This is a genomic window from Streptomyces sichuanensis (assembly GCF_020328095.1).
Classification (GTDB): domain Bacteria; phylum Actinomycetota; class Actinomycetes; order Streptomycetales; family Streptomycetaceae; genus Streptomyces; species Streptomyces cinnamoneus.
In genome coordinates, this window is record NZ_JAIXMK010000047.1 from 1 (window position 1) to 46,866 (window position 46,866).

General features: G+C 73.0%; 35 protein-coding genes, 1 tRNA gene and 1 riboswitch. Of the genes, 25 read left to right on the forward strand and 11 right to left on the reverse strand.

What is annotated here, in order from left to right; all coding sequences use genetic code 11:
- Both LE181_RS15730 and LE181_RS15735 read left to right on the forward strand, forming a co-directional pair.
- A partial coding sequence (locus tag LE181_RS15730; protein ID WP_225661907.1) for an SUKH-4 family immunity protein occupies window positions 1-1,194 on the forward strand: 1,194 nt, incomplete at its 5' end.
- A 184-nt stretch (window positions 1,195-1,378) separates the two neighbouring features.
- Window positions 1,379-2,266, forward strand: a complete 888-nt coding sequence (locus LE181_RS15735; protein ID WP_308103138.1) for a cellulose-binding protein — start codon at window positions 1,379-1,381, stop codon at window positions 2,264-2,266.
- A 760-nt stretch (window positions 2,267-3,026) separates the two neighbouring features.
- Here LE181_RS15735 and LE181_RS15740 read toward each other — a convergent pair.
- Window positions 3,027-4,775 (reverse strand): lytic murein transglycosylase, encoded by a 1,749-nt coding sequence (locus LE181_RS15740; RefSeq protein ID WP_225661909.1) that lies wholly within the window; start codon window positions 4,773-4,775, stop codon window positions 3,027-3,029.
- Window positions 4,776-5,211: 436 nt separating this feature from the next.
- Here LE181_RS15740 and LE181_RS15745 point away from each other — a divergent pair, with 436 nt between their 5' ends.
- The 3 genes from LE181_RS15745 to mfd all read left to right on the forward strand — a co-directional run bounded on the left by LE181_RS15745 (window position 5,212) and on the right by mfd (window position 12,381).
- Window positions 5,212-6,000 carry an ABC transporter ATP-binding protein gene (locus LE181_RS15745; RefSeq protein ID WP_225661910.1) on the forward strand — a complete coding sequence of 263 codons (789 nt, stop codon included), beginning with the start codon at window positions 5,212-5,214 and terminating at the stop codon, window positions 5,998-6,000.
- Window positions 5,997-8,558: an ABC transporter permease gene (locus tag LE181_RS15750; protein WP_225661911.1), complete on the forward strand. Its 2,562-nt coding sequence runs from the start codon at window positions 5,997-5,999 to the stop codon at window positions 8,556-8,558. The genes LE181_RS15745 and LE181_RS15750 overlap by 4 nt, the downstream gene beginning before the upstream one ends.
- A gap of 295 nt (window positions 8,559-8,853) precedes the next feature.
- Window positions 8,854-12,381: a transcription-repair coupling factor gene (gene mfd, locus LE181_RS15755; RefSeq protein WP_225661912.1), complete on the forward strand. Its 3,528-nt coding sequence runs from the start codon at window positions 8,854-8,856 to the stop codon at window positions 12,379-12,381.
- Between the two features lie 39 nt (window positions 12,382-12,420).
- Here the strand turns inward: mfd and LE181_RS15760 are convergent, their stop codons facing one another.
- The gene (locus LE181_RS15760; protein ID WP_225661913.1) at window positions 12,421-13,872 is read right to left on the reverse strand and encodes a DUF2079 domain-containing protein; all 1,452 of its coding nucleotides are present in this window, start codon (window positions 13,870-13,872) and stop codon (window positions 12,421-12,423) included.
- Window positions 13,873-14,127: 255 nt separating this feature from the next.
- Between LE181_RS15760 and LE181_RS15765 the strand changes: the two genes are divergently transcribed.
- The 12 genes from LE181_RS15765 to LE181_RS15820 all read left to right on the forward strand — a co-directional run bounded on the left by LE181_RS15765 (window position 14,128) and on the right by LE181_RS15820 (window position 26,870).
- On the forward strand, window positions 14,128-14,748 hold the full coding sequence (locus LE181_RS15765; protein WP_225661914.1) for a SurA N-terminal domain-containing protein: 621 nt from the start codon (window positions 14,128-14,130) through the stop codon (window positions 14,746-14,748).
- Window positions 14,749-14,782: 34 nt separating this feature from the next.
- A complete protein-coding gene (locus LE181_RS15770; protein WP_225661915.1) occupies window positions 14,783-15,787 on the forward strand; it encodes a nucleoside triphosphate pyrophosphohydrolase in 1,005 nt (334 codons plus the stop codon).
- A gap of 82 nt (window positions 15,788-15,869) precedes the next feature.
- Window positions 15,870-16,304: a DUF6479 family protein gene (locus tag LE181_RS15775; protein WP_225661916.1), complete on the forward strand. Its 435-nt coding sequence runs from the start codon at window positions 15,870-15,872 to the stop codon at window positions 16,302-16,304.
- A gap of 13 nt (window positions 16,305-16,317) precedes the next feature.
- Complete coding sequence (locus tag LE181_RS15780) at window positions 16,318-17,586, forward strand: cytochrome P450 family protein (protein ID WP_225661917.1); 1,269 nt, start codon at window positions 16,318-16,320, stop codon at window positions 17,584-17,586.
- Between the two features lie 201 nt (window positions 17,587-17,787).
- Complete coding sequence (locus tag LE181_RS15785; protein WP_308103139.1) at window positions 17,788-18,723, forward strand: transglycosylase family protein; 936 nt, start codon at window positions 17,788-17,790, stop codon at window positions 18,721-18,723.
- 220 nt (window positions 18,724-18,943) lie between these two features.
- A riboswitch (cyclic di-AMP (ydaO/yuaA leader) is annotated at window positions 18,944-19,167 on the forward strand.
- Window positions 19,168-19,171: 4 nt separating this feature from the next.
- Window positions 19,172-19,945 carry a transglycosylase family protein gene (locus LE181_RS15790; protein ID WP_225661919.1) on the forward strand — a complete coding sequence of 258 codons (774 nt, stop codon included), beginning with the start codon at window positions 19,172-19,174 and terminating at the stop codon, window positions 19,943-19,945.
- 256 nt (window positions 19,946-20,201) lie between these two features.
- Window positions 20,202-21,482, forward strand: a complete 1,281-nt coding sequence (eno, locus tag LE181_RS15795) for a phosphopyruvate hydratase (protein ID WP_225661920.1) — start codon at window positions 20,202-20,204, stop codon at window positions 21,480-21,482.
- A 131-nt stretch (window positions 21,483-21,613) separates the two neighbouring features.
- Window positions 21,614-22,084, forward strand: a complete 471-nt coding sequence (locus tag LE181_RS15800) for an FtsB family cell division protein (RefSeq protein WP_225661921.1) — start codon at window positions 21,614-21,616, stop codon at window positions 22,082-22,084.
- A 45-nt stretch (window positions 22,085-22,129) separates the two neighbouring features.
- Entirely contained in the window at window positions 22,130-22,678 is a 549-nt protein-coding gene (locus tag LE181_RS15805; protein ID WP_225661922.1) for a DUF501 domain-containing protein, read from the forward strand.
- On the forward strand, window positions 22,675-23,616 hold the full coding sequence (locus tag LE181_RS15810) for a Ppx/GppA phosphatase family protein (RefSeq protein WP_225661923.1): 942 nt from the start codon (window positions 22,675-22,677) through the stop codon (window positions 23,614-23,616). Before LE181_RS15805 ends, LE181_RS15810 begins: the two co-directional genes overlap by 4 nt.
- 400 nt (window positions 23,617-24,016) lie before the next feature.
- Window positions 24,017-25,408 carry an NAD(P)/FAD-dependent oxidoreductase gene (locus tag LE181_RS15815; RefSeq protein ID WP_225661924.1) on the forward strand — a complete coding sequence of 464 codons (1,392 nt, stop codon included), beginning with the start codon at window positions 24,017-24,019 and terminating at the stop codon, window positions 25,406-25,408.
- A 157-nt stretch (window positions 25,409-25,565) separates the two neighbouring features.
- Window positions 25,566-26,870, forward strand: coding sequence for an SAM-dependent methyltransferase (locus LE181_RS15820; protein WP_225661925.1), 1,305 nt, complete (start codon window positions 25,566-25,568; stop codon window positions 26,868-26,870).
- 64 nt (window positions 26,871-26,934) lie between these two features.
- Here LE181_RS15820 and LE181_RS15825 read toward each other — a convergent pair whose 3' ends face one another.
- Window positions 26,935-29,454 (reverse strand): ABC transporter permease, encoded by a 2,520-nt coding sequence (locus tag LE181_RS15825; RefSeq protein WP_225661926.1) that lies wholly within the window; start codon window positions 29,452-29,454, stop codon window positions 26,935-26,937.
- Between the two features lie 33 nt (window positions 29,455-29,487).
- Window positions 29,488-30,270, reverse strand: coding sequence for an ABC transporter ATP-binding protein (locus LE181_RS15830; protein WP_190112293.1), 783 nt, complete (start codon window positions 30,268-30,270; stop codon window positions 29,488-29,490).
- A 424-nt stretch (window positions 30,271-30,694) separates the two neighbouring features.
- Between LE181_RS15830 and LE181_RS15835 the strand changes: the two genes are divergently transcribed.
- A tRNA-Leu gene (locus LE181_RS15835) sits at window positions 30,695-30,777 on the forward strand.
- Window positions 30,778-30,991: 214 nt separating this feature from the next.
- The gene (locus tag LE181_RS15840) at window positions 30,992-31,885 is read left to right on the forward strand and encodes a Bax inhibitor-1/YccA family protein (protein ID WP_225661927.1); all 894 of its coding nucleotides are present in this window, start codon (window positions 30,992-30,994) and stop codon (window positions 31,883-31,885) included.
- Between the two features lie 99 nt (window positions 31,886-31,984).
- On the opposite strand, the gene LE181_RS15845 is transcribed toward LE181_RS15840, so the two are convergent.
- The gene (locus LE181_RS15845; protein WP_190112352.1) at window positions 31,985-32,215 is read right to left on the reverse strand and encodes a DUF4287 domain-containing protein; all 231 of its coding nucleotides are present in this window, start codon (window positions 32,213-32,215) and stop codon (window positions 31,985-31,987) included.
- 98 nt (window positions 32,216-32,313) lie between these two features.
- Between LE181_RS15845 and LE181_RS15850 the strand changes: the two genes are divergently transcribed.
- A complete protein-coding gene (locus LE181_RS15850; protein ID WP_225661928.1) occupies window positions 32,314-32,640 on the forward strand; it encodes a hypothetical protein in 327 nt (108 codons plus the stop codon).
- A gap of 79 nt (window positions 32,641-32,719) precedes the next feature.
- On the opposite strand, the gene LE181_RS15855 is transcribed toward LE181_RS15850, so the two are convergent.
- From LE181_RS15855 to LE181_RS15865, 3 genes are all read right to left on the reverse strand, one after another.
- Window positions 32,720-33,484 carry a hypothetical protein gene (locus LE181_RS15855; RefSeq protein WP_225661929.1) on the reverse strand — a complete coding sequence of 255 codons (765 nt, stop codon included), beginning with the start codon at window positions 33,482-33,484 and terminating at the stop codon, window positions 32,720-32,722.
- A gap of 271 nt (window positions 33,485-33,755) precedes the next feature.
- On the reverse strand, window positions 33,756-34,976 hold the full coding sequence (locus tag LE181_RS15860) for an acetyl-CoA C-acetyltransferase (RefSeq protein ID WP_225661930.1): 1,221 nt from the start codon (window positions 34,974-34,976) through the stop codon (window positions 33,756-33,758).
- A 343-nt stretch (window positions 34,977-35,319) separates the two neighbouring features.
- The gene (locus LE181_RS15865; RefSeq protein WP_225661939.1) at window positions 35,320-36,336 is read right to left on the reverse strand and encodes an SGNH/GDSL hydrolase family protein; all 1,017 of its coding nucleotides are present in this window, start codon (window positions 36,334-36,336) and stop codon (window positions 35,320-35,322) included.
- Window positions 36,337-36,562: 226 nt separating this feature from the next.
- Between LE181_RS15865 and LE181_RS15870 the strand changes: the two genes are divergently transcribed.
- A complete protein-coding gene (locus LE181_RS15870; protein ID WP_225661931.1) occupies window positions 36,563-37,960 on the forward strand; it encodes a cystathionine beta-synthase in 1,398 nt (465 codons plus the stop codon).
- A gap of 746 nt (window positions 37,961-38,706) precedes the next feature.
- Here the strand turns inward: LE181_RS15870 and LE181_RS15875 are convergent.
- The gene (locus LE181_RS15875; protein ID WP_225661932.1) at window positions 38,707-39,144 is read right to left on the reverse strand and encodes a hypothetical protein; all 438 of its coding nucleotides are present in this window, start codon (window positions 39,142-39,144) and stop codon (window positions 38,707-38,709) included.
- Window positions 39,145-39,262: 118 nt separating this feature from the next.
- On the opposite strand from LE181_RS15875, the gene LE181_RS15880 reads away from it, so the two are divergent.
- Together LE181_RS15880 and LE181_RS15885 are read left to right on the forward strand one after the other, a co-directional pair.
- Window positions 39,263-40,627 (forward strand): acyl-CoA synthetase, encoded by a 1,365-nt coding sequence (locus LE181_RS15880; protein WP_225661933.1) that lies wholly within the window; start codon window positions 39,263-39,265, stop codon window positions 40,625-40,627.
- 74 nt (window positions 40,628-40,701) lie between these two features.
- Window positions 40,702-41,553, forward strand: coding sequence for a MurR/RpiR family transcriptional regulator (locus tag LE181_RS15885; protein ID WP_225661934.1), 852 nt, complete (start codon window positions 40,702-40,704; stop codon window positions 41,551-41,553).
- Between the two features lie 16 nt (window positions 41,554-41,569).
- On the opposite strand, the gene LE181_RS15890 is transcribed toward LE181_RS15885, so the two are convergent.
- On the reverse strand, window positions 41,570-42,865 hold the full coding sequence (locus LE181_RS15890; RefSeq protein ID WP_225661935.1) for an alpha/beta hydrolase family protein: 1,296 nt from the start codon (window positions 42,863-42,865) through the stop codon (window positions 41,570-41,572).
- A 202-nt stretch (window positions 42,866-43,067) separates the two neighbouring features.
- On the opposite strand from LE181_RS15890, the gene LE181_RS15895 reads away from it, so the two are divergent.
- Window positions 43,068-43,673, forward strand: a complete 606-nt coding sequence (locus LE181_RS15895) for a hypothetical protein (protein ID WP_225661936.1) — start codon at window positions 43,068-43,070, stop codon at window positions 43,671-43,673.
- Here the strand turns inward: LE181_RS15895 and LE181_RS15900 are convergent.
- Window positions 43,657-45,048, reverse strand: coding sequence for a type III PLP-dependent enzyme domain-containing protein (locus LE181_RS15900; RefSeq protein ID WP_225661937.1), 1,392 nt, complete (start codon window positions 45,046-45,048; stop codon window positions 43,657-43,659). The two genes, LE181_RS15895 and LE181_RS15900, sit on opposite strands and share 17 nt — an antisense overlap.
- A 135-nt stretch (window positions 45,049-45,183) precedes the next feature.
- Between LE181_RS15900 and hutU the strand changes: the two genes are divergently transcribed.
- A complete protein-coding gene (hutU, locus tag LE181_RS15905) occupies window positions 45,184-46,842 on the forward strand; it encodes a urocanate hydratase (RefSeq protein WP_225661938.1) in 1,659 nt (552 codons plus the stop codon).
- Window positions 46,843-46,866 lie beyond the last annotated feature (24 nt).

The window sequence follows — 46,866 nt, forward strand, 5'->3', positions numbered from 1 at the left end:
GCTCCGCGGCCGCCCCAGGCGCCCGGTGCGCCGAATCCGCCGGCCGCGCCCGGCGGCGCGCCCCAGGCCCCCGGTGGTGTGCACGCGGCCGCGACCATGCTCGCCGGTCCGGGCACGCCCGGCATGCCTGCCGCCCCGGGTGTCCCGGGTGCTCCGGGTGTCCCCGGCGCCCCCGCCTACGGGTACCCGCCCGCCGCGCCCACCGGTGTTCCCACCGTCGGGCCCGGCTACATGGCCGTCCTGCGGTACCGGGCCCAGGACGGGTCCGAGCAGCAGGTCATCCGGCGCAGCGCGCCCGGCACCCCGCATCCCGAGTGGCAGATCCTGCACGAGCTGCGGGCCATGAACGTGCCGCCGCAGCAGGTGCTGGAGCTGCACACCGAGCTGGAGTCGTGCGACCTGCCGGGCGGGTACTGCGCCCGCATGATCCGGGAGACCTGGCCGCAGGTGAGGATCAGTCACACCGCCGCGTACGGGCGCGACCACGCCACCCGTCAGCAGGGCGTGCGCCACCTCGTCGAGCACCAGGGCGAACTGCACCAGGTCGCGGACGGGCCCGCGCGGCCCGCGCCGAACCGGGTGCCGCTGCCGCACCCCGGCCACATCCAGCCGGCACCGCCGGTCGGGCCGGACGTCATCGGGCGGGAGCTCGCCGAGGCGTTCGGGCCGCAGGGCGTCTTCCGGTTCGACCAGCGTGCCGTCTCGCGCCAGGGCGTGCCGGAGATCGTCGCGCAGACGCTGGTGTGGGCCGGTCTGCCGGTGGACTTCGGTCCGTTCTTCTGGGGTCAGGCCCAGCCGGGCCGTCCGGTGCCGACGCTGGCGGAGCTGGCGGCGGAGCGCGGCGTGCGGGCGGCCACGGACGCCGGTTCGTACCTCGTCATGGGCAGCGACTACGGCCGCCAGCTGTGCGTGCAGTACGGCACGGCCCACATCGTGGCGGTGCCCATGGAGGCGGGCCCCGACGGCGGGCCTGTGCCGCCGCAGTTCGTCAACACGAGTCTTCCCCAGTTCGTACGCTCTTTGGCGCTGCTCGGAAAGATGTGGCGCTGGCGCTACGGGCTGACGCCGGAGCAGGCCGGGCGCTGGACCGTGGATTTTCAGGACCAGCTGGCCGCGCTCGACCCGGCGGCACTGTCGACTCCGGAGAACTGGTGGGCCGTGCTCCTGGAGCAGATGTGGGACGGTCTCTTCTAGCGGCCGGCCAGGCGTGCGCGGACGGCACGGGGCGCCCGGCCCCGTCCACAGGGGGACGGAGGGCGGGCGTCCTGTGCCGCGGAGTGTCGCGACATGGGCGCTTCGTTTGTCCGGGAATGATGGACGCCAGACCTGTCGCATACCGGATTTCCGGATATAAGGGGCTACAAGGATGAGTTCATCGGTGTCTCCTGACGGTTTCGCTGTCGTACGAGGCCGCGGCTACCGGCCGGAGCAGGTCGACAGCGCGATGGCGGAGTTCGCCCGGCAGCGGGATTCCGCCTGGGAGCGGGCCGCACGCCTGACCGTCCTCGCACGCGAGATGGAGGACGAGGTACGGCGCCTCGCACAAGTGGTCGCGAAGCTTCCACCGCAGACGTACGAGACCCTGGGGCCGCGCGCCCAGGGCCTGGTGACCACGGCCGAGCTGGAGGCCGCCGGCCTGCGGGAGCGGTCCGAGGCCGAGGCGGCGGAGGTGCAGGAGGCGTCCCGGGCGCACGGGCGCCGGGTGCGCGACTCCGCGCACGAGTACGCGGTGGCCGTGCGGGCGGAGGCCGAGGAGTGGGCGCGGCAGGCGCAGCTCGCGGCGCAGACTGTCGCCGACGACCTGCGGACGACCGTGAGCCACGAGGTCAAGGAGCGGCGGGCGGAGTCGCTGGCGGCGCTGAAGGACATGCGGCAGCGCTGTTCCATGATCCTGGCCGAGCAGGAGAAGGAGCACACCGAGCGCTGGGACGCGGCTGGCCGTGAGATCGCCGAGCGCGAGGCGGCGATGGACGCGCGCGTGGCGGCGCTGGAGGAGTACGCGCGTACGGCCCTCGGCGACGCGCGGCGGCACTACGCCGACACGGAGGAGGCCGCCCGCCACGGGCAGGAGGACGCCGAGGCGCAGGCGGCTGCGGTCATCGCCCAGGCGCGGGTGCGGGAGGAGCGGATCGCCCGGGACACCGAGCGGGTGCTGCGCGAGCACGAGGAACGGCGCGAGGAGCTCAAGTCGCACATGGCGCACGTGCGGCACAGTCTGGCGGCGTTGACCGGGAAGCCGGTTGCGGAGGACGCCGACGCCGGGTGAGGGCTTGCGGCTGCTCTTGGGGCGGGGCCGGGGCGGGGGGGGGGGGGGGGGGGGGGGGGGGGGGGGGGGGGGGGGGGGGGGGGGGGGGGGGGGGGGGGGGGGGGGGGGGGGGGGGGGGGGGGGGGGGGGGGGGGGGGGGGGGGGGGGGGGGGGGGGGGGGGGGGGGGGGGGGGGGGGGGGGGGGGGGGGGGGGGGGGGGGGGGGGGGGGGGGGGGGGGGGGGGGGGGGGGGGGGGGGGGGGGGGGGGGGGGGGGGGGGGGGGGGGGGGGGGGGGGGGGGGGGGGGGGGGGGGGGGGGGGGGGGGGGGGGGGGGGGGGGGGGGGGGGGGGGGGGGGGGGGGGGGGGGGGGGGGGGGGGGGGGGGGGGGGGGGGGGGGGGGGGGGGGGGGGGGGGGGGGGGGGGGGGGGGGGGGGGGGGGGGGGGGGGGGGGGGGGGGGGGGGGGGGGGGGGGGGGGGGGGGGGGGGGGGGGGGGGGGGGGGGGGGGGGGGGGGGGGGGGGGGGGGGGGGGGGGGGGGGGGGGGGGGGGGGGGGGGGGGGGGGGGCGGGGCCCTTCTGGGGGCTGGATTATTTACGGCAACTGTTGTGCGTGAAGAGTGCTCCGCACGACGCCGCAAATAACCCTTACGCCCCCTGCCAGGGCCCGCCCCGCCCCCGCCCCGGCCCCGCCCCCCCCCCCGCCCCCCCCCCCCCCCCGCCCCCCCCCCCCGGCCCCTCCCGCCGGTGGGTGGACACCCGGGGGAGGGGCCGTTCGCTGTTCGCTCAGGTGGTGGGCTGTGGCGACGCGGGCGGGGTGGTCGGCGTCGTCGGTGCGGCGACGGTGAGCTCCAGGGTGAGCACCGCGCCGTCGGCGGTGGTCAGGCGCAGGAAGAACGTGCCCGCCTGCGCGTCGGTGAACAGCTCCGGCAGGGTGACCAGGCCCTCCTTGTCCGTCTTCGGGAGCGTCAGCGTGCGGAGCGGCAGGCCGTTCGCTCCCTTGAAGTACGGCCCGGCCTTCGCCGGGGTCTTGCCGTCGGCGGCCATCACCGTGGCCGTGATCGCCGTGTCGCTGATGGGCTTGTCCTTGGCCAGCGACCTGATCTGGATCTTCTGTGTGAAGGCGCTCTTCGGCGCTGCCTTCAGGGCGTCGTCCGCGTCCGTGCGCTTGAGCGTGTCGGCGCGCGGGGCGGGGGCGGCCTTGACGGTGGCGGCGAATTCGACCGCGGCGACGTCGCGGCCCTCCACGGTGGCGCGGACGGTGAAGTCGCCGGGCCAGTCGCCCGCGAGGATCTTCGGCGCGACGGCCAGGCCCGTCCTGTCGGTGGGCACGGTGACCGAACGCGCCGCACCCGGGAAGCGCGCCTTGGTGTGCTCCCCGACGATCTCGAAGCGGACGCGGGTGCGCTCGGGGGCCGGCTTGCCGGCGCCGTCGAGGGCCCGCACGCTCGGCTGCGTCGCGAACTCCTCGTTGGCCGTGGCCTCGATCCTGTCCTCGCCCATGCGGTCCAGGCGCGTGACCGGGGCCGGAGTCGGCGGAGTGGGAGTCGGCGGGGTGGGAGTCGGCGGGGTGGGCTTGGTGGTGCCGGTGTCGCCGCCACCGCTCGGCTTGCTGGGCTTGTTCGGCTTGTTCGGCTCGCTGGGCTTGGTGGCCGGGGGCGTGCTCGGCTTGCCCGGGTTTCCGGGTTTCGTGGGCTTGGTGCCCTGGCCGCCCGTCGAGCCGCCCGTGCGCGACGGCGCCGGGTCGGGCACCGCGCTGACGTTGCCGCTCTTGTACGTGCGCATCCAGGCGAGCACGGCGTTGACGTACTCGCGGGACTGGTTGTAGCTGAGGATGGCCCGGTCGAGGTCGCCCGGGTTGTTCAGGTCCTTGCCGCCCGCACACAGGTAGCGGGCGGTGCCGGCCGCGGCGTCGAAGATGTTGTTCGGGTCCTTGACCCCGTCGCCGTTGCCGTCCTCCCCGTACCCCTCCCACGTGGACGGGATGAACTGCGTCGGGCCGACGGCGCGGTCGTACTCCTTGTCGCCGTCCCAGCGGCCGCCGTCGGTGTCCTTGATGACGGCGAACTGACCGCCCGTGAGTCTCGGTCCCAGGATCCGCTTGTCCGTGTACCCGTCCGAACGCAGCCCGTAGGCCGCGGCGTGCTCGGACTCCACCTTGCCGATGCCCGCGATGAGCTGCCAGGGGATGTGGCAGCCCGGGTAGCGCTGCTGCGCGAGCTTCTCGGCGTTCTTGTAGGCGGCGAGGGCGGTCGCGGGAATGCCCGTGGCGCCGTCCGGGGTGTCCCCGCGGCCGGCGTTCGGGTCGGGCTTGCCCGACGCGCCCGGGCGGGGCACCAGGTCGGGCAGGGTGAGGTTGGGGGTACCGTGCGGCCGGCTCTGCGGGTTGTCCGTGCCGGGCGAAGGGTCGCCGCCCTGACCGGCGTGGTGCGGCGGGCTGGCCCCTACCGCGGCCGTCGTCAGGCCGGCGACGAGCAGAGCAGCGCACAGTCCCTGCCGGGAAATGCTCGCAGCGCGGGTTCGAAGTATCTTCACGGAGGCTGCTTCCTTGGGAGACCTGCGGCCGTACGAGGGGGGTCGCACGTCAGCCCCCCTCAGCCATAGACCCGAACACTAATTCCCTCAAGCCCCAATTGTCTTGCCCGGGGACCGGCTTCACGGATTCTTCGCCGTTCGTTACCCCGGTAGGGGCGTCGTCTCCCCTGTTGTGCGTACCGACCCTGAGACCGGGCCCCGTCGCGGGGCGCCATCCCCTAGGGGTACCTCCGTACGTTCTCCTCCCCGCGGTTCGTACCGCAGCAGGAGGAGCGGGCCCCGGACGGTGCCTAGATTCATGGAGGCGGCCGGGGGGCCGGGGTGGGGACAGCCCCACCCCGAAGACACGGAACAGCACCATCGTGGCCGCCCCCTGCCCTCCAGCAGGCTTGATCCCATCATTCGGCAGCGCAGCAGAACCATAGGAGAGGCCACCGTGACAACGGCTGTATCGATTCCCCGCACCGCGGGCAGCGGAGGGCATGCGGCCGCCGCGGCGAGGGCGCGTCAGGTCCTCAAGGCGTACGGGTCCGGCGAGACGCGGGTCGTCGCCCTCGACCACGTCGACGTGGACATCGCCCGCGGACAGTTCACGGCCATCATGGGACCCTCCGGGTCCGGCAAGTCGACCCTGATGCACTGCCTGGCCGGCCTCGACACCGTCACGTCCGGTCAGATATTCATCGACGACACCGAGATCACCGGGCTCAAGGACAAGAAGCTCACGCAGCTGCGCCGGGACCGCATCGGCTTCATCTTCCAGGCGTTCAACCTGCTGCCGACGCTCAACGCCATCGAGAACATCACGCTCCCCATGGACATCGCCGGCCGCAAGCCCGACAAGCAGTGGCTGGACCGCGTCGTGGAGACCGTGGGTCTGGCCGGCCGCCTCAAGCACCGGCCCAACCAGCTCTCCGGCGGTCAGCAGCAGCGCGTGGCGGTCGCCCGGGCCCTCGCCGCCCGGCCCGAGATCATCTTCGGTGACGAGCCGACCGGAAACCTGGACTCGCGCGCCGGCGCCGAGGTCCTGGGCTTCCTGCGCCGCTCGGTGGACGAGCTGGGGCAGACCATCGTCATGGTGACGCACGACGCGGTCGCCGCCTCCTACGCGGACCGCGTGCTCTACCTCGCCGACGGGCGCATCGTCGACGAGATGCAGCACCCGACCGCCGACATGGTGCTGGAGCGCATGAAGAACTTCGACGCCCGCGGACGGGTGTCGTGACCGTCCTCAAGACCTCCTTCCGCAATTTCCTCGCGCACAAGGGGCGAATGGCGCTGTCCGCCGTCGCCGTCCTGCTGTCGGTGGCGTTCGTGTGCGGCACGCTCGTCTTCACCGACACCATGAACGCCACGTTCGACAAGCTCTTCGCCTCCACCGCCTCCGACGTCGCCGTCTCCCCGAAGAAGAACGACGACGCCCAGGAGACCGGCAAGCCGCAGACGCTGCCCGCCTCCCTGCAGGGCCGCCTGGCCGCGGTGCCCGGCGTGGCCAAGGTCGAACCGCACGCCACCAGCCAGCAGATCACCGCGGCGACGGCGAAGAACAAGAGCATCAGCCCCACCTCCGGCGCCCCCACCGTCGGCACCAACTGGGACGACAGCCAGAAGAAGTCCGTCGAGATCACCAGCGGGCACGAGCCGCACGGCGCCACCGAGGCCGTGCTGGACGCGGACACCGCCGACAAGCACGGGCTGAAGACGGGCGACAGGCTGCGGGTCATCGCCGCCCCCGGGGACTTCTCCGTGACGATCGTCGGCATCGCCACGTACAGGACCACCAACCCCGGTGCGGCCGTCCTCTACTTCGACACCCCCACCGCGCAGACCAAGCTGCTCGGTACCGCCGGGGAGTTCAGCAGCTACGGGCTGACGGCCGCCTCCGGCGTCAGCGACGAACAGCTGAAGAAGGACGTCACCGCCGCCGTGGGCACGGGCTACACCGTGCACACCGCCGCCGAGACCAAGGCCGAGAACAAGAAGGACGTCGGCTCCTTCCTCGACGTCATGAAGTACGCGCTGCTCGGCTTCGCGGGCATCGCCGTCCTCGTCGGCATCTTCCTCATCGTCAACACCTTCTCCATGCTGGTCGCCCAGCGCACCCGCGAGATCGGCCTCATGCGGGCCATCGGCTCCAGCCGCAAGCAGGTCAACCGGTCGGTGCTGGTGGAGGCGCTGCTGCTCGGCGTCGTCGGCTCGGTGCTGGGCATCGGCGGAGGCATCGCGCTCGCCGTCGGGCTGATGGAGCTCATGGGCTCCATGGGCATGAAGCTCGACACCTCCGAGCTCACCGTCAAGACCAGCACGCCCGTCGTGGGCCTGGCCATCGGCGTCGTCGTCACCGTGCTGGCCGCCTACCTGCCCGCCCGCCGGGCCGGGAAGATCTCCCCGATGGCCGCCCTGCGCGACGCCGGCAACCCCGCCGACGGCAAGGCCGGCAGGGTGCGCGCCGTCATCGGCCTCGTGCTCTCCGCCGCGGGCGGTGCGGCCCTGGTCGCCGCCGCGCAGTCCGACGACGCCTCGGCCGGCTCCGGGATGCTGGGCATCGGCGTCCTGCTGACCCTCGTCGGCTTCGTGGTCGTCGGCCCGCTGCTCGCCGGGTTCGTCGTCCGCGTCATCAGCACCGTGGTGCTGCGAGTCTTCGGCCCCGTCGGCCGCCTCGCCGAGCGCAACGCGCTGCGCAACCCTCGGCGCACGGGCGCCACGGCCTCGGCCCTGATGATCGGCCTCGCGCTCGTCGCGGCGCTGTCGGTGGTGGGCTCCTCCATGGTCGCCTCGGCCACCGAGCAGCTCGACAAGTCGGTGGGCGCGGACTTCATCGTCCAGAGCGAGAACGGGCCGCTGAGCCCCGCGGCGGTCAAGGCCGTGAAGTCGGCCCGGGACGTCGAGCACTTCAGCGAGTACACGGTCGTCAGCGCCAGGATCACCACCCCCGACGGCCGGACCGCCACCCAGCGCCTGTCCGCCGTGAGCCCCACCTACGCCGACGACGTGCGGGCGGAGACGGTCAAGGGCAAGCTGACCGACGCCTACGCCGAGGACGCCATGTCCGTGCCCGAGGGCTTCGCCGAGGACCACGGCGTCAGGATCGGCGACCGGCTCACCGTGGCCATGGTCGACGGCCGCACCGCCAAGCTCAAGGTCAACGCGATCACCTCGGACGACACCAGCATCGACAAGGGCGCGATGTACACCGACATCGCCACCGCCCGGCGCTACCTGCCGGCCGACAAGATGCCGCTGGACGTGATGGTGCTCGCCAAGGCCGCCGACGGCAGGGCGAAGGAGGCGGCGGCCTCCCTCAAGGCGGCCGTCGAGGACTACCCGCAGGTCAAGGTCCGTGACCAGGCCGACTACAAGAAGCTGATCAAGGACCAGGTCGGCCAGCTGCTCAACATGATCTACGGCCTCCTGGCCCTGGCGATCATCGTGGCGGTGCTGGGCGTCGTGAACACCCTCGCCCTCTCCGTCGTCGAGCGCACCCGCGAGATCGGCCTGCTGCGCGCCATCGGCCTCTCCCGCCGCCAGATGCGCCGCATGATCCGCCTGGAATCGGTGGTCATCGCCCTCTTCGGTGCCCTGCTGGGCCTCGGCCTGGGCATGGCCTGGGGCATCACCTCCCAGCAGCTGCTGGCCCTGCAGGGCCTGGGCGTGCTGGACGTCCCCTGGCCGACGATCACCGCCGTCTTCGCCGGATCCGCGGTGGTGGGACTGCTGGCGGCCCTGGTCCCGGCCTTCCGGGCGGGGCGGATGAACGTCCTGAACGCGATCGCGACCGATTAGCAGGCCGGTGCCCGAGGGCTCGAACGGCCCGGACGCGACACGGGGGTGCGCGCCCGGGCCGCTCGGCACCGCCCGGCCCACAGCCGGGGACCGGGCGCCGTCGCGGCGGGGAGGGAAACCCCGCCGCGACGGCGACCGGCTCACCGCCAGGTGACCGGCGGAGCCGTACCGCCCCCGCCCCGCGCAGCGGCCCGGCGGCTGTCGGCCCACCGTCGTAGTCTGGAGACCCCCGGCTCGGCCCCAACGGTCCGTGTCGGGCCGTTCGCGTTGTCCACCCCCGGGACGGAAAGCCTTCATGAGCCTGCACGGTCTGCTCGACGCCGTCGTCAACGATCCGGCGCTCGCCGAGGCGGTGGCGGCCGCGGGCGACGGCAACCGGCCGTACGTCGACCTCGTCGGCCCGCCCGCGGCGCGGCCCTTCGCCATCGCCGCCCTCGCGCGCGACGCCCAGCGGCCCGTGCTCGCGGTGACCGCCACCGGGCGGGAGGCGGAGGACCTGGCCGCGGCGCTGCGCTCGCTGCTCCCGCCGGACGGCGTGGTGGAGTACCCGTCGTGGGAGACGCTCCCGCACGAGCGGCTCTCCCCGCGCTCGGACACCGTCGGCCGCCGCCTGGCCGTGCTGCGCCGGCTGGCGCACCCCAGCAAGGACGACCCGGCCGCCGGCCCCGTCAGCGTCGTGGTCGCGCCCGTGCGGTCCGTGCTGCAGCCGCAGGTCAAGGGGCTCGGCGACCTGGAGCCCGTCAGCCTGCGGGCGGGGCAGGGCGCCGACCTCGGGGAGGTCACCGAGGCGCTCGCCGCGGCCGCCTACGCCCGGGTCGAACTGGTCGAGAAGCGCGGCGAGTTCGCGGTGCGCGGCGGCATCCTCGACGTGTTCCCGCCCACCGAGGAACACCCGCTGCGGATCGAGTTCTGGGGCGACGACGTCGAGGAGATCCGCTACTTCAAGGTCGCCGACCAGCGGTCCCTGGAGATCGCGGAGCACGGCCTGTGGGCCCCGCCCTGTCGCGAGCTGCTGCTGACCGACGCCGTGCGCGAGAAGGCCGCGGCCCTGGCCGAGGAGCACCCGGAGCTCGGCGAGCTGCTCGGCAAGATCGCCGAGGGCATCGCGGTCGAGGGCATGGAGTCCCTCGCCCCGGCCCTGGTCGACGACATGGAGCTGCTGCTGGACGTGCTGCCGGCCGGCGCCATGGCCGTCGTCTGCGACCCGGAGCGGGTCCGCACCCGGGCCGCCGACCTGGTGGCGACCTCGCAGGAGTTCCTGCAGGCGTCCTGGGCGGCCACCGCCGGCGGCGGCGAGGCGCCCATCGACGTGGACGCGGCCTCCCTGTGGGGCATCGCCGACGTCCGCGACCGCGCCCGCGAGCTGGGCATGATGTGGTGGTCCGTCAGCCCCTTCGCCGCGGACGAAGACCTGAACGGCGACACCCTCAAGCTGGGCATGCACGCCCCCGAGACCTACCGCGGCGACACCGCCCGCGCCCTCGCCGACACCAAGGGCTGGGTCGCCGACGGCTGGCGCACCGTCTTCCTCACCGAGGGCCACGGCCCCGCGGCCCGTACCGCCGAGGTGCTCGGCGGCGAGGGCATCCCCGCCCGCCTCGACGCGGACCTGCCCGAGCTGTCCCCGTCCGTCGTGCACGTCACCTGCGCGGGCATCGACAGCGGCTTCGTCGACCCCGCCCTCAAGATCGCCGTGCTGACGGAGGCCGACCTCACCGGCCAGAAGTCCGCCAGCAAGGACCTGGGCCGGATGCCGGTCCGCCGCCGCAAGACCATCGACCCGCTGACCCTGCAGGCCGGCGACTACATCGTCCACGAGCAGCACGGCGTCGGCCGCTACATCGAGATGGTCCAGCGCACCGTCCAGGGCGCCACCCGCGAGTACCTCCTCGTCGAGTACGCCCCCGCCAAGCGCGGCCAGCCCGGCGACCGCCTCTACATCCCCACCGACCAGCTGGAGCAGGTCACCAAGTACGTCGGCGGCGAGGCCCCCACCCTGCACCGGCTCGGCGGCGCGGACTGGACGAAGACCAAGGCGCGCGCCAAGAAGGCCGTCAAGGAGATCGCCGCCGACCTGATCAAGCTCTACTCCGCCCGCATGGCCGCCCCCGGCCACCCCTTCGGCCCCGACACCCCCTGGCAGCGGGAGCTGGAGGACGCCTTCCCCTACGCGGAGACGCCCGACCAGCTCACCACCATCGCCGAGGTCAAGGAGGACATGGAGAAGTCCGTCCCCATGGACCGCCTGGTCTGCGGCGACGTCGGCTACGGCAAGACCGAGATCGCGGTCCGCGCCGCCTTCAAGGCCGTGCAGGACGGCAAGCAGGTGGCCGTCCTCGTGCCCACCACGCTGCTGGTGCAGCAGCACTTCGGCACCTTCTCCGAGCGCTACTCGCAGTTCCCGGTCGTGGTGAAGGCGCTCTCCCGCTTCCAGACCGACACCGAGGCCAAGGCCGTGCTGGAGGGGCTGCGCGAGGGCTCGGTCGACATCGTCATCGGCACGCACCGCCTGTTCTCCTCGGAGACCAAGTTCAAGGACCTCGGCCTGGTCATCGTCGACGAGGAGCAGCGCTTCGGCGTCGAGCACAAGGAGCAGCTGAAGAAGCTCCGCGCCAACGTGGACGTGCTGACGATGTCCGCCACCCCCATCCCGCGGACCCTGGAGATGGCCGTCACCGGCATCCGCGAGATGTCGACGATCACCACCCCGCCGGAGGAGCGCCACCCGGTCCTCACCTTCGTGGGCCCCTACGACCAGAAGCAGATCGGCGCCGCCATCCGCCGCGAGCTGCTGCGCGAGGGCCAGGTCTTCTACATCCACAACCGCGTCGAGTCCATCGACCGGGCCGCCGCCCGGCTGCGCGAGATCGTGCCCGAGGCCCGCATCGCCACCGCGCACGGTCAGATGGGCGAGAGCCAGCTGGAGCAGGTCGTCGTCGACTTCTGGGAGAAGAAGTTCGACGTGCTCGTCTCCACGACGATCGTCGAGTCGGGCATCGACATCTCCAACGCCAACACCCTCATCGTCGAACGCGGCGACAACTTCGGCCTCTCCCAGCTGCACCAGCTGCGCGGCCGCGTCGGCCGCAGCCGTGAGCGCGGCTACGCCTACTTCCTCTACCCGCCGGAGAAGCCGCTCACCGAGACCGCCCACGAGCGGCTCGCCACCATCGCCCAGCACACCGAGATGGGCGCGGGCATGTACGTGGCGATGAAGGACCTGGAGATCCGCGGCGCGGGCAACCTGCTCGGCGGCGAGCAGTCCGGCCACATCGCGGGCGTCGGCTTCGACCTCTACATCCGCATGGTCGGCGAGGCCGTCGCCGACTACCGGGCCTCCCTGGAGGGCGGCGCCGAGGAGGAGGCCCCGCTGGAGGTCAAGATCGAGCTGCCCGTCGACGCGCACGTCCCGCACGACTACGCACCCGGCGAGCGGCTGCGCCTGCAGGCGTACCGCGCCATCGCCTCGGCGAACAGCGAGGAGGACGTCAAGGCCGTCCGCGAGGAGCTCACCGACCGCTACGGCAAGCTGCCGGAGCCCGTGGAGAACCTGCTGCTGGTCGCCGGGCTGCGCATGCTCGCCCGCTCCTGCGGCATCACCGACATCACCCTGCAGGGCTCCAACGTGCGCTTCGGCCCGGTCGAGCTCCGGGAGTCCCAGGAGCTGCGCCTCAAGCGCCTCCACCCGCGCACGGTCATGAAGCCCGCCACCCGGCAGATCCTCGTGCCGCGCCCGGCGACCCGCCCCATCGGCGGCAAGCCGCTGGTCGGCCGGGAACTCCTGGCGTGGACGGGCGAGTTCCTCACGACGATCCTCAGCTGAGGCCCCGGCCCCGGGCGGCCACCCGGCCCCGCGGCGGTCCTACCCGACCCTGCGGAGGACGACGTGGCCGCCGTCGCTGCCCAGGACGGTGTACGTCGTGCCCGGGTGCATCCGCTGCGCGTCGCCGGCCAGGTCGGCGGGGGCCCGGCCGTCGGTCAGCCGCAGGGCGACGTAGTCGGGCACGACGCCGCGGGTGTCCCCTATCCACAGGACGCGGCAGCGGCCCGCCAGTCGGCTTATCGGGGCGATGTCGGCCTCGACGACCGCGCCGTCCGGGATCCTCTCCAGCAGCCGCTCGGTGGCCCGGACGCCCTCCGGTATCCGGTACGTCTCCGGCAGCGTCAGCCCGTACAACGGCAGCGACGCGGTCATCGCCAGCGCCGCGGCGACCACGGCGGCGGGCAGCTGGCGGGCGTAGCGGCGCAGCCACGGGCGGCGGCTGCGCCCGGCCCCGGCCAGGGCGTCGGCGAGCGCGATGAACACGACGGGCATGAGCACGGCGCTGTAGTGCCAGTCGGTGCCCCAGTAGTGGTCGTCGTGGGAGACGAAGCGCCAGCCCAGGGTCGGCAGGGCGACGACGAGCACCGGCGAGCGCAGGGCCAGCAGGCCGGTGGTGGGCAGCAGGGTCCAGGCGAGGGTGCGCAGCGCGGTGTCCACGGGGATGACGGGGGCGGGGCCGCCGTCGCCGCTGAGCTTGTTCCAGTAGTCGTAGCCGCCGCTGTTGTTGAAGCCCGGGATGATCAGGCCGAGGGTCAGTGCGGTGGCCACCAGGCCGAAGGCCGTCAGCGCCGCGGCCAGCGCCGCGGCCCGGGGGTCCCGCCGGCCGCCGCGCACCCGCAGCAGGATCAGGACGCCGACGGCCGCGGCCGTGACCCCCAGGTCCTCCTTGACGAGCACCAGCGGCACGGCCCACAGCACGGCGGCCCGCCAGCGGCCGCGCACCACGGCCTCCAGGGAGAAGGCCAGCAGCGGCATGGCGAAGGCGATCTCGTGGAAGTCGAAGTCGACGGCCCGCTGCACCCCCCACGAGAGCCCGTAGGCGATGCCGAGGGCGAGGCCCCGGCCGCGCCCGAGGAGGTGGGCGGCGAGCCGGGTGACCGGCACGGCGGACAGCGCGAAGAGCGCGGCCTGCACGACGAGGAGGGTCACCGGCGTGGGGAAGACGCGGTAGAGCGGCGCGATGAGCGCGGTGACGGGGCTGAAGTGGTCGCCGAGGATGTTGGTGCCGGGCCCCTTGAGGTCGGCCACCGGCGCCTGGAGGTGGGCGTAGCCGCGTATGGCCTGTTCGAAGATGCCCAGGTCCCACGACATGGTCAGCATCCGCCGGTGCCGGCACACCGACAGCACGGTGTAGAGGACGAAGAACGCGCCGCCCAGCCAGTACGGGTCCAGCCGCGGGGCCCGCAGCCGCGCCCCGGGCGACCGTCCGGCCGGCTCGGTCCCGGCCGTACTCCGGCCGTGTGCCGTGACGGGGGCGGTGGCCGAGTCCATGGGCGGTCCTTCTCTTCGGTGGCATAAGGGCGCTGGTCTTGCAGTATGCGGCCTTCGCCCGGAGCGTTACGACGGCCTCGGCCACGCGGGCGGAGGCCCGTGCCCCCGGCGCCCCACGAATCGTTGGCCGAATCAGTGACTTGGGCCACGTCGACTCCCTACCATCGATCAACGCCAGGTCTTGCCAGCCCACCGCCCCTCGTCGAGGGGGCCACGCCCGTACCTGTTCGATTGCGATCTCTGCCGGGAGGCTTCATGATCCGCCGCAGGACAGCGCTCTCCTTCTCCGCCGCCGCTCTGCTGGGTGCGGCACCCTTGCTCACCGCGTGCGGGTCCGCGCCGCACCCCGGGGCCGCGGCCGTCGTCGGCAAGGACCGCATCACCGTCTCGGAGCTGCAGAGCCAGGTCGCGGACGTGCGGGAGGCGCAGCGCTCCTCCCCGCAGGGGGCGCAGCTGCTGATGGGCAGCGCCCAGCTCGGCCAGGACACGCTGATCCGGCTGATCCAGTACCGCATCATCGACAAGGCCGGCCGGGACAACGGCGTGGACGTCACCCGCCGCGAGGTGCAGGAGCGGCGCCGGCAGGTGGAGGGGATGCTGGGCGGCGGGGACGCCACCGAGGCCCGCTTCCTCGCGGCCGGCATCGCGCCCGGCCAGATCGATCAGGAGCTCTCGGCCGGCCTCGTCCGCGCCAAGCTGGAGGACAAGCTCGGCAAGGCCCGCACCGGCCAGGCCCTGATGAAGACCTCCGACGCCCTGCGCGTCGACGTCAATCCGCGCTACGGCACGTGGGACGCCAAGCGCGGCACGGCACGGGCGGTGGTGGAGCCGTGGCTGCGGCCGGCCGCCGCGCCCGGCCCCCAAGAACCGGCGTGAGCCCCGGCGGAGCGGGTCGCCTAGGCTCGACCGCGTGAACGACCCTGTGAACGACCGCGTGAGCGACCGGGCGGCCGACTCCGCCGGCCGCATCGTCCTGCTCACCACCAGCCACCGGGTGGCCCCCGGCCTGCTGTCCTGGCCCGCGTGGCAGACGCTGCGCGGGGCCGGGCGCGTCGTGTGTGCCGACACCGGTCACCCGCAGCTGCCCTATCTGCGCGAGGCCGGCGTCCAGGTCGAGCACGCCGCGCCCGCCGCCCGCGAGCTGGTCGACTACTGCCGCGACGGGCGGCGCACCGTGGTCGTGCTCACCTCCGCCGAGGGGGAGTCCGCCCTCACCGACGGCCTGGCCCGGCTGGCCGGCTCCGGCCGCGAGTCCATGCCCGCGCTGGAGCTGCTCCCCGGCTCGTACGACCTGCCCGGCGCCCGCCTGCTCGACCTGGTCCAGGTCATGGACCGGATCCGGGCCGTCTGCCCGTGGAGCGGCATCCGCACCCACGAGGACCTCGGCAAGTACGGGCTGGAGGAGACGTACGAGCTGCTGGAGGCCATCGAGACCGGCGACCGGGAGGCGCTGCGCGAGGAGCTCGGCGACGTGCTGCTGCAGGTCGTCTTCCACGCCCGGATCGCCCAGGACGACCCGGACGAGCCGTTCTCCGTCGACGACGTCGCGGCCACCATCGTCGACAAGCTCATCCACCGCCACCCGCACGTCTTCGGCGAGGAGTCCGCCGAGACGCCCGAGGAGGTCAAGGAGCACTGGATGCGCACCAAGGCCGCCGAGAAGCGTCGCGAGTCCGTGACCGAGGGCGTGCCGCTGGGCCAGCCGGCCCTCGCCCTCGCGGCGAAGCTGGCCTCCCGGGTGCGCACCGAGGGGCTCGACGTGCCCCTGCCCGCCGGCGAGGGCATCGGCTACGAGCTGCTGGCCCTGGCCGTACGGGCCGAGGCGGCCGGCACCGAGCCGGAGACGGCCCTGCGGGCCGCGGCCCGCACGTACCGCGACGCGATCCGGGCCGCGGAGGCGGCGGCGGGGGAGTGACGGACGGGGCCGCGGAGGCCCTGGCTCACCCGTTCGGCCCCCGTGCAGTCTTGACGGGGCGGCCGCCGGGTACCCGACATCCATGCGCACCGATCACATGGACCTCGCCCTGCCGCACTGGGTCGGCGGCACCGCCCCCTTCATCGTGGGGCTGTGCGTCTGCACCCTGCTGATCCTCGCCTTCGTGTACGGACAGCGGTGGCGGGACAGGGAGCCACCGCCCCCGGCCCACCCGCAGCGCCGCCAGGGTTCGTGGCAGACCCGCGAGGAGCACGAGCGGGGACCGGCCACCCCCGATCACGGGCCCGGTCACAACGATGACGAGGAGAGCGCCATCGGCTACGTCACCGAGCACCGCGAGTCGGACCAGCTGCAGACGGAGGCCAACGGGGAGCGGGTGCTGCCGCACGAGATCAACAACCCGGGCAGCCATCCCGAGGAGCGGTCCGAGGACCGCAAGAAGTGGGACCCGGGCAGCAGCGGCGCCTTCGGCAGCGGCGGGGGCGGCCCGCACTAGGTAGCGTCGGGGCGTGCACGAGAACCGTACGCCCCCCGCCCCACCCCTGTTCACCTGGGAATTCGCCGCCGATCCGTACCCGGCCTACGCCTGGCTGCGCGAGCACTCCCCGGTGCACCGCACCGCCCTGCCCAGCGGCGTGGAGGCATGGCTGGTCACCCGCTACGCCGACGCCCGGCAGGCGCTCGCCGACCAGCGGTTGTCGAAGAACCCCGTGCACCACTCCGAGAGCGCCCACGGCAAGGGCAAGGTCGGCATCCCGGGCGAGCGCAGCGCCAACCTCATGACGCATCTGCTCAACATCGACCCCCCGGACCACACCCGGCTGCGCCGGCTGGTCTCCAAGGCGTTCACCCCGCGCCGGGTCGCGGAGTTCGCGCCCCGCGTGCAGGAGCTCACCGACCAGCTCATCGACGCCTTCGCCGCCAGGGGCGAGGCCGACCTCATCCACGAGTTCGCCTTCCCGCTCCCCATCTACGCCATCTGCGACATGCTCGGCGTCCCCGCCGAGGACCAGGACGACTTCCGGGACTGGGCCGGGATGATGATCCGCCACGGCGGCGGACCGCGCGGGGGCGTGGCCCGCTCGGTGAAGAAGATGCGGGGCTACCTCACGGAACTGATCCGCCGGAAGCGGGGGGCCCTGCGGGAAGAAGGGGCAGAAGACCTCATCTCGGGACTGATCAGGGCGAGTGACCATGGCGAGCACCTCACCGAGGACGAGGCCGCCGCCATGGCCTTCATCCTCTTGTTCGCCGGTTTTGAAACAACTGTGAACCTGATCGGTAACGGAACCTACGCCCTGCTGCGCAACCCGGGGCAGCGCGAGCGCCTCCAGCGCGCCCTGCACGACGGCGACGAGTCCCTGCTGGCGACCGGCGTCGAGGAGCTGCTGCGCTACGACGGGCCGGTGGAGCTCGCCACCTGGCGGTTCGCCACGCAGGACCTGGTCATCGGCGGCCGGCGCATCGCCGAGGGCGACCCCGTGCTGGTCGTCCTCGCCGCCGCGAACCGCGACCCCGAGCGGTTCTCCGGCCCGGACACGCTCGACCTGACCCGGCGCGACAACCAGCACCTCGGCTACGGACACGGCATCCACTACTGCCTCGGCGCGCCCCTGGCGCGGCTGGAGGGACAGGCCGCGCTGGCCACCCTGCTGCGCCGGCTCCCCGACCTGCGCCTGGCCGTCGATCCGGAGGAACTGCGCTGGCGCGGGGGGCTCATTATGCGTGGATTGCGCACTCTGCCCGTCGAATTCACCCCGCCGACGAACCCCGCATGACACCGCATCACCCGTCGTGACCTTCGCGTGACCTCGGCTACATCCGGCTTGTGAGGGCCCGGACCCGTCGCTATGTTCGACGACCACATCAGCCGCCACCCGAAAGGCCATCACATGCGTTTCGCCAACGGTAGACATCGACGCCCCCGTCAGATACCCGCCATCGTGCTCGCGGCGGGGGTGACGGGGGCAGGAATCGCGATGCCGCTCATGGCGGCCACCGGAGCCAACGCCGCGGACACCGGCACCTGGGACAAGGTCGCCCAGTGCGAGAGCGGACGGGTGTGGAGCGCCAACTCCGGCAACGGATTCTTCGGCGGGCTCCAGCTCACGCAGGAGATGTGGGAGCAGAACGGCGGTATCTCCTACGCCCCCCGCCCCGACCTGGCCAGCAGGTCCCAGCAGATCGCCGTCGCCGAGCGGATCCTGGCGTCCCAGGGCCCCGACGCCTGGCGCAGTTGCGCCGTCAGCTCCGGCCTCTCCAAGGGCTCCCCGGCGCCGGACGTGAACCCCGGCCGGGTCCTGACGCCCGAGCCGGAGACCACCGAGAAGCCCGCGCCCGGGCGCACCACCCCCGCCGCGCCGGAGCACGAGACGCCCAAGCCGTCCGCCCCGGCCCCCGGATCCACGCCCGCGCCGGAGAAGTCGCAGACGCCCGGCACGCCCTCCCCGGCCACCGACCCGTCGGCGCCCGCGACCGGCACCCCGGGCGAGGCGGACGGCAAGCACCGCAAGGACCCCTCGGCCGAGCCCTCCAACGGGCCCACCACGCCCGCCGGCACGCCCTCGGGCACCCCCTCCGGCACGCCCTCGGGGACCCCGTCCGGCACTCCCGCCGAGCCCGCGCCCGACACCTCGCAGAAGCCCGGCGACGCGGCCGGGGAGCCCGGCAGCGGCAAGCACCGCGCCGAGCCGGACCGCCCGGACGCCACCGACCGTCCCTCGCGTGACGCCGGCCGTACGGGCGTGCCCGCCGCCGGCGATTACACCGTGCGGCCCGGTGACAACCTGTCAGTCATCGCGCAGGAGCACGCGGTCGACGGTGGATGGCAGACGCTCTATCAGAAGAACGAAAAAACAGTCGGATCCGATCCGGATCTCATCCAGCCTGGTCAGCGGCTCGATATCCGTAAATAGTCGGGGGGTTCGGGGCGAATGTCCGTTCCAGTCGAAAGTGAGACATGGGTCTCGTTGACTTCGGCCTGGACGGCGCCCGTCCGTTCCGTGCAAACACCCTCTCACCTGCGGAAACAAGAGGTTCCTGCAGGTAACTTCCGGCAACTGTGGCTGAAAAGTGGGGTTTGAACCCGTCGGCCGCCTGTGTTTAACGTCGTCACCGCTCGCCATCGCGAGCACCACGGTCGTCACGCCGAATCCTGCCGACGGCCGGGGGAGTCGTCGCGCAAGCGCCGTTGGCAGGAGCGGGGGAACCAAGGTAAGGCGCCGGACCGGACCGACGGCCAACTGGCCGCAGGGGCGGGACGGCTTGGGGTGAAGCCCGGATCGCGCAAGCGGACCGGGCCGGGCAAACTCACAGCCCGAACCCGACAGCTCACCTCGTAGGCGTCGGTGAGGAAACCGACTTATGTCCAAGGGCAAGCACCGTCGTCCGTCCAAGGCCGTCCGCATCGTCACGCTCGCCGGCGTCACCGGCGTCGCCGTGGCAGCCCCGCTGATGGTCGCTACCTCCGCCAACGCAGCCTCCGTCTCCACCTGGGACAAGGTCGCCCAGTGCGAGTCCAGCGGGAACTGGTCCATCAACACCGGTAACGGCTACTACGGCGGCCTGCAGTTCTCGAAGTCCTCCTGGGACGCCGCGGGCGGCGGCAAGTACGCCTCGTACCCGCACCAGGCCACCAAGGCCCAGCAGATCGCCGTCGCCGAGCGGCTCCTCGCCATGCAGGGCCCCGGCGCCTGGGGCTGCGCGGGTGCGGGCGGTCTGACCGCCGGCGGCCCGAAGGCCAACGTCGACGTGTCCGGCTCCGGCTCCTCGAAGTCCACCACCTCGAAGAAGTCCACCACCGGCGAGCGCGGCGCGGTCTCCGGCAAGAGCCACGCCGACCGCGCCGAGCGCCCCGCGGCGCCGAAGCACGCCAAGCCGGCCCAGCAGGGTGCGGACGCCGAGAGCGCCGCCCCGGCCCGGAAGCAGGCCGCTCCGAAGCACGCCGCCCCGGCCCCCGCCCCGATGACCGTCAAGCAGGGCAACGGCGAGTACGAGGTCAAGCAGGGCGACACCCTCGGCTCGATCGCCGACGCCAAGAAGGTCGACGGCGGCTGGCAGAAGCTGTACGAGCGCAACAAGGACATCATCGACAACGCGGACCTGATCTTCCCCGGTCAGAAGCTGCACCTCAGCTGATCACCTGCTGAGCGTCTCCGCTCGTCCGCGGGACCGCCCCGCTCCGATGCGCCTTCCCCCCGAGCCGCATCGGAGCGGGGCTCCGGCGTTTGTCCGTGCGTTCCGTTCCCCGTTGAGCGAACACACCGGCGATTCGTCCCGTGCTTTCAGCTTTTGTGCCAATTTTCGGTCCGCGGAACGGTCCAAGGGCGGGCGCAGCCTCCGGCGCCCGTTAGGCTCGTGCTGCAGAACTCCAGCACACACGAAGGAGACCCTCGTGCCGTCCATCGACGTCGTCGTAGCTCGCGAGATCCTCGACTCGCGAGGCAACCCCACGGTCGAGGTCGAGGTCGGCCTCGACGACGGCTCCACGGGCCGTGCCGCCGTGCCGTCCGGCGCCTCCACCGGCGCCTTCGAGGCCATCGAGCTCCGCGACGGTGACCCGAACCGCTACCTGGGCAAGGGTGTCGAGAAGGCCGTGCTCGCCGTCATCGAGCAGATCGGCCCGGAGCTGGTCGGCTACGACGCCACCGAGCAGCGCCTGATCGACCAGGCCATGTTCGACCTGGACGCCACCGACAACAAGGGCTCGCTCGGCGCCAACGCCATCCTGGGCGTCTCCCTCGCCGTCGCGCACGCCGCCTCCGAGGCGTCCGACCTGCCGCTGTTCCGCTACCTGGGCGGCCCGAACGCGCACCTGCTGCCCGTTCCGATGATGAACATCCTGAACGGCGGCTCGCACGCCGACTCCAACGTGGACATCCAGGAGTTCATGATCGCGCCGATCGGTGCGGAGTCCTTCTCCGAGGCCCTGCGCTGGGGCGCCGAGGTCTACCACACCCTCAAGAAGGTGCTGAAGACCAAGGGCCTGTCCACCGGTCTCGGCGACGAGGGCGGCTTCGCCCCGAACCTGGAGTCCAACCGCGCGGCCCTCGACCTCATCCTTGAGGCCATCAAGGAGGCCGGCTACACCCCCGGCCAGGACATCGCGCTCGCGCTCGACGTCGCCGCCTCCGAGTTCTACAAGGACGGCGTCTACACCTTCGAGGGCAAGGACCGCTCCGCCGCCGAGATGACGGAGTACTACGCCGAGCTCGTCGAGGCGTACCCGCTGGTCTCCATCGAGGACCCGCTGTTCGAGGACGACTGGGCCGGCTGGAACACCATCACCGAGAAGCTCGGCGACAAGGTCCAGATCGTCGGCGACGACCTGTTCGTCACCAACCCCGAGCGCCTGGCCCGCGGCATCGAGGAGGGCTCCGCCAACGCCCTGCTCGTCAAGGTGAACCAGATCGGTTCGCTGACCGAGACCCTCGACGCCGTCGAGATGGCCCAGCGCAACGGCTTCAAGTGCATGATGTCCCACCGCTCCGGTGAGACCGAGGACGTCACCATCGCCGACCTCGCCGTCGCCGTGAACTGCGGTCAGATCAAGACCGGCGCCCCGGCCCGCTCGGACCGCGTCGCCAAGTACAACCAGCTGCTGCGCATCGAGGAGATCCTCGACGACGCCGCGGTCTACGCCGGCCGCAGCGCCTTCCCGCGCTTCAAGGGCTGAGCCCCGAGGGCCGAGCTCCACGGCTGAGCCTCAAGGGCTGACCTTCTCGCCAGTCGCCGTACGTCCCCGGCCGCGGTCCCGTACCGTGTCCGGGGACGTACGTTCGTAGCGGACTCATCAGGGGAGGCGACGTGGGCGCGGACCGGTTCTCCACCGCGACCAGGCTCAAGGCGCTGGGCACGGCGCTGGTGCAGGGGCCCGCGGCGGCCCGGGTCTACCGCGCCGGACCCCCGCGGCGCAGCCGGCTCACCGGCCGTGCGGCGCTGCTCGCCCTCGTCGTCTGCTCCCTCGTCGTCGCCCTCGCCTACCCCATGCGCCAGTGGGTCACCCAGCGTTCGGACATCGCCGAGCAGCGGCACCGCACCGAACAGGCGCGCGAGCAGGTCCAGCGGCTGCGCGACGAGAAGGCCCGGCTGGAGGACCCCGCGTACGTGGAGCAGCAGGCGCGCGAGCACCTGCACTTCGTGCGCCCCGGCGAGACCGGCTACACCGTGGTGGACGGCAGCGGCACGAACCGGCCGCGCAGGGACGAGGGCGCCGCCGACCGCCCCTGGTACAGCAACCTCTTCGACGGCGTGGACGGCTCCGACGGCCACCGCTGACCCTGCACATTCTTTCGACAAGACCGAGCGAGCACGAGCGAGCACATGGACACCCCTCCTCCGAAGACCGAGCCCACCGAGCCGACGGACGCGGACATCGCCGCGTTCAAGGAGCAGCTGGGGCGCCCGCCGCGGGGCCTGCGCGCGATCGCGCACCGCTGCCCCTGCGGCCAGCCGGACGTCGTCGAGACGGCCCCCCGGCTGCCGGACGGCACGCCGTTCCCGACGACGTACTACCTGACCTGTCCCCGCGCGGCGTCCGCCATCGGCACGCTGGAGGGTTCGGGCCTGATGAAGGAGATGCAGGACCGGCTGGCGACCGACCCGGAGCTGGCCGCCGCCTACCGGGCCGCGCACGAGGACTACCTCGCGCGCCGCGACGCGATCGAGGTGCTGGAGGGCTTCCCGAGCGCCGGCGGCATGCCGGACCGGGTCAAGTGCCTGCACGTGCTGGTCGGGCACTCGCTGGTGGCCGGCCCCGGCGTGAACCCCTTCGGTGACGAGGCGCTGGCGCTGCTGCCCGAGTGGTGGGCCAAGGGCCCGTGCGTCAGCCCCTGCGGCGACGCCGGTGCCGGGGGCGGGGAGCAGGCATGACGCGCGTCGCCGCCATCGACTGCGGAACGAACTCCATCCGGCTCCTCATCGCGGACGCCGACCCCGCCACGGGCGAACTCGTCGAGCTCGACCGCCGGATGACGATCGTCCGGCTCGGCCAGGGCGTGGACCGCACCGGCCGCCTGGCCCCCGAGGCGCTGGAGCGCACCTTCGCCGCGTGCCGGGAGTACGCCACCGTCATCAAGGAGCTCGGCGCGGAGCGCCTCCGCTTCGTGGCCACCTCCGCCTCGCGGGACGCCGAGAACCGCGAGGACTTCGTGCGCGGCGTCGTGGAGATCCTGGGCGTGGAGCCCGAGGTGATCAGCGGTGACCAGGAGGCGGAGTTCTCCTTCACCGGCGCCACCAAGGAGCTGGCCGGCCGGGACGACCTGGCCAAGCCCTTCCTCGTGGTGGACATCGGCGGCGGCTCCACGGAGTTCGTCGTCGGCGAGGAGCACGTGCGGGCCGCGCGCAGCGTGGACGTGGGCTGCGTTCGTATGACGGAACGTCACCTGGTGGTCGACGGCGCGGTCACCGACCCGCCGGACCCCGGCCGGATCGCGGCGATACGGGCCGACGTCGAGGCTGCCCTGGACCTCGCCGCGCAGACCGTGCCGCTGACCGAGGCCCGCACCCTGGTCGGCCTGGCCGGCTCGGTCACGACCGTCGCGGCGATCGCGCTGGGCCTGCCGGAGTACGACTCGGCCGCCATCCACCACGCGCGCATCCCGCTGGAGCGCGTCCGGGAGATCACCGACGAGCTGATCGCCTCCACCCACGCCCAGCGCGCCGCGATCCCCGTGATGCACCCGGGGCGCGTCGACGTCATCGCCGCCGGGGCGCTCGTCCTGCTGGCCGTGATGGAGCGGACGGGGGCCCGCGAGGTCGTCGTCAGCGAGCACGACATCCTCGACGGGATCGCCTGGAGCATCGCCTGACCCGGTCCGGAAGGGGCCGTTCCGGGGCCGGAAAGGGCCCTTCGGACCCTGCCGCCGAGGATTGTTCGTGAAATCCTTCACATGAAAAAGCGGTCCCGGGACCCCGGAAAGTGGGCTTCAGGCCCCCTTCCGGGGTCCATACGGCCTTCGCGACCGGAAACCGTCCAGTATCTGGCGTGTTAAAGAAACGCTTATGCGGATCGCCGGAGGCGGGTGGTCCAGTCGCCGCGCACACCTCAAGGCCAGTTCAGCGGGGGTGATCAACGCCCGGGGCTCCCGCTTGGTTCCATGACGGCGCTATGGCATGGGTCACGGGGGCGGCGGAGTGTAGCAGACAGGTCCCCGCTTCTTGTGAAGGGGCTCACGAGCACCCCTCCGGTGCGTGCTGGATACTCGAAACATGAGCACCACGGAGCGTCCACGGATCCTCGTAGTAGGCGGTGGGTACGTCGGCCTGTACGCGGCACGCCGCATCCTCAAGAAGATGCGGTTCGGCGAGGCGACCGTCACGGTCGTCGACCCGCGCTCGTACATGACGTACCAGCCCTTCCTTCCCGAAGCAGCCGCCGGCAGCATTTCCCCTCGCCACGTCGTGGTGCCCCTGCGACGCGTGCTTCCGAAGGCGGAGGTGCTCACCGGCCGAGTCACCACGATCGACCAGGACCGCAAGGTGGCCACGATCGCGCCGCTCGTCGGCGAGTCGTACGAGCTGCCCTTCGACTACCTGGTCATCGCGCTCGGCGCCGTCTCCCGTACCTTCCCGATCCCCGGCCTTGCCGAGAACGGCATCGGCATGAAGGGCATCGAGGAGTCCATCGGCCTGCGCAACCACGTCCTCGAACAGCTCGACAAGGCCGATTCGACCAAGGACGAGGAGATCCGCCGCAAGGCGCTCACCTTCGTCTTCATCGGCGGTGGCTTCGCGGGCGCGGAGACCATCGGCGAGGTCGAGGACATGGCGCGCGACGCCGCCAAGTACTACCCCAACGTGAAGCGCGAGGACATGCGCTTCATCCTCGTCGATGCCGCCGACAAGATCCTGCCGGAGGTCGGCCCCAAGCTCGGCCAGTACGGCAAGGAGCACCTGGAGGGCCGCGGGGTCGAGATCTACCTCTCGACGTCCATGGACTCCTGCGTCGACGGCCACGTCGTGCTGAAGAACGGCCTTGAGGTCGACTCCAACACCATCGTGTGGACCGCGGGCGTCAAGCCCAACCCGGCGCTGGCCCGCTTCGGCCTGCCGCTGGGCCCGCGCGGCCACGTCGACACCTCCGAGACCCTGCAGGTCCAGGGCACCGACTACATCTGGGCCGCGGGCGACAACGCCCAGGTCCCGGACGTCGCCTCCCGCAAGGCGGGCAACGAGAACGCCTGGTGCCCGCCGAACGCCCAGCACGCGCTGCGCCAGGCCAAGGTCCTCGGCGACAACGTGGTCTCCGGGATGCGCGGCTTCCCGCAGAAGACCTACGAGCACTCCAACAAGGGTGCGGTGGCGGGCCTCGGCCTCCACAAGGGCGTGGCGATGATCGTCATGGGCAAGATGAAGATCAAGCTCAAGGGTCGTCTCGCCTGGTACATGCACCGCGGCTACCACGGTATGGCCATGCCGACCTGGAACCGGAAGATCCGCGTCTTCGCGGACTGGACCCTCGGAATGTTCCTCAAGCGCGAGGTCGTCTCCCTGCGTGCCATGGAGAACCCGCGCGAGGAGTTCTACGAGGCCGCCAAGCCGGCTCCCCGTCCCGCCGCCGCGTCCGACGCGGACACGGCGCAGAAGGCCAAGGCTTCGTAACCCCGTACAACCCGTAGGGCGTCCACCAATCCGTGGGGTGGGCGCCCTTCGCGTTGCCCGCTTCGCCTACCCTGGCCGGGAAGAGGACAGCACGGCCTGTTGGTGTTCAGGTGCCGGGGGGAAGACTCCCTGACACTTCATCATGGAGGTGTGCGACATGGGCGACGCCGCTCGACGGCTCTCGGCACTCGCGGAACAGGCGCTGGGAGCCCCGCTCCCCGTCCGTATCCGCGCCTGGGACCGCAGCGAGTGGGGACCGCCCGGCACGCCCCTCCTCGTCGTCCGGCGCCGCAGGGCCCTGCGGCGCCTGCTGTGGAAGCCCGGCGAACTTGGCCTGGCCCGCGCCTGGGTGGCCGGCGACCTCGACGTCGAAGGCGACCTCTACGAGGCCCTGGAGCTGCTCGCCGGACACCTGTGGGAACGCGGCGAGGACACCGGCCGCTCCACCGGCTCCGCCCTCCTGGCCGCCCTCCGCGACCCCGCTCTGCGCGCCACCGGTGCCGGCCTGCTCCGGCTCGCCGGCCCCTGGCCGCCGCCCGCGCCCCCGCGCGAGGAGGCCCGCCCCGCCGGCGGCCCCCTGCACACCGTGCGCCGCGACAAGCAGGCCATCAGCCACCACTACGACGTCGGCAACACCTTCTACGAGCACGTCCTGGGCCCCTCGATGGTCTACTCCTGCGCCTACTGGGCCCCGGACTCCACCCTGGAACGGGCCCAGGAGGCCAAGCTCGACCTCGTGTGCCGCAAGCTGGCCCTCACCCCCGGCCGGCGGCTGCTGGACGTCGGCTGCGGCTGGGGCTCGATGGCCCTGCACGCCGCACGCGAGCACGGGGTGAGCGTCGTCGGCGTCACCCTCTCCGAGGAACAGGCCGTCTACGCCCGCAAGCGCGTCGCCGAGGCCGGCCTGACGGACCGTGTGGAGATCCGCGTCCAGGACTACCGCGAGGTCGACGACGGCCCCTTCGACGCCATCTCCTCCATCGGCATGGCCGAGCACGTGGGATCCGCCCGCTACGCCGAGTACGCCCGCGAGCTGTACGCCCTGCTCCGGCCCGGCGGCCGGCTGCTCAACCACCAGATCGCCCGCCGCCCGCTCAAGGACGAGGCGCACTACCGCGTGGACCCGTTCATCGACCGCTACGTCTTCCCCGACGGCGAACTGGCCCCCGTCGGCCGGACCGTGGCCCAGCTGGAGGAAGCCGGGTTCGAGGTCCGCGACGTGGAGTCGCTGCGCGAGCACTACGCCCTCACCCTGCGCCGCTGGGTGGCCAACCTGGAGGCGCACTGGGACGAGGCCGTGCGCCTCACCTCCCCGGGCCGCGCCCGCGTGTGGCGGCTCTACATGGCCGCCTGCGCCCTGTCCTTCGAGAGCAACCGCATAGGGGTCAACCAGGTGCTGGCCGTCCGCACGCCCTCCTCCGGCGCATCGGGCCTGCCGCTGCGCACCCGCGACTGGCGCTGAGGAAACGCGAGGGGGCCCGGTCCGTACGGACCGGGCCCCCTCGCGGGCCGTTGCCACTCCGCTGCTACTCCGCCTTGATGGCGGCGAGCATGTTCAGCTTGGCCGCCCGGCGGGCGGGCCACAGTGCGGCCAGCACGCCGACGAAGGCGGCCAGCAGCAGGAAGACGCCCATGCGCTCCCAGGGCAGCACCAGCTCGTAGGTGCTGATGCCCTTCTTGATGAGGTCACCGGCGGCCCAGCCGAAGAAGACGCCCAGGCCCACGCCCATCACACCGCCGAAGAGCGAGATGACCAGCGACTCCAGACGCACCATCCGCTTGATGCCCTTGCGGTCCAGGCCGATGGCGCGCAGCATGCCGATCTCCTGCTGGCGCTCGAAGACCGACATCGCCAGGGTGTTGATGACGCCGAGGACGGCGACGACCACGGCCATGGCCAGCAGGCCGTAGAGCATGTTCAGCAGCAGGCTGATGGCCTTGGAGATGCCGTCGGAGATGTCCTGCTTGGTCTGGATCTGGATGGCGGGGTTGTCGCCGAGGGCCTTGGCGAGCGAGTCCTTGACCTTCTCGTCGGCGCCGCCCTTGACCTTGACCATCACCTGGCGGTCGTCGATCTGGCTCTGGTGGGGGGCCAGGGTCTCCTTGTCGACCCAGATGCCGCGCATCAGCTCGTTGCCCTTGAAGACGCCGCCGACCGTCAGCCTGCCCTTCTTGCCGTCCTCGAAGGTGACGTCGAAGGAGGAGCCGAGCTTCCAGTGGTTGGTGCGGGCCGTGGCGTCGTCCACGACGACCTTGTCACCGGTCAGGCCGGCGAACGAACCCGCCGTGAAGTCGAGGTTCGTCAGCTTGCCCATGGTCGTGCCGTTGACGCCCGTGAGGCTCTGGTGGTCGCCGTCGACGCGGGCCGGGGACGAGCGCAGCGGGCTGGCGGCGGTGACGTCCGGGTGGGCGGAGAGCTTCTTCTCCACATCGGTGGACAGCGGGGTCATGCTGGCCATGGAGACGACGTAGTCGGCCTTCAGCGCGCCCGTGGCCATCTTGTCGATGGCCTGCTGGACGCTGCCGGCGATGACGGTCAGACCGGTGATCAGGGTCAGGCCGATCATCAGCGCCGAGGCGGTGGCGGCGGTGCGGCGCGGGTTGCGGACCGCGTTCTGCCGGGCGAGCTTGCCGGGCATCCCGAAGAGGCGCAGGACCGGCGCCGCGGCGGCGATCACCGGGCGGGACAGCAGCGGCGTCAGCACGAACACGCCGATGAGGACCAGGCCCGCGCCCAGACCCATCATGGTCGAGCTGGAGGCGGTCAGCACGAGGCCGGCGCCGGCGGCGGTGATGATGCCGCCGATGGTGTTGCGGACCACCAGGGACTTGGTGGTGGCCACGGCGTGCACGCTGTTCATCGCCGCGACCGGCGGGATCTTCGCGGCCCGGCGGCCGGGCAGCCAGGCGGCGAGCATGGTCACGACGATGCCGACGACGAGCGAGGTGACGACCGTGCTGGGGGCGATCACCAGGGGGCCGTCGGGGACGGTCGCACCGGTGCCGCTGATCAGCGAGCGCAGACCGGCGCCGATGCCGATGCCCGCGACCAGGCCGGCGACGCCGGCGACGGAGCCGACGACGAACGCCTCGATGAGCACCGAGCGGGTGACCTGGCGGCGGCTGGCGCCGACCGCGCGCATCAGGGCCAGCTCCTTGGTGCGCTGGGCGACCAGCATGGTGAAGGTGTTGGCGATGATGAAGATGCCGACGAAGAGGGATATGCCGGCGAAGACCAGCAGGCTGGTCCGCATGCCGTCCATGCTCTGGGCGATGGCCCGGCTCTGCTCGTCCGCGAGCTCCTTGGCGGTGGTGGCCTCGGCGTCCTTGGGCAGGATCTTCTCGATGGACGTCTTGAGGGCGGCCTGGGAGGTGCCGGCCGCGGCCTTCACGTCGATCCGGTCGAACTCGCCGGGCTTGGCGTAGAGCTGCTGCGCGGTGGCGGTGTCGAAGAGGGCGAGGCTGCCGCCGGCGGCGACGTTGCCGTCGTCGGTGGTGAAGATGCCGGCGAGCTTCTGGGTGAGGACCGGGCCGTCGACGGACACCCGGACGCTGTCACCGACCTTGTAGCCCGCGCGCTCGGCCGTCTTGGCGTCGAGGGCGATCTCGCCCGTGCCCCGGGGCGCGCGGCCGCTCTTCAGCGGGTAGCGGGGGTCCTTGCCGCCGTTGCCGGCGTAGTAGTTGGCGCCGGAGGAGTTGAAGCCCTCGCCGACGAGCTTGCCGTCCTTGCCGGCGACGGCGGCGAAGCCGCTGACCGTGCCGGTGGCGGAGGCGGCGCCGGGCACCTTGGCGGCCTGGTCGAGCAGGCTCTGGCCGAGCCGGGGGACGGCGCCGGGGTGGTCCTTCTCGCTGCTCTTCCGGTGGGGCTCGACGGCGACGTCGACGCCCGTGAAGCCCTTCTCGGAGCTCTTCTGGTAGGCGTCGGAGATGGTCGAGGTGAAGACCAGGGTGCCGGAGACGAAGGCGACGCCGAGCATGACGGCGAGCACGGTCATCAGCAGCCTGGCCTTGTGCGCGAGCACATTGCGCAGGGCGGTGCGGAACATGAGGTCAGTCCTGAAGATCGAATCCGGCGGTGATCAGCTCGTACGGCCCTTGGCGTCGAACCGCTTCATGCGGTCCAGGACGGCGTCGGCGGTGGGCTCGCGCAGCTCGTCGACGATGCGGCCGTCGGCGAGGAAGACGACGCGGTCGGCGTAGGAGGCCGCGACCGGGTCGTGGGTGACCATGACGACCGTCTGGCCGAGCTCGCGCACCGAGTTGCGCAGGAAGCCGAGGACCTCGGCGCCGGAGCGGGAGTCCAGGTTTCCGGTGGGCTCGTCGGCGAACATGATCTCGGGGCGGCCGGCCAGGGCGCGGGCCACGGCCACGCGCTGCTGCTGGCCGCCGGAGAGCTGGTTCGGGCGGTGCTTGAGGCGCCCGGAGAGACCGACGGTGTCGACCACCATGTCCAGCCACTGCTTGTCGGGCTTGCGGCCGGCGATGTCCATGGGAAGCGTGATGTTCTCCAGGGCGTTCAGCGTCGGCAGCAGGTTGAACGCCTGGAAGATGAAGCCGATCTTGTCGCGGCGGAGCCGGGTCAGCTTCTTGTCGTTGAGCCCGGTCAGCTCCACGTCGCCGATGCGGGCCGAGCCGCCGGAGACCGAGTCGAGGCCGGCCATGCAGTGCATCAGCGTCGACTTGCCGGAGCCCGAGGGGCCCATGATCGCGGTGAATTCGGCCTGCCGGAACTCCACCGAGACGGCGTCGAGGGCGACCACCTGGGTCTCGCCCTGTCCGTAGACCTTGGTGAGATCCGTGGCGCGGGCTGCCACCGCAGCGGTGCGGACGGCGGCGGGGGCGCCGAAGGGGGTGGTGGTCACGAGGGAGCACTCCTGTCGGACGGTGTTCGGGCGGCCGGTTCGCGGACCGCTCCGGGGACTACTCCATGCTCCGGTGTCCGACCCCCCTCCGGGATCAGCCCCAGCTCCGGTCTCCGGGACATGCTCGGGAGGTACACAGAGGGGGCGCCGTCATCCCTGGGTAGGAGATCGGTCCTTACGCAGGGCGACGAGATTGCGACAATTCCGCTCGATGTCGCGAGCGGGGTGGTGAACGGGGGAGATCGGCCCCTGGCATGTGCCAAGGGCGTCATCCCTGCACTGATGGGTACTCAGTTGCCAATAAAATAAGACAACCTCGGGTCAGGGTTCCGCTGTTTGGGGGGCTCTCCCCGGCTAGGCTCGTCTTGCTCTCATCGAGGGGAGGAACGCGCACCCGCCTCCCCGCTGTGCTGCCCGAGAGCCCGCCCGGATGGTGGAATGCAGACACGGCGAGCTTAAACCTCGCTGGCCCTTCGGGCCGTGCCGGTTCAAGTCCGGCTCCGGGCACCTCCTTGCCGAGGCTCCGCGGCTGTGGCCTTGACGCTTTCCTGACGTTCTCCCTCCCTTTTCCGCCCGCCGTACGGAACCGACCGCGGTCGGTTCGCGTTGTCGGGTACGTGGGCATGGGAAGAAAAGATCGTCCCGAAGCAGGAGAGCCATTCTTTTGCCTACCTATTACCCTTGAGCCCAAGGCCGCGCAGGGTGGCCATGGAGGAGTGAGATGAGGAGCAGCAACCCGGTCTTCTCGCGACGGGGGTTCAGCCGCGACAACAGCGGCTACGCGGGCTTCGGCGCGGGGCCGCAGGCCGGGACCGCGGCCCAGGGCAACCCGTACGCGACCAACCCGTACGCCGACAACCCGTACGCCCAGCCCACCAACCCCTACGCGGCGAACCCGTACGCGCAGGGCGGGCCGGACCTCCAGCAGGGCTACCCGCAGGCGCCCACGGCCGCGCAGACCGGCCGGATGACCATCGACGACGTGGTCACGCGCACCGGCATCACGCTGGGCGCCGTGGTCGTGGCGGCCGTCGCCGCGTGGGCGCTGTCGCTGCCCGTCGCGGTCGGCTTCGGCGCCGGCCTCGTGGCGATGGTGCTGGGCCTGATCCAGTCGTTCAAGGAGAAGCCCTCCCCCGCGCTGATCCTGGCCTACGCGGTCTTCGAGGGCCTCTTCCTCGGCGTGATCAGCAAGGTCTACAACGACGTCGCCTACGGCGCCCCGATGCAGGCGGTGCTCGGCACGATGGCCGTCTTCGCCGGTGTGCTCATCGCCTACCGGGCGCGGATCATCCGGGTGAACCGCCGGTTCACCCGCTTCGTGATCGCCGCCGGCATCGGCTTCCTGCTGCTGATGGTCGCGAACTCCCTGTTCGCCGTCTTCGGCGGCGGCGACGGCCTGGGCTTCCGCAGCGGCGGCCTGGGCGTGGCCATGGGCGTCGTCGGCGTCCTGCTGGGTGCCGCGTACCTGGCGCTGGACTTCAAGCAGATCGAGGACGGCATCCAGTACGGCGCTCCCCGCGAGGAGTCCTGGCTGGCGGCCTTCGGTCTGACGCTGTCGCTCGTGTGGATCTACACCGAGATCCTCCGGATCATCGCGATCCTGAATAACGACTAGTGCGGCGACGGCCGCCGGTTACGGCCGGCGGCCCCGTCCGGACGACGGGGGAGGGCCCGGGAAGGCAATGCCTTCCCGGGCCCTTCCGTTTCTGGCGCGCTACCGAAGCTTCCGAGCGGCCCGTTGGAGGTCGTACTCGTGGACGATCGCCTTTGCGTGGCCGTAAGCGAGATTGTGCTCTCCGCGCAGCCAGCTGACCTTCTCCTCGAAGCGGAAGAGGGAGGGGCCTTCTTCGACCGTGCGCAGCCAGTCGGCTACTTCGCGGCCGGTGCAGTGGGGGATTCGGGAGAGCAGGTTCCGGTGGGTCTCGTCGGAGAAGACGTGGGACATCGGCGCCTCCGGACGCGTCGAATGATGGTCCTTCATGTCACCGTGCCCGAGTGTTCAAGCGTTGGCAACAGTCGGTGGGCGGCGCATAGGCTCAAGGCGTGGATGACGTGACGCCTCTTCTGGCCGCTGTGGACACCTTCGCCGACCGGCTGCGGGCCCTGCCGCAGTCCCGACTGAGCCGGGGGGCGGCCGCGGAAGCGCTGGCCTTGGCGCGAGAGTTGGCCGCCTGGACGCAGCGGATCGAGGAACCGGGAGTTCCGGTGGTGCGGGAGATGCCGGAGGCGGGGATGTTCGCGGTCGCGGACCAAGTGGCGGTGGCCGGTCACGACTTGGCGGAGGCCCTGGTCGCCTCCGGCGACGTCAAGGAGGGCGTGACCCGGGGCGTCGACCTGGTCGAGGCGGCGGCCCGGCGGTGCGGGCTGTAGCGGGGCCTGGGCCCTCGCGGGGCCGCGGGGGGCCGCGTGGGCCTTCGCGGGGGCGCGGAGGCCGCCGTGCGGCCTGCGGCTACAGCGAGGCGATGACCCGGTCCGCCAGGACGTAGACGGTGCCGGACTCGCACTCGAAGGTCAGGGCGTAGGCGCCCGAGACGGCGGAGCCGCCCAGGAGGACGGGCGCGTCACCGGCCCGCAGGGCCTCGGCCAGCCGCTCGGCGGTCTCGCGGTGCCCGGGGGTCATGCAGACGGTGGTGCCGTCGGCGAAGACGTAGACGTCGAGCGTCCCCAGCGGGCCGGGGCGGACGTCCGTCAGCGGAACGGCGGCGTCGGCCAGCTCGTCCAGACGCTCCACCGTGCGCTCGTGGTCGGTGACGGCCGAGGCGGCGGGGGTGAAGTCGGGGTGGGAGGGGTGGCGCCGGCGGGCGGCCGCCAGCTCCGGGGAGTCCGCGGCCTCCGCCTCCAGGTCGAGGCCGGCGAAGTCGCTCTGGCGCGGCAGGTGGAACCCGCCGTACGGGCCCTCGGCGAGGGGCTCCAGGAGCGAGGGGGCGTCGGCCTCCTGCGCGGCCCAGAACGCCCGTGCCTCCGCCAGTTCCCGCTCGCGCTCCTCGGCGAGCGCGTCGGCCACGGCGGCGCGTATCTCCGCGAGCCCGGCGCCCGGGGCGGTACGGGGGTGGGGGACGGCGGCGGGTGCCTCGCGCTCCGCGGTGGCGACGGCCAGGTCGGCGCGCAGGGCCGTGATCTGGCGGCGCAGGACGCGCGTGCTGTGCAGGGCGGCGACGCCCGCGGCCGTGGCGGTGGCAGCGGCCAGCAGCAGGGCAAGAGACATGGCGCTCACTGACGTACTCCCGGTTGCTATGGATCCCCCGAATTCCTACCTCAGGTTCGCGCATGCCTCCGGGCGCCCACAGTGCAAAACGTCATGAACCGGGCGGGACTTTGGGCCTGGACGTTGCCTCTTCAACCACTCTGACCTGGGGAAACGAATCTCCCCCGGGATGTTGGTCACATCCTGGGGGAGATTGGGTCACGTTTCGGCAAGGTGGCTGAAGGATGCCGACGGCAGTTGCCGGAGGCTCAGCCGGGCCGCTCGTTCCCTCCGCTGCGGCTCAGCTCAGCCGCTCGATCACCATGGCCATGCCCTGGCCGCCGCCCACGCACATCGTCTCCAGGCCGAACTGCTTGTCGTGGAACTGGAGGGAGTTGATCAGCGTGGTGGTGATGCGGGCGCCGGTCATGCCGAACGGGTGGCCGACCGCGATCGCACCGCCGTTGACGTTCAGCTTGTCGATGTCGATGCCCAGGTCCCGGTAGGAGGGGATGACCTGCGCGGCGAACGCCTCGTTGATCTCGACCAGGTCGATGTCGTCGATGGTCAGCCCCGCCCGGCGCAGCGCCTGCTTGCTGGCCTCCACCGGGCCGTAGCCCATGATCTCCGGCGACAGCGCCGAGACGCCCGTGGAGACGATGCGGGCCAGCGGGGTCAGGCCCAGCTCGCGGGCCTTGGTGTCGGACATGATCACCAGGGCGGCGGCACCGTCGTTCAGCGGGCAGCAGTTGGCCGCCGTGATCAGCCCGTCGGGGCGGAAGGCCGGCTTCAGGCCCTGGACGCCCTCCAGGGTGACGCCCGCGCGGGGGCCGTCGTCCTGGGAGACGACCGTGCCGTCGGGGAGCGTCACGGGAGTGATCTCGCGCGCCCAGAAGCCCTTGGCGATGGCCTGCTCGGCGAGGTTCTGCGACCGCACGCCGAACTCGTCCATGTCCTCGCGGGTGACGCCCTTGAGACGGGCGAGGTTCTCCGCGGTCTGGCCCATCGCGATGTAGGCGTCCGGCACCAGGCCGTCCTCGCGCGGGTCGTGCCAGCCCTCGCCGCCCTGCTCGGCACGGGCGGCCGTGCGGGCCTCGGCGTCGGCGAAGAGCGGGTTGTGGGTGCCGGGCATGCCGTCGGAGGAGCCGTTGACCGAGCGCGAGACCGTCTCCACGCCCGCGGAGATGAAGACGTCGCCCTCGCCCGCCTTGATGGCGTGCAGCGCCATCCGGGAGGTCTGCAGTGACGAGGCGCAGTAGCGGGTGATGGTGGTGGCGGGCAGGTGGTCCATGCCCATCTGCACGGCCACGATGCGGCCCAGGTTGTGGCCCTGCTCGCCGCCGGGGAGGCCGCAGCCGAGCATCAGGTCGTCGATCTCGCGCGGGTCGAGCCCGGGCACCTTCGCGAGGGCGGCCTGGATGATCGTGGCGGTGAGGTCGTCCGGCCGCAGCTCCTTGAGGGACCCCTTGAAGGCGCGACCGATGGGGGAGCGGGCGGTTGAGACGATCACGGCTTCGGGCATCACGGCTCCAGGGGCGCGAGTAAGCAGGACTGCACCGGAAGTTACCCGCAAGTACGCTTGCGGTCACGGCCTCCTCCCTGTGACGCGGACCTCTTTCTGCAGCCTGCCACTCCCGCCACCGACGGGCCAGCACCGACTGCGGGGGCGCACTGGGCGCGCCGATGTACTGGCCGCACCGGCTGCAACGGCCGTGCCGGCCGGTGGCGCCGGCAGTGCGGGGCGGTGCGGCCCGCACGGCCGGCCCGTTCCGGCCGTTCCGGCCGTTCCGGCCGTTCCGGTCGACGCCGGGCAACGCCAACGGGTGCCAACCGGTGCCGGTCGGCTCCGGCCCCGCGCCTGCCGGTCAGTGCCGGTCGGGGCTCGGTTGTGTCCCCGGGACCACGTCCGCCGGTACCGGCAGGCGCCGGCGACGGCGGCGCTTGAGGAGGGCCCACCGGCCCCGGCCCGTCGGCGTGACCTCGGTGCCGCCCTCGGCGGCGGCCTCCGCCGCCGCCCGGGCCACCGGCAGGATGCCCTCGCGGCGGGCCGCGTCCGGCCGCTCGTCCTCGGGCCACAGGCCCAGCGCCGCGCACAGCGTGGGCAGCACGGCCATCGCGGCGGTGGCGTAGCCCTCGGCGGACGGGTGGTAGTTGTCCGGGCCGAACAGCTCGCGGGGATTCGCCGCGAACTCGGGGCCCAGCAGGTCGCCCAGGGAGACCGTGCGGCCGCCCGCCTCCAGCACCCCTATCGTCTGCGCCGCCGCCAGCTGGCGGCTCAGCCGCCGGGCCAGCCAGCGCAGCGGCTGGTAGACCGGCTCGATCGTGCCCAGGTCGGGGCAGGTGCCCACGACGACCTCGCAGCCCGCGTCCCGCAGCCTGCGCACCGCCTCCGACAGCAGCCGCACGGAGCGGGCGTAGGGCACTCGGTGCGTGACGTCGTTGGCACCGATCATGATCACGCAGACGTCGGGCGCGCGGTCGGGCCCGGCGAGGATCCGGTTGACCTGCCGCTCCAGGTCGTAGGACTGGGCACCGGAGAGCGCCACGTTGCGCAGCTCCACCGGCCGCTCGGCGACCGCCGCGAGCCCCGAGGCCAGCAACGCCCCGGGCGTCTGCCGGGGCCGGTGCACGCCCTGGCCGGCGGCGGTGGAGTCGCCGAGGACGCCCAGCAGCAGGGGCTCGCGCCCCAGCCGGTGCACGAACGCCGAGCCGTAGCGGCCGTCGGCGTGCGGCGGCGCCTCGTTGCGCCCGCCGACCACCCGGCGGGCCAGCGCCACCTCGGTGAGCAGGACGCCCAGCGCCGCCCCGCCCAGCAGGCCCGCCCCGCCGCCCCCGTACGCCGCCGCGGCCGCGATCCGCCGCGCGACCCTCGCCCTCTGCATGGACACAGGCCGGCCTCCCTCGGCGCTCTCGAAACTCATGAATGAGCCGATTTACAAATCCTTCATCAAAGGTTCACGAAACGCGCGCACCCTTGTCCCGGCGTGCTATCAGCAGGGTGCCCCGGCAATCACCGCACGCAACGCGCCACTAGTGCAGTCGGACGCGCAATAGGCTGGGCTTACGGGTACGCGACGACCGCTAGTGCCCCCGACCGCGGAGATCACCGTGCAGTATCACGATTCGATGATTGAGCTCGTTGGCAACACCCCGCTCGTCAAGCTCAACAGCGTGACCGAAGGCATCCAGGCGACCGTCCTTGCCAAGGTCGAGTACTTCAACCCTGGCGGCTCCGTCAAGGACCGTATCGCTGTGCGGATGATCGAGGCAGCGGAGAAGTCCGGGGAGCTCAAGCCTGGTGGCACGATCGTGGAGCCGACGTCCGGCAACACGGGCGTGGGGCTGGCGATCGTGGCCCAGCAGAAGGGCTACAAGTGCATCTTCGTCTGCCCGGACAAGGTCTCCCAGGACAAGATCAACGTGCTGCGGGCGTACGGTGCCGAGGTCGTGGTCTGCCCGACGGCCGTGGATCCCGAGCACCCCGATTCCTACTACAACGTCTCCGACCGGCTGGTGCAGGAGACGCCCAACGCCTGGAAGCCGGACCAGTACAGCAACCCCAACAACCCGCTGTCGCACTACTACTCCACCGGTCCGGAGCTGTGGGAGCAGACCGAGGGGAAGATCACCCACTTCGTGGCGGGCGTCGGCACCGGCGGCACCATCAGCGGCACCGGCCGCTACCTCAAGGAGGTCAGCGACGGCCGGGTGAAGGTCATCGGCTCCGACCCCGAGGGCTCGGTGTACAGCGGCGGTTCCGGCCGTCCGTACCTGATCGAGGGCGTCGGTGAGGACTTCTGGCCGTCCGCCTACGACGGCACGGTCACCGACGAGATCATCGCGGTCTCCGACAAGGACGCCTTCCAGATGACCCGCCGCCTCGCCCGCGAGGAGGGCCTGCTGGTCGGCGGTTCCTGCGGCATGGCGGTCGTCAGCGCGCTGGAGGTCGCCAAGCGGCTCGGCCCGGACGACGTGGTCGTCGTCCTGCTGCCCGACAGCGGCCGCGGCTACCTGAGCAAGATCTTCAACGACGAGTGGATGGCGGACTACGGCTTCCTGGAGGAGGCCGGCGACGCCGCCCGCGTCGGCGACGTCCTGCGCCGCAAGGACGGCGGCCTGCCCTCGCTGGTGCACATGCACCCCGAGGAGACGGTGGGCGAGGCCATCGAGGTGCTGCGCGAGTACGGCGTCTCGCAGATGCCCATCGTCAAGCCGGGCGCGGGCCACCCCGACGTGATGGCCGCCGAGGTCATCGGCTCGGTCGTCGAACGCGACCTGCTGGACGCGCTGTTCGCGCAGCGCGCCTCGCTCGACGACCCGCTGGAGAAGCACATGAGCCTGCCGCTGCCGCAGGTCGGCTCCGGCGAGCCGGTCGCGGACCTGATGGCCGTGCTGGGTGACGCCGACGCGGCGATCGTGCTGGTCGAGGGCAAGCCGACCGGCGTGGTGAGCCGCCAGGACCTGCTCGCCTTCCTCGCCGGGGGCGGCAACGGCGGAACGAAGTAGTCCGCCCGGCGGCGGTACGCCGCCGCCCGCCGTGCCGCGCACGTGGCGCAACTGCCCTGCCCTGCAGCGGTCATGACGGTGCGTAAACGGCATGCGTGTGTCACGTGCGCGCAGCACGGGCTTAACACGGGCCCGCCATAGTGAGGGATGCCGGGCGGGGAAACCCCGGACCGGCAGCCCGAATGCGGCGGCAGGTCTTCCGGAGCGGCTCCCGGACGTCCACGGCCGTCCGGACGCGGACCCCGGCCCTCACCCGGCCCGCGCCCCGCGGGGACCGCCGCCGTCCCGACCCTGGCCCAGCCAGGGGTGCGGCGGCCCCCGCCGCATCCGGCCGCCGGGGATGGGGCCGTGCCTTCCGTCCCGGTCCGCGCGCCCCCGGCGCGGGGACGGGCTCTCCGTCCCGGTCCGCGCGCCCCGCCGCATCCGGCCCTGTGCGGGGCCTGGGCTTCCGTCGCGTTCCGCGCCCGCGCCGTACCCGGCGGGGGCCGTGCCTTCCGTCTCGTTCAGCGGGCTCCCGCCGCATCCGGCCCTGCGCGGGGCCTGGGCTTCCGTCGCGTTCCGCGCCCGCGCCGTACCCGGCGGGGGCCGTGCCTTCCGTCTCGTTCAGCGGGCTCCCGCCGCATCCGGCCCTGCGCGGGGCCTGGGCTTCCGTCGCGTTCCGCGCCCGCGCCGCATCCGGCGCCGGGCCGGGCCTTCCGCCCCCGTACCGCGCACACCCCGCCGCGCCCGGCGCAGAGAGCGGCCCCTCAGTCCCGTTCCGTGCCCTCCGTGCGGGTCCTGCGCAGCCAGGGCAGGCCCCCCGCCGCATGGGCGACGTTCACGGCCACGATCCCCGCCCAGGTCACCAGGAGCCCCGGCAGGTGGGCGTTGACCACGCCGATCGCCGACAGCGGTACCGCGAGCACCAAGGAGACCGCGGCGAAGCCGAAGCGCTCGCCGAAGGTGCCCGCGGCCGGGCTGCGGGGGCCGCCGGAGGCCGTGCCGCGGGCGGCGCTCATCCGCTGTTCCGCCAGGTGCCGGCGCACCTGGCGGTCCGCCGCCGCGTCCACCTTCTGCTCCATGCGCGCCTCCACCTTCTCCAGGAAGGAGTCGATGAGCTCCGGCTCGTACTCCTCGCCCAGCTCCTTGCGGGTCTGCAGCGTCGCGTCGAGGTCCTTCTTCATGTCCGGGTCACGGGCCGTCATACCGTCGACGGTACGGTCGCCGGGGGCCCCGCGTCGCTGGGGCCAGCCCCCCTGTCCCCCGTAGGGGATCCCCCGGACGTCCGCCGACGGTCCGGGAGTTCCGTGGAAGGAGCAGTCCATGACCACCGCACCCCTGCTGTCGTCCCTCGCCGCCCCGGACGCCGCCGACCGCCCCGACGCCCTGACGGTCGCCGGACGGTCCTGCTCGCGCGAGGAGCTCCTCGGGGCGGCGGGGGCGGTGGCCGCGAGGATCGCCGGCGCCGCGTCCGTGGCCGTGCGGGCCGAGGCGGCGCCGGAGACCGTCGCCGCCGTCGTCGGGGGGCTGCTCGCCGGGGTGCCCGTCGTGCCGCTGCCGCCGGACGCCGGGCCCGCCGAGCGGGCGCACATCCTGCGGGACTCCGGGGCCGAGCTGGTCCTGGGCGAGGACGTGCCGGTGGACCTGCGGGAGCGCGGCTCGTGGTCCGCGCCCGAGGCGGACCCGGAGGCGACCGCGTTCGTCCTGTACACCTCGGGCACCACCGGGGCCCCCAAGGGCGCGCTGATCCCCCGCGGGGCCGTCGCGGCCTGCCTGGACGGGCTCGCGGAGGCGTGGCAGTGGACGGCCGAGGACACCCTCGTGCACGGGCTGCCGCTCTTCCACGTCCACGGCCTCGTCCTCGGCGTGCTGGGCGCCCTGCGCACCGGCTGCCGCCTCGTGCACACCGGCCGCCCCACGCCCGAGGCGTACGCGGCCGCCGGCGGCAGCCTGTACTTCGGGGTGCCGACCGTGTGGTCCCGCGTCGCGCGGGAGCCCTCCGCCGCGCGGGCGCTCGCGGGCGCGCGGCTGCTGGTGTCGGGCAGCGCCGCCCTGCCCGCCCCCGTCTTCCGCGACCTGGAGGCCCTCACCGGGCAGCGGCCCGTCGAGCGCTACGGCATGACCGAGACCCTGATCACCGTCTCCGCCCGGGCCGACGGCGAGCGCCGCCCGGGCACGGTCGGGCTGCCGCTGCCGGGCGTACGGACGCGGCTGGCCGCGACCGGCGGGGAGGGAGGCATCGGTGAGCTGGAGGTGTCCGGTCCCACGTTGTTCGACGGCTACCTGGGCCGCCCGGAGGCCACGGCGGACGCGTACACGGCCGACGGCTGGTTCCGCACGGGCGACATCGCGGCGATCGACGCGGACGGCACCCACCGCATCGTGGGCCGCGCCTCCACCGACCTGATCAAGTCCGGTGGCTACCGCATCGGCGCGGGCGAGGTGGAGAACGCGCTGCTGGACCACCCGGCCGTCAGCGAGGCCGCGGTCGTCGGGGTGGCGCACGAGGACCTGGGGCAGGAGATCGTCGCCTACGTGGTGGCCGACGGCGTCGGCGAGCAGGCCCTGATCGACTTCGTGGCGGCCCACCTGTCCGTGCACAAGCGGCCGCGCCGCATCCGTTTCCTGGACGCTTTGCCGCGCAACGCCATGGGCAAGCCGCAGAAGAAGCTCCTGCCGCCGTTGTGACGGCGCACCGCCGCTCCCCGTACCCTGCATAATTTCATGCAGGGTACGGGTGGAATGAATGACCGAGGAGGGTCATGAGCGAGACCGGCAGCGAACCGGAAGCCATCGCACGGCTGCAGAAGCTCTTCGAGGGCCAGCGGCTGACGCCCACCCAGCGCCGCATCGCCCACTGCATGGTGCGGCGCGCCGCCGACGCGCCCTTCCTCTCCAGCGTGGAGCTCGCCGAACTCGCCGGCGTCAGCCAGCCGTCGGTGACCCGCTTCGCCGTCGCCCTCGGCTTCGACGGCTACCCCGCCCTGCGCCGCCACCTGCGCGACGTGGTCCCGGCCGCCGAGGCGCCGTCGGAGAGCTCGTTCAACGAGTACCAGCAGGCCGTCCACGCCGAGATCGACAACCTGCGCCACCTCGCCTCCCTGCTCGCCGACCCCGCTCCCGTCGTCCGGGCCGGCCGGCTGCTGGCCGCCTCCCGCCCGCTGCCCGTCCTCGGCCTGCGGGCCGCCGGCGCACAGGCCGCGGGCTTCTCCTACTTCGCCCGCAAGGTCCACCCCGACGTGCGGCTGCTCGACGAGGGCGGCACGCTGCTCGTCGACCGCATCGACGCCGCCGTCCGCGCGGGCGCGAGCGCCCTGCTGTGCTTCGCGCTGCCGCGCCACCCGCGGGAGGTCGTCGAGGGCCTGGAGTACGCGCGGAGCGCCGGCCTGACGGTCGTCACCGTCGCCGACTCCACCTTCGCCCCGGTCGCCCGCCACAGCGACCTCCTGCTGCCGGCCGCCGTCGGCACCGGCCTCGCCTTCGACACGGCCTGCGCCCCGATGCTGCTGGGGCGGGTGCTGCTGGAGGCGATGTGCGACGCCCTGCCCGACGCCCAGGCCCGGCTGGAGGAGTTCGACGCCAAGGCGGCCGCACGGGGGCTGTTCGTGGAGTGAGGGCCGCCCGGCCGCCTCAGCGGGCGTACCGCATCTCCGGGAAGCGGGCGGACGGCCCGTCCAGCAGGTGGTCGTCCGTGCCGCGCAGGAAGCGGTCCAGGAACGACGCCACATAGGCCCGCGCGGCGGCGGTCGACCGCTCCGGGGAGACCGTCCCGATGTCCTTGCGCACCGTCTCCCACGGCACCGCCCCCTGCCGCGCGAGCTGCGGCAGCAGCGGCGAGGCGTCGGTGTACGAGCCGTGCTGAGAGCCCGTCAGCGTGACGTTGCCGCGCCAGCCGGCCGAGCGCTGCCACAGGGCCTTCCACGAGGGCTGCCGGCCGTACTCGCCGGAGTCCTCGGCGTCCGTCCCCATGAGCAGGAACGGCCGGTCCACGCCGTCGCGCGCCGCGGCGCCCAGCCGGTCGGCGACGTCACCCTCCCCGGGGTACTCCATCGTGCCGTCCATGTTGACTGCGGCCGAGATGCGCCGGTCGTCGTGGAGGGCCTCCAGGGCGGTGAAGCCGCCCGCCGAGTGCCCCACCATGCCCACGTGGCGCAGGTCCATCGCGTCGGCCAGGCCGCGCGGCAGCACCGGCCGGTGCGCACGGCCGCCCAGGGCGTCCAGCACGAAACGCGTGTCGTCCACCCGCGCCTTCATCGCCGTGCGCAGCACCGCCGCGACGTCGGTACCGGGCTGCCCGGCGAGCGCCGGCAGGACCGACGTCGCGAGCCGGCCGCCGGGCAGGGCCACCTCGGAGGAGTCGTGGGTGTGGTCCACCGTGACGACCACGTAGCCGCGCGAGGCCAGGTCCTCCACCAGGGAGGTGTTCCAGGTACGCGGGTCGCCCAGGCCGGCCGAGTACAGCACGACCGGGTGCGGCCCGCCGCCCCGCACGGCGGGAGCGTCCACGCGCGCGTGCGTGCGCGTGCCGGCCCAGTCGGCCGCCCCGGCCGGCACGCCGTACGCGCGGTGGCCCGCGCCGTCCGAGGAGCCGAAGTGGGTGGCCGCCCGTTCCTCCATGTGGGGCGCGGTGGGCCGTCCGGCGTGCGCGGCAGCGCGGTCGGCCGGGTACCAGAAGCTCACCATCACCTCGCGGGGGCCGCGCTCCGGGCGCCAGGGGTCCTTGCGCGCGGTGTCGACCAGGTGCCGGGTCGTGGTGCCCACGGCGTACGGGCCGGTGGGGGCCGGCAGCCGGGCGGGGGCGCCCCCGGCGCCCTCGGTGCCGGCGGCGTCGGCCCGGGGAGCGAAGACGCTCATCAGGCCCGTCAGCGCCAGCGCCCCCGCCGCCAGCAGCGCCCGCCGCCTCAGTCCCCGCTCGTTGACCGGCATTCCGGCTCCTCCCCGTCGCCCGGCTGATGGTGCGACGACCTTAGGGGCCGATGAGGCGCGGATACGACATACGCAGGCGCCAACCTGCCGGTGATACCTGGGTATGACCTCCATGACCCGGTGACGCCCGAGCGGTTCTCAGCCGCTCCTCAGATTCGTTGGCTAGCGTGCCGGGGCGAGACGCGAAACGAGGAGGTCTGACGTGGGGCGCGGAGCGTATGCGCTGGCGCGGGTCGCCGTGATCGTACGGGCGCCGGCCGTCCGGCTGTGGTGGCTGGGCGTGCTGGGCGCGGGCATCGGAACGCTGGTGCCGGGACTCACCGGACGCCGTACCGGCCTGCTGGCCGGCGCGGCACTGTTCGTCGTCGCGGCCGCCGCGGCCTTCGGCGCGCGCCGCAGACGGTACGCGGAGCTGGCGCGCGGCGCATCGCGCGCGGGCCGCTCGGTCTTCCTGCAGGACCGCGCGGTGACCGCGCGCGCCTGGTGGCGCGCACGCCGCTGGTGGCTGGCGGCCGCCTTCCTCGCGGTCGTCGGCTCGTCCTTCGCGGTGCCGGCCGCGGCGGGGCTGGCCCTGGCCGGGCTCGGCGCCGGCCTGTGGGCGAAGGCCCTCTGGCTGGGCGGCCTGGAGCGGCGGGCCGGGCACCTGCTGTGGGTGCGAACGGAATGGGCGCAGGGCAGCCCCGCCGCCACGTCCGTGCCCGGCTACCTGACCACCGGGCTCGCGGCGGGCGACGCCCTGCCGGGCGGAGCCAGGCGCCGGGGCGGTACGACGTCCCCGGCCGGGGTCAAGGTCAGCGCAGCGCGCTGAGATCCGCGGCGTGCGCGCCGCCGCCGCTCTCGGCGACGAGCTCGTCGAGGCTCTGCGGCGGCCGCACCGTCGCGAAGCGCACGCCCTCCCGGGGCCCCGCGTCCTGTTGGTGCACGGCGTAGCCGTAAACCCCGGGCCGGGGGAGCGTGTTGTACGCGTAGTGGTGCGCGAAGTAGTACGCGCCGGTGTCGAGCAGGGCGACGTGGTCGCCGGCGTCGATGCGCGGCAGCACACGGTCCGCCGCGGCCAGGTCGCCCGCGAAACAGCACGGCCCGGCGACGTCCTGAGGCAGCGGATCCGCCTCCTTCGGCCCGCCCCCGGCGTCGAACACCGCCACCCGCAGCGGCCACGCCTCGGGGGCGAACACCGTCCGCACCGCCACCTGCGCGCCCGCATGGGTCACCGCGATCCGCCGGCCGCCCGCCGACTTGGTGTACTCCACGCGCGCCAGGATCGTCCCGCTCTTGGCCAGCAACGACCGGCCGAACTCCGTCACCAGGCGGTAGTCGCCGGCGAACAGTCCCGGCACGGCGGCCGCGAGCACCCGTGCGTAGTCGGCATGCGTGGGCGTGGCCTCGTCGGACGCGAAGTTGACGGGCAGCCCGCCGCCGACGTCGATCGTGTCCAGCTGCCGTCCGCCGCCGGCGGCCCGGCGCGCCCGGTTGACCTCCTCGGCCAGCCCGTGGATCTCCCGCACCCCGGCGGCCATCAGCTCCAGCGGGCAGCCCTGCGAGCCCACGTGGGCGTGGATGCGGGTGAGCCACGGCCGTTCGGCATAGGCGCGCAGCAGCCAGGCGCGCGCCCCCTCGTCACGCAACGCGACCCCGAACTTGGACGTCGCGGTCGCCGTGCTGAGCGCCCCGATGGTCCCGCCGCCCACCTGGGGGTTCACCCGCAGGCCGATCGGCGAGGCGCTCGGCCTCCCGGCGAGGAGGGCGTCCAGCCGGGCCAGCTCCTCCCGGCTGTCGGCGTTCACGGCGATCCCGGCGGCCAGCGCCTCGCGCAGCTCGGCGGTGGTCTTGGCCGGCGAGTCCAGCACGGTGCGCCCGGGCGGCACCCCGGCCGCGCGGGCCAGCGCCAGCTCCCCGGGGCTCGCGACCTCGGCGCCCAGCCCCTCGTCGGCGAGCAGCCGCAGCACGGGCACCAGCGGCGCCGCCTTCACCGCGAAGGCGTGCAGCACCTCCGTCCCCCCGCCCGCCTCCGCGAATGCCGCGCGCAGCGCCCGCGCGGCCTCCCGGATCCCCTGCACGTCCAGCAGCCCCACCACGGGGCGGTGCGCGGTGACGATCCCCTGCCGCACCGCGGCCCGCACGGCCGCCGACCGCCGGGCGGCGCTCCCGGCGCCGCCGTCCTGCCCGCCGTCGCCCTGACCCATGTGCCCACTCCACCACTGCCGCCCGCCGTACGCCATGGGGCCGGTCCCGCACCGGCTCGCCGGAGCCTGTTGACTAGCGCTATTCAGCGGCCCAGACTGTGCAGTGTTCTATTCAGAGCCAGGGAGGCAGCGCCCATGTCAGGACCGCGACCCGTGCGAGCACCACGAGGCACCGAGCTGAGCGCCCAGGGGTGGCAGCAGGAAGCCGCACTGCGGATGCTGCAGAACAACCTCGACCCCGAGGTCGCCGAGCACCCCGACAAGCTCGTCGTCTACGGCGGCACGGGCAAGGCCGCCCGCGACTGGCGCTCGTTCGACGCGATGGTCCGCACCCTGCAGTCGCTGAAGCAGGACGAGACCATGCTCGTCCAGTCCGGCCGGCCGGTCGGCGTGATGCAGACCCACGAGTGGGCGCCGCGCGTCCTGATCGCCAACTCCAACCTCGTCGGCGACTGGGCCAACTGGGAGGAGTTCCGCCGCCTGGAGGCCCTCGGCCTGACCATGTACGGGCAGATGACGGCCGGTTCGTGGATCTACATCGGTACCCAGGGCATCCTGCAGGGCACGTACGAGACCTTCGCGGCCGTCGCCGCGAAGAAGTTCGGCGGCACCCTGGCCGGGACGATCACCCTCACCGCCGGCCTCGGCGGCATGGGCGGCGCCCAGCCGCTCGCCGTCACCATGAACGACGGCGTCGCGATCTGCATCGACTGCGACCCGCGCGCCATCGAGCGCCGCATCGAGCACCGCTACCTCGACGTGAAGGCCGACTCGCTCGACCACGCCCTGCAGCTGGCCGTCGAGGCCCGCGACGCGCGCCGCCCGCTGTCCATCGGCGTCCTCGGCAACGCCGCCGAGCTCGTCCCGCAGCTGCTCGCCATGAACGCGCCCATCGACATCGTGACGGACCAGACCTCCGCCCACGACCCGCTGGCCTACCTGCCCGTGGGCGTCGACTTCGACGACATGGCCTCCTACGCCGCGGAGAAGCCGGCCGACTTCACGGTGCGGGCACGCGAGTCGATGGCCAGGCACGTCGAGGCCATGGTCGGCTTCCAGGACGCCGGCGCCGAGGTCTTCGACTACGGAAACTCCATCCGCGGCGAGGCCCAGCTGGCCGGCTACGACCGCGCCTTCGACTTCCCCGGCTTCGTGCCGGCCTACATCCGGCCCCTCTTCTGCGAGGGCAAGGGCCCCTTCCGCTGGGCGGCCCTGTCCGGCGACCCGAAGGACATCGCCGCGACCGACAAGGCGATCCTGGACCTCTTCCCCGAGAACGAGTCCCTCGCCCGCTGGATCAAGATGGCCGGCGAGCGCGTGCACTTCCAGGGTCTGCCGGCCCGCATCTGCTGGCTCGGCTACGGCGAGCGCGACCGCGCCGGCGAGCGCTTCAACGAGATGGTCGCGGACGGCACCCTGCAGGCCCCGCTCGTCATCGGCCGCGACCACCTCGACTGCGGCTCGGTGGCCTCCCCGTACCGCGAGACCGAGGCCATGCTCGACGGCTCCGACGCGATCGCCGACTGGCCGCTGCTGAACGCCATGGTCAACGTCGCCTCGGGCGCCTCGTGGGTCTCCCTCCACCACGGCGGCGGCGTCGGCATGGGCCGCTCGATCCACGCGGGCCAGGTCACGGTGGCCGACGGCACGGCCCTGGCAGGCGAGAAGATCCGCCGCGTCCTGACCAACGACCCGGGCATGGGCGTCATCCGCCACGTGGACGCCGGCTACGACATCGCGGAAACCGTGGCCCAGGACCGCGGGGTGCGCGTCCCGATGCGGGAGCAGTCGTGAGCGACGTTGTGGGGGGGGGGGGGG

Excerpts from the sequence above, each read along its gene's own strand:
- LE181_RS15785 (WP_308103139.1), top strand. The coding sequence starts at position 17,788 with ATGCCGCTCATGGCGGCCACCGGAGCCAACGCCGCGGACACCGGCACC.
- hutU (WP_225661938.1), top strand. The coding sequence starts at position 45,184 with ATGTCAGGACCGCGACCCGTGCGAGCACCACGAGGCACCGAGCTGAGC.
- LE181_RS15760 (WP_225661913.1), bottom strand. The coding sequence starts at position 13,872 with ATGGACTCGGCCACCGCCCCCGTCACGGCACACGGCCGGAGTACGGCC.
- LE181_RS15825 (WP_225661926.1), bottom strand. The coding sequence starts at position 29,454 with ATGTTCCGCACCGCCCTGCGCAATGTGCTCGCGCACAAGGCCAGGCTG.
- LE181_RS15810 (WP_225661923.1), top strand. The coding sequence starts at position 22,675 with ATGACGCGCGTCGCCGCCATCGACTGCGGAACGAACTCCATCCGGCTC.
- LE181_RS15775 (WP_225661916.1), top strand. The coding sequence starts at position 15,870 with ATGCGCACCGATCACATGGACCTCGCCCTGCCGCACTGGGTCGGCGGC.
- LE181_RS15885 (WP_225661934.1), top strand. The coding sequence starts at position 40,702 with ATGAGCGAGACCGGCAGCGAACCGGAAGCCATCGCACGGCTGCAGAAG.
- LE181_RS15820 (WP_225661925.1), top strand. The coding sequence starts at position 25,566 with ATGGGCGACGCCGCTCGACGGCTCTCGGCACTCGCGGAACAGGCGCTG.
- LE181_RS15805 (WP_225661922.1), top strand. The coding sequence starts at position 22,130 with ATGGACACCCCTCCTCCGAAGACCGAGCCCACCGAGCCGACGGACGCG.
- LE181_RS15880 (WP_225661933.1), top strand. The coding sequence starts at position 39,263 with ATGACCACCGCACCCCTGCTGTCGTCCCTCGCCGCCCCGGACGCCGCC.
- LE181_RS15840 (WP_225661927.1), top strand. The coding sequence starts at position 30,992 with ATGAGGAGCAGCAACCCGGTCTTCTCGCGACGGGGGTTCAGCCGCGAC.
- LE181_RS15860 (WP_225661930.1), bottom strand. The coding sequence starts at position 34,976 with ATGCCCGAAGCCGTGATCGTCTCAACCGCCCGCTCCCCCATCGGTCGC.
- LE181_RS15900 (WP_225661937.1), bottom strand. The coding sequence starts at position 45,048 with ATGGGTCAGGGCGACGGCGGGCAGGACGGCGGCGCCGGGAGCGCCGCC.
- LE181_RS15890 (WP_225661935.1), bottom strand. The coding sequence starts at position 42,865 with ATGCCGGTCAACGAGCGGGGACTGAGGCGGCGGGCGCTGCTGGCGGCG.
- LE181_RS15845 (WP_190112352.1), bottom strand. The coding sequence starts at position 32,215 with ATGTCCCACGTCTTCTCCGACGAGACCCACCGGAACCTGCTCTCCCGA.
- LE181_RS15865 (WP_225661939.1), bottom strand. The coding sequence starts at position 36,336 with ATGCAGAGGGCGAGGGTCGCGCGGCGGATCGCGGCCGCGGCGGCGTAC.
- mfd (WP_225661912.1), top strand. The coding sequence starts at position 8,854 with ATGAGCCTGCACGGTCTGCTCGACGCCGTCGTCAACGATCCGGCGCTC.
- LE181_RS15815 (WP_225661924.1), top strand. The coding sequence starts at position 24,017 with ATGAGCACCACGGAGCGTCCACGGATCCTCGTAGTAGGCGGTGGGTAC.
- LE181_RS15790 (WP_225661919.1), top strand. The coding sequence starts at position 19,172 with ATGTCCAAGGGCAAGCACCGTCGTCCGTCCAAGGCCGTCCGCATCGTC.
- LE181_RS15765 (WP_225661914.1), top strand. The coding sequence starts at position 14,128 with ATGATCCGCCGCAGGACAGCGCTCTCCTTCTCCGCCGCCGCTCTGCTG.
- LE181_RS15875 (WP_225661932.1), bottom strand. The coding sequence starts at position 39,144 with ATGACGGCCCGTGACCCGGACATGAAGAAGGACCTCGACGCGACGCTG.